The organism is Gimesia chilikensis, from assembly GCF_007744075.1.
Lineage (GTDB): Bacteria > Planctomycetota > Planctomycetia > Planctomycetales > Planctomycetaceae > Gimesia > Gimesia chilikensis_A.
Window position 1 is genome coordinate 2413186 of the sequence record NZ_CP036266.1, and the last position, 46879, is coordinate 2460064.

Annotated in this window: 28 protein-coding genes (1 of these 28 cut by a window edge); 19 read left to right on the forward strand and 9 right to left on the reverse strand. The window is 54.5% G+C overall.

The annotated features are described in order from the left end of the window. On the forward strand, positions 1-891 hold the 3' portion of the coding sequence (locus HG66A1_RS09225; protein ID WP_145182462.1) for a DUF1501 domain-containing protein. It extends 567 nt beyond the left edge of the window; only the last 891 of its 1458 coding nucleotides appear in the window; its start codon lies beyond the left edge, outside the window; its stop codon occupies positions 889-891. Between the two features lie 39 nt (positions 892-930). On the opposite strand, the gene HG66A1_RS09230 is transcribed toward HG66A1_RS09225, so the two are convergent. Beyond that, positions 931-1326: a helix-turn-helix transcriptional regulator gene (locus tag HG66A1_RS09230; protein ID WP_145182465.1), complete on the reverse strand. Its 396-nt coding sequence runs from the start codon at positions 1324-1326 to the stop codon at positions 931-933. A gap of 312 nt (positions 1327-1638) precedes the next feature. On the opposite strand from HG66A1_RS09230, the gene HG66A1_RS09235 reads away from it, so the two are divergent. From HG66A1_RS09235 to HG66A1_RS09280, 10 genes are all read left to right on the forward strand, one after another. After that, positions 1639-3228 carry a proton-conducting transporter membrane subunit gene (locus HG66A1_RS09235; protein ID WP_145182468.1) on the forward strand — a complete coding sequence of 530 codons (1590 nt, stop codon included), beginning with the start codon at positions 1639-1641 and terminating at the stop codon, positions 3226-3228. Positions 3229-3285: 57 nt separating this feature from the next. Then, positions 3286-5838 carry a YbcC family protein gene (locus HG66A1_RS09240; RefSeq protein ID WP_145182472.1) on the forward strand — a complete coding sequence of 851 codons (2553 nt, stop codon included), beginning with the start codon at positions 3286-3288 and terminating at the stop codon, positions 5836-5838. Positions 5839-6016: 178 nt separating this feature from the next. Next, positions 6017-6238 (forward strand): hypothetical protein, encoded by a 222-nt coding sequence (locus tag HG66A1_RS09245; protein ID WP_145182475.1) that lies wholly within the window; start codon positions 6017-6019, stop codon positions 6236-6238. A gap of 88 nt (positions 6239-6326) precedes the next feature. Continuing rightward, entirely contained in the window at positions 6327-6674 is a 348-nt protein-coding gene (locus HG66A1_RS32785) for an HPF/RaiA family ribosome-associated protein (RefSeq protein ID WP_145182479.1), read from the forward strand. A gap of 215 nt (positions 6675-6889) precedes the next feature. Next, positions 6890-9031 carry a peptidase domain-containing ABC transporter gene (locus HG66A1_RS09255; protein ID WP_145182481.1) on the forward strand — a complete coding sequence of 714 codons (2142 nt, stop codon included), beginning with the start codon at positions 6890-6892 and terminating at the stop codon, positions 9029-9031. Then, the gene (locus HG66A1_RS09260) at positions 9021-10505 is read left to right on the forward strand and encodes an HlyD family secretion protein (protein WP_197997060.1); all 1485 of its coding nucleotides are present in this window, start codon (positions 9021-9023) and stop codon (positions 10503-10505) included. The genes HG66A1_RS09255 and HG66A1_RS09260 overlap by 11 nt, the downstream gene beginning before the upstream one ends. A gap of 211 nt (positions 10506-10716) precedes the next feature. Continuing rightward, entirely contained in the window at positions 10717-12495 is a 1779-nt protein-coding gene (locus HG66A1_RS09265; RefSeq protein WP_145182484.1) for a TolC family protein, read from the forward strand. 215 nt (positions 12496-12710) lie between these two features. After that, positions 12711-13178: a hypothetical protein gene (locus tag HG66A1_RS09270; RefSeq protein WP_145182487.1), complete on the forward strand. Its 468-nt coding sequence runs from the start codon at positions 12711-12713 to the stop codon at positions 13176-13178. Between the two features lie 78 nt (positions 13179-13256). Then, positions 13257-14255: a DUF1559 domain-containing protein gene (locus HG66A1_RS09275; protein WP_145182489.1), complete on the forward strand. Its 999-nt coding sequence runs from the start codon at positions 13257-13259 to the stop codon at positions 14253-14255. Positions 14256-14315: 60 nt separating this feature from the next. Next, the gene (locus tag HG66A1_RS09280; protein ID WP_145182492.1) at positions 14316-15122 is read left to right on the forward strand and encodes a DUF4198 domain-containing protein; all 807 of its coding nucleotides are present in this window, start codon (positions 14316-14318) and stop codon (positions 15120-15122) included. Positions 15123-15208: 86 nt separating this feature from the next. On the opposite strand, the gene HG66A1_RS09285 is transcribed toward HG66A1_RS09280, so the two are convergent. From HG66A1_RS09285 to HG66A1_RS09295, 3 genes are all read right to left on the reverse strand, one after another. Next, the gene (locus HG66A1_RS09285) at positions 15209-18328 is read right to left on the reverse strand and encodes an efflux RND transporter permease subunit (protein WP_145182495.1); all 3120 of its coding nucleotides are present in this window, start codon (positions 18326-18328) and stop codon (positions 15209-15211) included. Between the two features lie 5 nt (positions 18329-18333). Continuing rightward, positions 18334-19872, reverse strand: coding sequence for an efflux RND transporter periplasmic adaptor subunit (locus HG66A1_RS09290; RefSeq protein WP_145182498.1), 1539 nt, complete (start codon positions 19870-19872; stop codon positions 18334-18336). Positions 19873-20007: 135 nt separating this feature from the next. Further along, positions 20008-20445, reverse strand: a complete 438-nt coding sequence (locus HG66A1_RS09295; RefSeq protein WP_145182502.1) for a hypothetical protein — start codon at positions 20443-20445, stop codon at positions 20008-20010. A gap of 507 nt (positions 20446-20952) precedes the next feature. Here HG66A1_RS09295 and HG66A1_RS09300 point away from each other — a divergent pair. From HG66A1_RS09300 to HG66A1_RS09310, 3 genes are all read left to right on the forward strand, one after another. Beyond that, the gene (locus tag HG66A1_RS09300) at positions 20953-22437 is read left to right on the forward strand and encodes a TolC family protein (protein ID WP_232106786.1); all 1485 of its coding nucleotides are present in this window, start codon (positions 20953-20955) and stop codon (positions 22435-22437) included. Between the two features lie 672 nt (positions 22438-23109). Then, complete coding sequence (locus tag HG66A1_RS09305) at positions 23110-23643, forward strand: superoxide dismutase family protein (RefSeq protein ID WP_145182508.1); 534 nt, start codon at positions 23110-23112, stop codon at positions 23641-23643. 143 nt (positions 23644-23786) lie between these two features. Beyond that, on the forward strand, positions 23787-25808 hold the full coding sequence (locus tag HG66A1_RS09310) for a right-handed parallel beta-helix repeat-containing protein (RefSeq protein ID WP_197997061.1): 2022 nt from the start codon (positions 23787-23789) through the stop codon (positions 25806-25808). Between the two features lie 9 nt (positions 25809-25817). Here HG66A1_RS09310 and HG66A1_RS09315 read toward each other — a convergent pair whose 3' ends face one another. After that, complete coding sequence (locus HG66A1_RS09315; RefSeq protein ID WP_145182514.1) at positions 25818-26162, reverse strand: tRNA-binding protein; 345 nt, start codon at positions 26160-26162, stop codon at positions 25818-25820. 310 nt (positions 26163-26472) lie between these two features. Between HG66A1_RS09315 and HG66A1_RS09320 the strand changes: the two genes are divergently transcribed. Then, the gene (locus HG66A1_RS09320; RefSeq protein WP_145182517.1) at positions 26473-27834 is read left to right on the forward strand and encodes a hypothetical protein; all 1362 of its coding nucleotides are present in this window, start codon (positions 26473-26475) and stop codon (positions 27832-27834) included. Positions 27835-27958: 124 nt separating this feature from the next. Here HG66A1_RS09320 and HG66A1_RS09325 read toward each other — a convergent pair whose 3' ends face one another. The 3 genes from HG66A1_RS09325 to HG66A1_RS09335 all read right to left on the reverse strand — a co-directional run bounded on the left by HG66A1_RS09325 (position 27959) and on the right by HG66A1_RS09335 (position 32128). Further along, a complete protein-coding gene (locus HG66A1_RS09325) occupies positions 27959-28894 on the reverse strand; it encodes an SMP-30/gluconolactonase/LRE family protein (RefSeq protein WP_145182520.1) in 936 nt (311 codons plus the stop codon). 146 nt (positions 28895-29040) lie between these two features. Further along, positions 29041-31587: a serine/threonine protein kinase gene (locus HG66A1_RS09330; protein WP_145182523.1), complete on the reverse strand. Its 2547-nt coding sequence runs from the start codon at positions 31585-31587 to the stop codon at positions 29041-29043. Continuing rightward, on the reverse strand, positions 31580-32128 hold the full coding sequence (locus HG66A1_RS09335) for an ECF-type sigma factor (RefSeq protein ID WP_145182526.1): 549 nt from the start codon (positions 32126-32128) through the stop codon (positions 31580-31582). Before HG66A1_RS09335 ends, HG66A1_RS09330 begins: the two co-directional genes overlap by 8 nt. Positions 32129-32397: 269 nt before the next feature. On the opposite strand from HG66A1_RS09335, the gene HG66A1_RS09340 reads away from it, so the two are divergent. From HG66A1_RS09340 to HG66A1_RS09350, 3 genes are all read left to right on the forward strand, one after another. Continuing rightward, positions 32398-32928, forward strand: coding sequence for a hypothetical protein (locus HG66A1_RS09340; RefSeq protein WP_145182529.1), 531 nt, complete (start codon positions 32398-32400; stop codon positions 32926-32928). Between the two features lie 109 nt (positions 32929-33037). After that, on the forward strand, positions 33038-36187 hold the full coding sequence (locus HG66A1_RS09345) for a WD40 repeat domain-containing protein (protein WP_145182532.1): 3150 nt from the start codon (positions 33038-33040) through the stop codon (positions 36185-36187). A gap of 258 nt (positions 36188-36445) precedes the next feature. Beyond that, on the forward strand, positions 36446-38005 hold the full coding sequence (locus HG66A1_RS09350; RefSeq protein WP_145182535.1) for an ArnT family glycosyltransferase: 1560 nt from the start codon (positions 36446-36448) through the stop codon (positions 38003-38005). 16 nt (positions 38006-38021) lie between these two features. On the opposite strand, the gene HG66A1_RS09355 is transcribed toward HG66A1_RS09350, so the two are convergent. After that, entirely contained in the window at positions 38022-39257 is a 1236-nt protein-coding gene (locus HG66A1_RS09355; RefSeq protein ID WP_145182538.1) for an MFS transporter, read from the reverse strand. Between the two features lie 778 nt (positions 39258-40035). Here HG66A1_RS09355 and HG66A1_RS31910 point away from each other — a divergent pair. Further along, a partial coding sequence (locus HG66A1_RS31910; protein WP_197997062.1) for a hypothetical protein occupies positions 40036-46879 on the forward strand: 6844 nt, incomplete at its 3' end.

Here is a 46879-nt window from a genome sequence, read left to right on the forward strand (position 1 = left end):
CTCAAAGCCTTCACCACGGCCGGATTTTTCGGCAGCGAGTTTGGACCGCTCAACCTGCCTTATCCCGAGGAAGCCGCCAAGTCGGTGCGCCCGCCTCAGGGAATGACGGGGCAACGGTTCGTCAACCGAAACAAGCTTTATCGGAAGCTCATCGATCAGAGCCCGCAGCGGGAACTGATGAGCGACTATCATCAGGAATCGATGCTGCGGTCGATGGACAAGGCGTATCGCCTGCTCAGTTCCAAAGAACGCGATGCCTTCGACATCACGCTGGAAAAGGAAGACGTCCGCCAGAAGTACGGCGACAGTCGCTTCGGTCGCGGCTGTCTGCTGGCCCGACGCCTGGTGGAATCGGGAGCCCGGTTTGTCGAAGTCACCACCGAGTACGTTCCCTTCCTGCACTGGGACACACACGCCGACGGTCATACCACGATGGACCGCATGCACAAGGAAATCGACCCGCCGATCACGCAACTGATTCTCGATCTCGAAGCACGGGGACTGCTGGACCGAACCCTGGTGATTATCGCTTCAGAATTCAGCCGCGATGCACTGATCGAAGGTCAGCCCGGCTCCAACGCCCGGGACCAGGCCCGCGAGAAGGTCGATGAAATCTCCGAGATGAAGCACTTTGGTCTGCATCGTCATTTCACTGGAGGTACCAGCGTTGTGATGTTTGGCGGTGGAATGAAACGCGGCTTTGTCTACGGCAAAACAGCAGACGAACGCCCTTTGATGGCGATTGAAAATCCGGTCTCCATCGAAGATCTACACGCTACTATTATGACTGTCATGGGCATCAGCCCCAAAACCGGCTTCGACATTGAAGGCCGTCCGTTCTATGTTACCAAAGACGCCAAGGGACAGGCGGTACAGGAACTCTTTGCGTAAACCAGAGTCTGTTTGCTTGAATGACAGTTCTGCAAGCCTCTAGTCCAGCGCCACCAGGTTCAGCAGGTCCCCGATCGATTTGTGTTTTTCGATCGGGTGCCGTAACGCCTGATCCGTGAGTACCTGGTAATGGTTCTGACGTCCGATTTTCTCTCGCTGCAGAAACCCCTCTTCTTCCAGGTCCTGGATAATCCGCTGCACTGCACGCTCGGTAATTCCCACTTCGAGGGCCACCTCTCGCAGCACAATCGTGGGATTCCGGTGCAGGACGATCAGTACATGCGCGTGGTTCGTCAGGAACGTCCAGCGATGTCCCGATTCAGAGCCCGTCTTTCGGGATGAGGCAGAGTCGATCGCAGAATCCGCTGCTGCTTTCCCCGTCTCCTTCGGAGTTTCCGTTCTACGTGACTGACGTTTACTAGACGCTTTACCCATGATTCAAACTCCGTCTCAGTTCTGGCATTTAAATCAAGATGCCAGAACTTTTTTTATTGCGTGACTGTTCCCGGAGAAAGGGGACTGGAAATGACCATATCTTATTATAGCGACTGATGATACGAAATGCTATTCGTGAATGCCAGATCGTTTGATGGTCTGGAAATTTGCCAGAAAACACGCTTTCTGATCAGTTTTGCTCATAAAAATTCCCCGTTAATGGCGAAGTACTATTGACGAAAAGAAATTCGTGTATCACAATACGCGAATAGTTAAGCGCAAAAAATACTTCGCAAAAAAAGGGAGAGAATTGTGTATCTGTTGGCAGAGACATTGATCGTTTCCGCAGGATTATTGATGGCAACGGGACTGGTGCCAGGTCGCTGGTGCAAAAAGCTGCAGTTCAAGCTGCGTGATGGCGTGACGCTGCTGGCGGGTTTACAGACCCTGCTGGCACTGGCAATTACCCTGATGAACGTGACGGGAGCCTGGTGGGGAACGGGGCCGTTCACCGAACCAGTTCGCATCGACGTTGGCGGAGTGCAGTGGCTGCTGCTGGATGGCACCTCCAGCCTGATGTTTGCCCTGGTCTCGTTCGTGGGCTGGGTTATCTGTCGCTATTCCGTCCGGTTCCTGGATGGCGAGCCCGAACTCGGCAATTACTATCGCTGGACCGCGCTGACGATTGGAGCCGTCTCCCTGATGGCTCTGTCAGGGAATCTGCTGCTGTTCATAGCCGCCTGGGCACTTTCCAGTCTGGGGCTGCATCATCTGCTCCTGTTCTACCGTGAACGACCCGCGGCCCGACGGGCTGCCTGGAATAAGTTCATCGCCAGTCGAACCGGTGACCTCTGTCTGCTGATCGCTGCGGTGCTGATCTACCTGGAATGCCAGACTCTGAACTTCACCCCTCTGTTCGAGCAACTGGCAGGCACCGGTTCAACGATCAGCATGTCTTTGATGTGCGGCGTCTGGCTGCTGGTGATCGGGGCTGCGATCAAAACGGCACAGTTCCCCTTTCACTCCTGGTTGCCTCAGACCCTGGAGACACCGACGCCGGTCTCCGCCCTGATGCACGCCGGTATTGTGAACGCAGGCGGCTATCTGCTGATTCGCACGAGTCCACTGGTCCAACTGGTTCCCGCAGCGTTGGCCTGCCTGGTACTGATCGGAACCCTCACGGTCTGTATTGCCGCCACTTCGATGCTGGCTCAGAACAGTGTCAAAAAGAGACTCGCTTATTCCACCGTCGCCCAGATGGGCTTCATGATGTTGCAGTGCGGACTGGGAGCCTTCTCGGCAGCGATGCTGCATCTGCTGGCGCACTCCTTCTATAAAGCGTATGCCTTCCTCAGCAGTGGAAGTGTGCTTGAACAGAAACGGGCGCTCGGCAGGGGGCCGGAACCGAAGCAGACGGTGCCTGTCTCATCCTTCAAACTCCTGCTGACAACAGGCTTCGTTGTCCTCGGATTTCTGGCAGTGCTGGCCCTGTTCGGAATCAATCCAGCCACCAAGCCCGGGGGGATGCTACTGGGACTGGTTGTCTGTCTCGCGCTGACGGGCTGGCTGAAACAGGCCTGGCAGACCGGCGATTACCTGCTGGTACTCCGCACGGCCTGTGCCGCCGGGGGCGTCTGTCTGCTCTACTGTCTTGCCTTTCTCACCATCGATCGCCTGGTGACGCCGACTCCGGTGACGGCTTTTGCCGATCCCTCGCTGCTGATGATTGGGGGACCTGCGGTTCTGGTAGTTCTCGGATTTACCAGCCTGCTGCTGCTGAATGACCGGCTGACATTGTCGCGAAGACCAGACTGGATGAATGCCCTCTACATCCACGCGCTGAACGGGTTTTACGTCGAAGCCTGGTTTCGTCAGCGACTGGGGCACCTTTTGAAACAGTGAATCTGTCCGGTTTTGTCGCTCTGAATCAATCTCAAATATCCCAGTAAGGTTAATCTCATGTCACAAGTACAGTCTGCTGTCATCAACAAACAACCGCTGGAGGTCTGGCGAGGACTTTCATCCCGGCAGTTGCCCGAACGGGAACTGCTGCAGGAGGCCCTGCAGAGCGTGCATCAGTGCATCGCCCCGGTCTGGCCGTTAAAAGATTATGTCGCCGTTAATCCCTACCACGGGATCACCGACCGCTCCTTTCTCAATGTCCGAAAATATCTGCGGATCTTTTCGGACTCGGAAACCCTGATGCCGCTAACGCACTACGCCGCCGCCTTCCGGGCCGGACAGTTTGAGCTCAGTGATATAGAGTCGGCCCTGGCAGAACTGCAGGCTGAGAATCTGGTAGCCGAGTCTCTTCCCAGTGCCGCCCAGTTGGTAGCCTGTCTGGGGGCACTGGAATCAGTGACTGCAGAGCCGGATACGCCCGACAAAACACCCCGCAAACGACAGATGCGTGCCTTCTCAGAAATCCTGGATGCACAGACGGGCGGTGACTGGACGCAAACGATCGGCGATGAACTTTCTAAATTCTGTGCCCAGCATTACGACCAGGGCGAGGCTGCCTGGAAAAGCCCCTGGCAGCATCTCTCACTCTTCGACAACTGGCGAAGCGCAGCGCAACATGATCGCAGCATGGAGATCATGGGCGTCAGCTGTTTCCGTCAACTGGTCCAGCAGTTACCTGACTCCGCAGAAACGACGCTGGCTGTGATGCTGGAAGAACTGAAAGTGCCGCGGGCACTCTGGGAGACCTATCTGCTCTGTCAGGCCTGTCAGACTCCCGGCTGGAGCGCCTGGGCGAAATACCAGTTCGAGCAGGGAACCTCCGAGGAACTCGATAGCAGCGATCTCACTGCACTGCTGGCAATCCGACTCGTTTACGAAGCAGTCCTCTCTGAAGCGAAATCGTTCGAAGTCGACTGGAGCAAACTGGCCGGAGCTACGCCTGTCCGATTCAAGGTTCCCTTCGATTCTGAAGAGCAGGTCATCGAACGCTACATTCTGCTGCGGGCCTCTGAAATTGCCTACCGCAACAAACTGCTCAACAGCCTGCGGAACAATGTTTCAAACTGCGGTCAGTCGACCGAGCAAAAGCTGGCCCAAATGGTATTCTGTATCGACGTGCGATCCGAACGCATCCGACGTCAGCTGGAACAGACGTCCGCAGCGATCGAAACACTCGGCTTTGCCGGTTTCTTCGGAATCCCCATGGAATATATCCGCTGGGGCGATCAGGGGGGAGACAACCAGCTTCCGGTTCTGCTCCAGCCTCAGTTCCAGGTAACTGAAGAACTCCCGTCGAAAGATCAGGGACAACAGGAGCAACTGCTGGAGCAGCAGGGAATCAGCAGGTCGTTCCGCAAACTCTGGAAGCGATTTCAACAGTCAGCAGTCGGGAGCTTCCCCTTCGTAGAAACGATGGGCCTGTTTTACGGGCTTTTGCTGGGCAAGCGCGCCTGGGGAACCAGAGTCAGCGCTGGTATGGAGTCTAAGGGATCGCATTCACAGCATCGGAAGCCAGTGCCACGTCCGAGTCTGAACGGCCTGGATGCGCAGGGGATTACCGTTGAAAAACTGACTGAGATGGCTGAGACGATTCTGAAGAACATGAGCCTCACAGCAGGATTTGCCCGGCTGGTGGTCTTCTGCGGTCACGAAAGTCAGACTGCGAATAATCCTCTCAAGGCGGGGCTGGACTGCGGTGCTTGTGGCGGTCATTCCGGTGCCTCTAATGCCCAGGTAGCTGCTGAGATTATGAATCTGGCTGCAGTGCGACGGGGACTCAAACGAAAAGGTATCGAGATTCCAGAGGATACGGTCTTTATTGCAGGCGTGCACAACACGACGACAGACCAGATCCGCTTTTTCGAACCGGACCAGCTCTCCGCTTCACACCGAGAGCAGTTGGACTCACTGCAGCAACTGACGCTGCAGGCAACACATCTGACTCGGGCGGAGCGAATGACGTCACTCAACAGTGAATCTGTCAGTGAACTCTTACAACGGGCCGGCGACTGGTCCGAGGTGCGACCGGAATGGGGGCTGTCCAATAATGCGGCCCTGGTGGTTGGACCTCGGCAATTGACACGCGCGGTCGACCTCGATGGTCGTACCTTTCTGCACAATTATGATCCCGACCAGGATCCGGAAGGAACCGTGCTGGAGAATATCATGACCGCTCCCATGATCGTGGCCCACTGGATCAACATGCAATATTACGCGTCCACTGTCGATCAACGTTACTGCGGTAGTGGGAATAAAACCGTACATAACGTGACCGGCGGTTTCGGCATCCTCTCCGGCAATGGAGGCGATCTGATGACCGGGTTGCCCTGGCAGTCTCTGCACGACGGTCAGAACCTGCAGCATCAACCGCAGCGACTGCAGGTCGTGATTAACGCATCGCGACAGGCCATTGAAAACGTGATTGCCCGACACACGCTGGTCGCCAATCTTCTGCAGGGAAGCTGGCTCTACCTGATCGCCTGCGAAGCAGGAGAGTTCTATCAATATCGCGCGGGCAATCAGTGGAAGCACCTTGATCGCGCTGAATAAAGCCAGTCACCGTGTATCGAATTCGCTGTGACATCAACTTTTTTAATACTAACCCGAGGACTTGAAAAGGAGAATTGTAGATGACTCTGACATTGACCGACAAAGCCCAGTCCGGGGAAATACCGGAAACGAGTTCTGCGAGCAGCAGCCTTACGAGGCGCTGTCACGCTATCATTCAATGCTGTGTTCCATCGATGTGACGATTCAGAACCCGCGCAGCTCACGAGGTCGCAGGCAGAAAACATTTCGCGTGCAGATTCGGCATGAATCGGGAGAGATTATGTTGATCCATCGCGGCGAAGAATTCGTTAGCGCACTGACGGCTATCGTGAAGAGAGCCGAAAAAGCAGTCTCCCGCACACGCGTTCCTTATCTGACGCGATTGAGTGGAGAAATCTGAGTTTAGAGCCAGAGAGTCCAGTTGGTTTGGACAGGTTTGAATCTGGTGTACGAAATAACCTGGTTTTTTCAGCTGAAGGAGTCTCGTAATGACGATATCATATACAGATCGAAATGGTTTATTGAACTTTCGATTGAAACAATTGTGTAAACGCAGGTTAGAGTACGCACTTTCACGCTTTCAGAACCGGATCAGATCGATTGACCTTTGTGTCAGCGATCTGAATGGACCCCGGGGAGGCATAGATAAAGCCTGTCGAGTACGAATTGTACATGAGAAGGGATCGGTAATCGTCAATCAGAAGAGCGAGGACCTTGCTGTCTGTATTTCACGTGTAGCGGAAAAGGCGGCCCGGGCCCTGTCTCGCTCGTTGGGGCGTTCACTGAAATTCAGACGTGAAAGACTTAACATCCCACTGGATAACGAGATGGAATAGTTCTGAATTAAAACATTCCTTTAAAAATGGGACGATGTCTCTATGATTATCTGGGAAAAGAACCTATCTTGCGATTCCTGTAAGTATCAGGAAATCAAGGGGTAGCAGGATCCCTCAGGGCTGATGGTGCTACTTGATTTCCACCATAGAAAAGGTCAGCACGCTGATTCTTTTCTAACCCGCCTGGTAATCTGATTACTTCTACAGAGACTGATATGAATCTGGATCGCTCCGATATCAAAGCGGCCGCCTGGTTGTTTGAACAACTCTCAATTGAGGCTGGTCACTCTGCTGATCGATCGCGTATACAACGTACGTTGATCGAATCCGCTGCCGCTACATCATCAGAACACGACGAACACTGGTGGAGCTGGCTCATTGAAGCCAGCCGCAGCCTGGGGCTGAAGTTCAAATTAATGGACTGTACCTTCCGTGAAGTGCGCAATATCACCCGGGAAGGGGGGCGTCTGATCACCCGCGTGGGTGATAAACCCAGCTGGATGGCCCTCATGGGCAGTAAGCGTCAGCGGTTTCAGTTGCTGCAACCCGATGAGGAGCAAAAACAGCAATGGGTCAGTTCTCGCAGGTTGAGAAGACTGCTCGAACTTTCTGAACGTGATCAGGTGGTCCGCTGCCTGGTCATCAAGCCCGATCTGGCTGCCGGCGGCGATGGTGCTCACGAAACGCATCATCTGCCTCCCCTGGACCGTGTGCTGACGTTAATGAAACCCGAGGCGTCCGACATCTGGACGGTGACCGTGTTTGCTCTGATTACCGGTCTGCTCGCACTGGCGACACCGCTGGCCGTGGAATCGCTGGTGAATACGGTGGCCTTCGGACGACTCCTCCAGCCGGTGGTGGTCCTCGCTTTAATGTTGCTGGCGTTCCTCTCCTTTTCAGCGGCCCTGTTGGGGTTACAGACGTACGTCGTCGAAATTATTCAACGCCGGATCTTTGCGCGCGTGTCTGCGGACCTTTCCTATCGTCTGCCGCGTGTCATCCCCTCTTCAATGGAGGGACAGTCGGCCCGGGAACTGGTCAACCGCTTTTTCGATGTGATCACAGTACAGAAAGCGTCCTCCGCGCTGATGCTCGACGGTATTTCGCTGGTGCTGAATACCCTGATCGGTATGACCGTGCTGGCCTTTTATCATCCCTGGTTGCTGGGCTTCGACATTGTATTGCTGGCACTGATTCTGTTTATCATTTTTGTACTCGGACGTGGTGCCGTGAATACAAGCATCAAAGAGTCGAAAGCCAAGTATGTCGTAGCCAGCTGGCTGGAAGACCTGGTCAACTGTCCGACCGCGTTCCGCTATCGGGGAGCTGCCGAGTTTGCCCTCGATCAGGCTGACCATTACACTTATGAATATCTCAATGCCCGGAAAAAACACTTCCGCATTGTCATGCGTCAGATCATTTTTGCCCTCGGATTGCAGGCGGCCGCAAGCACCACGCTGTTGGGGCTGGGGGGCTGGCTGGTGATTGCCGGACAGCTGACACTGGGGGAACTCGTGGCTGCTGAGCTGATTGTGACCGTGATCGTCGGCTCGTTCGCCAAAATGGGAAAACATCTGCAGAGTTACTACGACCTGCTCGCTTCGGTCGATAAACTGGGGATGTTGTTTGACCTGCCCATGGAACGTCAGGATGGTCTGCTGCAATTTTCCCAGAGCGACCCGGCTGAAGTCAGTATCAACGGCGTCGGTTTTATCGATTTCCACGGCCATTCCAGTGAGCATCACATTGACCTGTTCGTAGAAAGCGGCGCGCGACTGATGCTGACGGGGCCGAGTGGCAGTGGCAAAAGCCGTCTGCTGGACCTGCTTTTTGGACTGACGCCTGTATCGAAGGGACACGTCTCCATCAACGAGATCGATCCCCGCGACATGCGACCCGATGCACTGCGGAAACATGTCGCTCTGGTGCGGAATATCGAAATCTTCAATGGTTCCCTGGAAGAAAATATTCACCTGGAACGCCCTTACGTCTCGACAAGTGATGTGCGCGAAGCCCTGGAATGGGTCGGACTGTATGAACAGGTCTTGAAACTGCCTCACGGTTTGCAGACAGAGCTGGTCGACACCGGATATCCATTAACCGAGAATCAGGCTCGCAAGCTGATGCTGGCCCGGGCTATCGTCGGACGGCCGCGTCTGCTGCTGGTGGATGGTCTGCTCGATGCACTTCCCGATGACGAGTCGGAGGAGTTGACCCGCATGCTGGTTGACTCCGACCGTCTCTGGACACTGATCATGGTAACAGGCAGACGAAATCTAATTGAGCTGGGGAACAGCACTCACACCCTGAGCGGTTCGGAAGCAATGCTTTCGGGAGGATCTGCAGATGTCAGTTGAACCATCCCTTGATGTACCCGCTTCAAAAGCGGAAGAGCAACGGCTCTCGATGCTGACGCCGGTAGCCTACAGCGAATCGAGCATGCCCTCCCTGCGCCTGGTCCGTTCTTCACGTCTGGCCCGGCGGATCGCGAAAATTCTGTTTCTGCTGCTGATCCTGACGATCCTGTTGATGATGTTCGCCCCCTGGCAGCAGTCGGTGACCGGCACGGGGAATGTCCTCGCCTATTCTCCCGATCAGCGACAGCAGGTGATTCAGGCGACCATCAAGGGGAAACTTTCCCGTTGGGGCGATGAGATTTATGAAAATGCCAAGGTCAAAAAGGGACAGGTGATTGCCGAGATCAGCGACCTGGACGAATCGTACTCGGCCCGGCTCGAAATGCAGCTTCTGAATTCCCGACAGGCGGTCACCGCCGCGGAACAGCATCTGGAAGCCAGTCAGCGGGCGCTTGAAGCGGCCAAAACGATTGTGCATTCCTATCAGGATCAGGTGCAGGCTTACGAAACCGTCAAACGGGAAACGATCGCCGCCCAGGATTCCTATATTGAAGTTGCGGATAAAAAGGTCAAAGCCGAACAGCAGAAACTGCTCGAACTGGAAGCCGCTATCCCCCAGTTACAGGCCGAATATGATCGCATGAAAACTCTGTACGGAGAAAATAATATCTCGCTCCAGAAAGTGCAGGAAGTTCAGCGCAAACTGAAAGAGGCACAGAGTAAAGTAAAAGGGGCCGAATTCTATTATGCCGCCGCCAAAGATGAACTGGCGGGCAAACAGAGTGAGCGAAATGCCAAAGTTCAAAAAGCCCAGGCGGATATTGATAAAACCAAAGCCATGCTGAAAAAGGCGAACGGCGATGTCTCCAAAGCGGAAAGCGATATTGCCAAGTCACGTCAGGAGCTGAATAAAGCGCAAAAAGACGTGCTGGATATGCAGGTTAAGGTTTCACGCCAGGAGAGCCAGGTCATCAAGGCTCCTTTCGACGGCTATATTGTGCAGATTACCCCCAACCTGGGGACCGCAATCCTGAAACAGGGGGATCCAATCTGTACGATCGTCCCCTTTACCACCGATCGTTCCGTGCAGATCTGGCTCGACGGCAACGATGCGCCCCTGGTAGAGCCCGGCAGGCATGTGCGTCTGCAGTTCGAAGGCTGGCCCGCCATTCAGTTCGCTGGCTGGCCCTCGGTTGCCGTCGGAACCTTCGGAGGCGAAGTCATTTCCGTAGACTCCATCGACGATGGTCGCGGCAAATTCCGGATCTTGGTTCGCCCTGATCCAGACGATCAACCCTGGCCCCAGGATCGCTTCCTCCGACAGGGAGTGCGGGCAAATGCCTGGGTGCTGCTCAACAAGGTCCCGCTCTGGTACGAAGTCTGGCGAAAGCTCAACGGCTTTCCTCCATCGATTTCGCTGGATGAATCGGGGCAGAAAGACAGTAAAAACAAGCCTCCCAAGCTTCCCAAGTAAAACTGGGTTGTCTGCGCTGAGTTTTCTGCCTTGGTTGTCTCTTTCGGTAAAGCAGAATTGTTCTGTAATAACCGTCGTACGGCCTGAGGTTACGGTCAATTCTCCGATCCAGCACTGCCGAATTGTTAAACAGTTCGTGTTATTACTTCTTTAGCGACTGTGCTAGACAACCGGACCATGGTTAATGACCCGCCAAAATAAGTAAGAAACCATGTTGAGAGTTTGGATCATCCTGATCGCGGTCTGCTTTGAAGGCTGTGCCGCTACCAGACAGGCATTGACTGATTCCACACCGGAACCAGAAGCGTCCGTCGTCAAAATCAAACCGGCTGAAGATTCCAGTAAACTTCAGCCCCGGTCAACTGCTGCGCCAGTAATTTACCCTGAAAGTCTGGCTGTGGCCGTCGATCGTGTCTCACCGGAAGCGGAAGCTTCTGCAGTACAACAGGTCGCCTCCGTCTCTACTTCCGTGGACGATCTGTTTTCCGGCAAAGGCACGACCCCGGAAGAGGCTGTCGCCGGTGAATTCTCAGTGAGTAAACAGCTTGGCAGTGAGTTCGCAGCCAGCGAACAGGCAACAAACGAACTGACCGCCGAAGAATTCGCGATGGCGCCGCATCTGCCGCCGTTGCCCGGAATGGACTTCAAACCCACTGCGCGGGGCCTTGTTCTGGATGAGGTTATCAACTCGGTCTATGCCAGCTATCCGCTTCTGGAAGCCGCCATTTATTCGCGTGATGTCGCAGCAGGTCAACAGCTCGAGAGCATGGGCGAGTTCGACCATAAGCTGAAAGCAGGCAGTGAAAATCAGCCCATGGGTTATTACCAGACTTATCGCCAGCACGTCGGCCTGGTGAAACCGCTCTACCAGGGGGGGGAAGCGTTCGCCGGATACCGGATCGGGCGGGGTAGTTTCGAACCCTGGTACCTGGGACGCCAGACCAACGAGGGTGGGGAATTCAAAGCGGGCTTTATGGTTCCTTTAGCCAAGAACCGTGAAATCGATCAGCGTCGCGCCGCTTTGTGGCGCGCCACGTATGGCGTTGATGCTGTCGAACCGGAAATCCAGGCGCAGTTGATCGACTTCGTTCAACAGGGAAGTTATGCCTACTGGGACTGGGTGGCTGCGGGAGCGAAACTGGTCATCGCTGACCGGATTCTCAAGCTGGCCGAAGACCGTACCGACCGGATTCGCAGCCAGGTGGAAAATGGTTTCCTCGATCCACCTGAGCTGACGGATAACCTGCGTCTGGTCGCCGAACGTCGAGGCAAGCGGGCACTGGCCGAACGTAAGCTGCAGCAGACTGCAGTCAAGCTTTCCCTTTATTATCGTGACGCGAACGGCGATCCCGTCATTCCGGAAGCCAGTCAGGTGCCTGATTTTCCCCTGTTGAAACAGATGGATGAAGCACAGGTCGCCATGGATGCGGCACGAGCGTTAGAGCAGCGTCCTGAAATCTACAGTCTCGATCTCTTACAGCGTCAGCTGGATATTGATTACTCCGAGGCGGAGAATGACTGTCTGCCCGCAGTGGATCTGCTGATGGCAGGTTCCAAGGACATGGGGTACCCCAGCAGCTACCAGAACTACAAAGGCCCCTTTGAGCTGGATGCCCACTTGCTGGTCGAAGTTCCCCTCGAACGTCGCAAAGCTCGCGGTAAAATGCAGTCGGTCGGCGGTAAGCTCGCCCAGCTGAATGCCAAGCGTCAGTTGACTGAGAATAAGATTGTAGCCGAAGTCGAGGCAGCATACGCCGGTCTGATTGGTGCTTTCAAGCAGGCCAAACAGGCTGACGAAGCCGTCGGTTATGCAGAAGACCTGGCCCGGCGAGAACGCCGTAACTTTGAAGAAGGTCTGTCCGACCTGTTGAAAGTGACTCTCCGCGAACAATACGCCTTCGAATCTGCGGAGAAGGCTGTCGACGCCAAACTGCTCTACTTCCAGGAACAGGCCGACTACCGGGCCGCACTGGCTGAAGATCAACTCTGATCTTCAATTCGGTTGTTGAACTCCGATTTTCTCTCAGCGCAACGACCTCAGAGATTCAAACGAAAATCAGAACTTCGCGCTGGTGAAACGCCCCCGGGTTGTATTAGAATGATGGTTCGTCCCGGAGGCAGAGTCGCTGTCATCCGGAATCTACCGCTGACCCGCCCACCTGAACCGCGATCATGTTTCACCAGACTGGCCCATTATGGAATCAAGTGCGATCCCCGCGCTTTTTGTGCCGACTGATTACGCTGTTCAGTTTCTGCCTGACTTCAACAGGAGTACCCCTCGATTTTCTGCATGCAGCCCAGTCAGGCTGCCGCTGTGGTGATGAACTCCAGCAGTCCGGCCAATGCTGTTGTGCCCAAGCAGGACGTTCGCGCTGTCAGCAGCAGGTCAGGTCCTGCTGTCAGCAGAAAACCACCTCCAGTTGCTGTAGCGACAAAGGCTGTGATTCTGTGGAAGAAGCGTCAACCGAATGCCCGCGCATCATGGCACTCTGTGGTTGTGGCAGTAAATCCCCCGGCGGTTCGTTGCTGAACAGCGAACCCCGAATTCTGGTCGCTCCGGTGTTGCTCACCGGACCTGCACCTGTGCGAAACTGTACCGCTCAGCGGTCTCCACTCTTTGACGGCCACATTACCGTGCCGGATACACCCCCTCCCGAATTGACTCTGATCTGAAAACGCAACGGTTTTTCTAATCAGCTGCGCTGTCTCGCATGATGCTGCGCAGATTCCAATTCAACGGGAGTTACCCACATGAAATTGACGTCTCATTCCCGCGCCCAAGATACGCGCGGATTCACCCTCATCGAATTACTGGTCGTGATCGCGATTATTGCGATTCTGATCGCACTACTGCTGCCTGCCGTCCAGCAGGCACGTGAAGCAGCGCGGCGGAGTCAGTGTAAAAATAACCTCAAGCAGCTGGCACTGGCGCTGCATAATTATGAATCGGCACATCGTGTCTTTCCTCCCGGAAGTCTTGGGTATCCTTATGTCTGGTCTGCGCATGCACAACTGCTGCCCTTCGTCGACCAGGGAAACCTGCAGGGCCTGCTCAATTACGATGTCCCCCCACTCAATGCCTTTAACTCGGGATCGTTTGATGCCACCGAGGTGGGCAATAACGATACGGCTGCCCGCACCAGGCTGCCTTTGATGGTTTGTCCCAGTGACAAAGACGCCGTTCCCGGATCCGATTACGCCGGGATCAGTTATCCCGCCTGTCTCGGATCCGGCTTGAATGGATCGGGGACAGCAGACGACGGCTCGAACAGTAACGCGGATGGCGTTATCTTTCAGAGATCAAAAGTTCGCTTTCGAGATGTCACCGATGGAACCACGAATACGGTTCTGTTTAGTGAGCAACTGCTCGGCGATGGACAGAACGCGGCACCTGCTACCGGCGATTATCGTCACCGGGTGATCGAGCTATCCATGGGAACACAAACCACGCCCGCCGCCTGTACGGCAGCTTCCGCACCCGCCTGGTCCGGTCAGCGTGGCGCCAAATGGGTGAACGGTCACCTGGCGGACTCGATGTACAATCACTGGTATGGTCCCAACGCGAATGTCCCCGACTGTCAGAACGGCTTTCATAACTTTGCCCTGGTCAGTGCCCGTAGCGCACATACCGGCGGAGTTCAGATCGCTCTGGTCGATGGCAGTTGCCGATTCGTCAGCGAGAATATCAATCTCGATATCTGGCGTGCCCTGGCTACGCGTGCCGGCGGTGAAGTTATCGGAGAATATTAATCAGCCTTTTCACTTCATCCGGGCCTGGTTTTCCAGGTCCGGGCTGTTTCAGGAGTTCTTATGAAAATCACATTCCTTACCGCTTTGCTGCTCTGCTGCACATGGCAATTCGCCCCGGTGCAGGCACATGATACCTGGGTGGAATCCAATACCAGTCTGATCCGTTCCGGCGATGCGATTTATATTGACCTCAAACTGGGCAATCATGGAAATCATCACCGTGATTTCAAGCTCGCCAGTAAGATTGACCTGGAGGGTTGCACACTCGACGTGCTCGATCCCGCCGGTAAAGCATACGATCTGAAAAGCACCGTCATCGATACCGGTTACGCCCCTAAAGAAGGATACTGGAAGGCGAAGTTCGTACCCGCTCAGAAAGGATTATACCTGGTTTCGCATTCACTCGACCGGGTTGTCAATCACGGTAAGCCGGTACGTGCGATTAAAAGTGCCAAAACGTTTTTCGTCGTCAGTCCCCAACTGGATCAGGTTTCTCTGGAGAATCCCGGCTTTGACCGCGTGCTGGGACATCCCCTCGAAATTGTTCCCGTTGTAAATCCCGTGACACCCATGGGACCGGGGAAGCCGCTTCAGGTCCGTGTTCTGTTCAAAGGCAAGCCCCTGGCGGATACGACCGTCTCCTTTGTACCCCGTGGAGAAACTCTCAAAGGTGATTTTGACGATCGCTATGAACGTCATACCGATTCAGAGGGACTGGCTGAATTCACTCCGCGGACGGGCAATCAGTATCTCGTCGTTGTGCATCACACCGCGGCGGATGAAAAGACCGAACAGTACGAGCAAACCGCGTACGCAGCCACACTCACAGTGCTGGTTCCTGAGCTCTGTCCCTGTTGCGGCGAGTAATCGCTGACAGACCGGAGTGACATTGATAGAGGCGGGAGACCTCGTTCCCCCGCCTCTTGGAGTATTGTTATTGAAGAACTGGTATCTCAGTGCTCGAACTCCTTCATGTCAACCGGTTCTGGAGTGACATCCTTCGGTTCGAACCAGCGGTAAATCGTCGGCAGTACCAGCAGCGTCAATGCCGTCGAGGTCACCAGTCCCCCGATCACCACGGTTGCCAGAGGTCGTTGCACTTCCGCACCCGAACTGCCGGACAGGGCCATGGGAATGAATCCCAGGGCACCACAGGACGCGGTCATCAATACGGGCCGCAACCGGTCCATCGCGCCGTTGACCACCGCATCCCGCTGGCTGTCTCCCGAATGCCTCAGGTGACGTACGTGCTCGATCAGCACCACGCCGTTCATGACCGCGATCCCGAACAGCGCGATAAAGCCGACCCCGGCCGAGATCGAGAACGGCATATCGCGGACCCACAGAAACAGGATGCCCCCGGTCGCCGCAATCGGCACGTTCAGATAGATCAGCATCGCCAGCTTGACTGAATTGAAGGTCATGTAGAGCAGGGCGAAAATCAGGAACAGCGCCACGGGAACCGCGATTGCCAGTCGCTGACTGGCCTGCTGCAGGTTTTCAAACTGGCCACCCCAGCGCAGAGTATAACCGGCGGGCAATTCCACATCCCGATCGACCACCTGCTGCGCTTCGGCCACAAAGCCTGCCAGGTCCCTGCCACGCACGTTACTCTGAATTAAGAGGCGACGACGAATGGAATCCCGGCTGATTTCCACCGGTCCCTCTTCCACCTTGATCTCCGCGAGTTGCGAAATCGGAATCTGTCGTCCCTGGGGATCTTCGATTTTGAGCTCCGCGAGCTGCTTGGCCTCTTTCCGCCAGTCCGGACTCAGGCGAACCTGCAGCGGAAACCGGCGTTGTCCTTCGAAAACCTGTCCTGCAGACACGCCACCAACGGTCGCGACAGCATTCAGCACATCACGGGCATTGATTCCGTAGCGGGCCAGCTGCTCGCGGCGAATGATGACCCGCAGGTAAGGCAGACCCGCGATCTGTTGTGCCTGAACGTCCGCAGCTCCCGGGACCTTATTCAACGCGACGACGATCTCGTCTCCCTTCCGCTTCAGTTCATCCAGGTCATCCCCGTAAAGGCTGATCCCGATATCGGAGCGAACCCCGGCCACCAGCTCCTGCACGCGCAGTTCGATCGGCTGTGTGAAACTGTAACTGTTACCGGGAACCTGGTCCTCCAATTTCTGCTGCATCTCTTCAATGAGCTTGAGCTTCGTGACTCCTTCCCTCCATTCCGATACCGGTCTCATCCGTACCAGGATATCGGTCTGATAAACGCCCATCGGGTCGTTAGCAATTTCCGGACGACCTGTTTTACAGACCACCGTTTCTACTTCGGGAAATTCCAGCAGCGTCCGCTCCATCGCCTTGGTCATTTCGATGGATGTCTCCAGCGAAATACTGGGGAGTCGGGCGGCCTGGATCGCAATGTCGCCTTCATCCAGTTTGGGAACGAATTCCATACCGAAGCCGGCAGCCAGGACCACACTGACAACGAATAAGGCGATCGAACTGACAAACATCAGCACCGGTCGCAGCATGGCAAAGCTCAGTAGCGGCTGATAAGCCTGTTTGATCCAGCGGACCAGGAATGTTTCGCGTTCCTTCATCTGACGCGCCAGGAACAGGGATGCCATCACAGGCATCACCGTGACCGACATGATCAGGGCCGAGGAGAGCGCCGTCATAAATACAAACGCCATCGGGCGGAACATCTTACCTTCCATTCCCTGGAGGCTCAGGATCGGAATGAATACGATGATCACAATGATGCCGGCAAACAGAATCGGCTTGCCCACTTCCTTGGCGGATTCGCGATAGACGCCCAGCGGAATGTGGTCACTCCCATGCTCTTTCTGGTAGTGTGACGCCCGGCGTACGCAGTTTTCAATCATCACCACGGCACCATCGACGATCACGCCGAAGTCGACCGCTCCCATACTCATCAGGTTGGCTGAGACGCCCGCGTAACGCATCGCGATCAGGGCGCTCATTGCCGAGAGCGGAATCGCCGCCGCCACGATCAGTCCAGCTCGCACATCTCCCAACAGCAGGAACAGCATGATGATAACCAGCAGCACGCCCAGACCGATATTCTCCGCAACCGTGTGGATTGTCTTTTCCACCAGTTCGGTGCGGTCGTAGAATGTTTCGATCACGACCCCTTTGGGAAGTGTCTTTTGGATTTCGGCTATCTTTTCTTTGACGTCCGCGACCACCTGGCGAGAGTTTCCACCCATGATCATCATGACCATCCCGATTACGGCCTCGCGGTCACCATCGCGGGTGACCGCTCCCTGACGCAGCATTGGGGCAAAGCGAACTTCCGCCACATCGCGGACCCGGATTGGGGTCCCTTCGCGGCTGTCCAGCACAATCGTGCGGATGTCATCCAGCGAACCGACCAGACCTTCGCCGCGAATCAACCTTTGTTCGGCTCCATGCGTGATGTAACCACCGCCGGCATTTCCGTTATTTTCTTCGAGTGCCTGAAAGACATCGCTGAGTGAAATTTCGTAATTCTGCAGTTTGGCGGGATCAATCTGAACTTCATAGGTTTTGAGTTCACCGCCGAACGTGTTGACTTCGATCACGCCCGGTACACTCCGCAGCTGAAACGCGATCTGCCAGTCGAGGATCGTCCGCAATTCGCTGAGTGAATACTGATCTTCCACTTCGCTACGGACTTCAAACTGGTAGATTTCACTCATCCCCGTAGCGATAGGGCCCAGTTCGGGCGTTCCCATTCCCGGGGGAATGTTCTCGCGTGCCTGCAGCAGGCGTTCGTTGAGGAGATTTCGCGCCCAGTAGATGTCGGTACCATCTTTAAAGGCCACGGTCACGGCGCTCAAACCGAAGCGGCTGATCGAACGGATTTCTTCCACGTTCGGCACACCGCTCATCGCGTTTTCCACGGGGAAGGTAATGAACTGTTCCACTTCGACCGGTCCCAGGGCAGGGGAGTTTGTCAGAATCTGCACCTGCACGTTCGTCAAATCGGGGACGGCATCCAGGGGAATCGTTGAAGCAGAGAAGACCCCCAGCCCCAGGATGACCAGGGCCAGCAGCATCACGATAAATCGATTGTTTAAAGACCATTCAATGATATGGTTGACCATGTATGTTACTCCTCACCCATTAAGTCTTCGAGCATCTTCGACTTCAGGATGAAGCCCCCCTGCAGCACCACACGTTCGCCCGGCTTCAGACCTTCCAGAATGACCGCGGTGGTTTCATTCTGTTTGCCCGGCTTAATCAGGCGCTTTTCGAACTCGCCCTCACCCGTGTGCACAAATACAAAGTCCTGGCCCTCGTGTTCCTGCAGTGCAGAGCGGGGCACGATGACCAGTTCCTGCTCGGAGCCCGATTCGAACTCAATGTTGACGAACATACCCGGCTTGAGCAGATGATCTGGATTGTCTGCAATGGCCCGCATCGCGACGGTCCGTGTCTTTTCATCCATGATTTCCCCGGTGTAAAAGATCCGGGCCTGGAAGGAGCGGTCCGGCCACGCTTCGTTGAAGACCCGTACCGGTTTTCCCGACAAACTGGCGAGTAGCGGCAGATTCTTTTCATAAATGTCGGCAGTGATCCAGACCGTGGACAGATCGGCGATACTGAAAATCTGGCTCTGGGGGCGAATCTGTTCTTTAAGGGTCACGTCTTTGGAAATGATCGTTCCGTTAATCGGGGCCCGGACAAAATAATGCGAAATCGCAGCTCCCTGTTGTTCCGGATTGATGGTTTGAATCTCCTGCTCGTCACAGCCCAGAATTCGCAGGCTGGTGGCAGCCACAGCCACCCGGGTAGATGCTTCCTTGACCGACTGCGAGGACAGCAGCAGAGACGTTTTGAGTTCATACTCAATCTGTTCGATTCGTGCCTGGAACGCAGCCAGGTCGGCATTGCGGCTGGACTTGGCGGCATGCAGCTGTTTGAAAGCGACTGCTCCGGATTTGGTCGGTTCTTCCAGACGTTCGACATCGGCATCGGATTTGAGATAACCGGCATACGCCATTAACAGTCGTTCCCGATAATCGCCCATGCTGCGGCTGCGAAACCGTTCTTCAATTTCGTTGATCGGCTCCCGCTTGCGTAATGCCGCCAGTAACTGCCTCGTGTTTGTCGCGATCTCCTGTTGGATCTTGTCTTTCACCACCGCCATTTCCTGCTGCAGTCGTGCCTGGTACAAATCCAGTTTCGCTTGGCCGATTTCCCGGCTGTGTACGACCACCAGCAGATCGTTGGCCTTAACCACCTGGCCCAGTCCCACGTCAACTTTGTCAACGGAGCCTTCGACCATCGGGTAAATGTGAGCCACCTTATCTTCGTTCAAAGAGACTTTACCTGTCAGGCGAATCGTCTCTTCAAAGCGACCCGTGGCAACCGGTTCGATCTGCAAACCGGAAACCTTCCACTTCGATTCGGGGAGCGTGATGGTGACGGGCCCGGAATTCTCTTTCTGAGGTGCCTGTTCTGAGGTGGTCCCGGTCTGCTGTGATTCTTCCGGAGCCGGGGCTGAGTCGGCGGCTGATTTGTGTGAACGGAACTGGTAAATCCCCACACCGGCGACAATCGCGATGATCGCGAGTACGAGAAACAATACCGGTTTGTGGCTGGCGTTGACTGGCTGTGTCGGTAATTGACCTGTCGTCTGGTTCATAAAGGTACCTCAAGAGACTGGAGCTGGATCCGGCTATCGCAGGCGGATCACCTCCTGCTTTAACGTTGGCGTTCGTTTGAGCGCACAACATCAGCAGGCAGGAAAACAGAAAAGAGACTGTTCAACAGCGCGAGGTCAGCAGGTCCACGTACAGAAGAGCTGCTGCAGATCCAGATCGGTCTGCTTGAGAGAAGCAGGCTGCCAGGGAGAACGGGCAGCGGGAAGGGAGGCCTCTGTCGTCAAACACAGTTCCGCCCCCAGGTAGTCTGTCGTCAGCTGATCGCCGGGAACGTCTTTGAGTTCGGCTGCAGCGACGGTCATCCCTTCTGTCAGTTTGACGGGGACGGTTTTGTCAAAATCACTTCCACTGCAACCCCAGTGACAATGTGAGGAAGCGGGCACTCCCGGTTGTGAACTCTGTTCGCCATGATAAATCCGCAAGTGCATTGCCAGTAGAGCCGAGTTCCCGCATTGACTCAGATAATCCACATGGGAGTGTACCACCGGACGAGGTCCCGGCCACGCTACAAGCAGTAGCAGCAGGCAACGAATTGTGATGTTCAGGTTGAACATAACGGACTCTCGCAGGGGTTGGCTGATTAGTGACTGGTGGGACTGTAAAGCGGGCATAAGGTGAATCAGAGGAATATACTCTCTCATTCATACTTCTCGTCCACAGCAAATACAATGCTTGAGTCGGATTTTTTATCTGCTTTTCCCTGTCACTCCTGTAAAACAGGCATTAGAACCTGAAGCCCCCGGGCATCTCTGTACAAAATTCAGTGTAATCTCAGCCGGGGGTTCGAAAAGATAAGCTGTAAGGGTTCTGATGATTACTAGAGCCATAGTAGTTGGATTGGTCCGGAATTCATTGGATTCATTCAGGTCGGTCGATCAGCAGAACCGAACAGAACTGGTGTATCGACAAATTACGGATAATCAGTCGATCCAACAATTCTGAAACGTTTACGGGTGTTGAAGTCGATCATGGTAAAACTAAAATATGACGGTTACAGATTTCAGGTAAAGACGTTCGGAATCGCCTTTCTGACAGGTTCACTACTTGTGACAGGCTGTTCTATGAACCGCTCCCTCACGCAAAAAGAGGCTGAGCCCAAAAAGCCACTCGTCGCCGCCCTTGAGAAAGCAGAGGCCAAAGCTCAGGACCGGGAGACGGATGAGCTGGACGCCCTGGAAGAGGAATTCGTTTCCACCGTCAGCCTTGATTCGACTGACGGCAGCTCTGAGAAATCGGAATCGATCAAACTCATTGACGCCGAAGAGCAGCTGTATCCGTCGCCGCTGGAACCCATCCAGGCACCCGCAGTGGGAGAACAGGCCGTGCTCGCGGGGGGCATGACTCTGGATCAACTTGAAGCGATCGCCCTGGAAAACAACCCGGCCATTCAGGAACTGGCAGCCACAACACAGAAAGCAGCCGGATTCCGGGAGCAGGTCACCACGCGTCCCAACCCGACCGTAGGCTACCAGGCGCAGCAGTTGGCCGACCGTGGAACGGACCAGCATCTGGCTTATGTCGAGCGGGAGTTCGTGACTGGGAACAAACTGGAATTGAATAACCGGGTGTTGAATGCCACCCTGGCTGCCCAGCTCCAGGAGCTCGAAGCCCAGCGGTTCCGCGTCCGGACCGATATTCAGATTCGCTTCTACCAGGCACTGGCCCTGCAGAGACAGCTGGACCTGATCCGCGAATTTTCAGAGGTCGCAGAAAAAGGGGTCGATTTCGCCCAGCAGCGGATGGAAGCCGGCGAGGGAACCCGCGTCGATATTCTGCAATCCAAGATTCTCTTGAACGAGGTTCAGCTGACACAGCGACAGACGCAGGCCAGACTGGCTGCCGTCTGGAGAGAAATCGCAGCATTGTCCGGGGTTCCCGAAATGGAATACTCACGCCTGGAAGGAACACTGCCGTCTGAATCGGGGATCGTCGACTGGGAAGGCCTGGCGTCAAACATCGTCACGTCCAGTCCGGAATACGCGGCAGCCCACGACCGGATTTCCCGCGCCTATGCAGCCCTCGAACGACAGGAAGTTCAGCCGATTCCCAACATGACCGCCCAACTGGGAGCCGGGGTCGACTATGGTACGAACTCGGGGATGCTCAACCTGCAGATTGGCGTTCCCCTGCCGATCAGTAATAAAAACCTGGGGAACATTGACGCCGCGAATGCAGAAATCTGTCGCGCCCAGATGGAGGCTCAGCGAATCAAGAACTCGATCGAAGAACGCCTGGCCGTCGTCTCCAAAGAGTACGATACCGCAACCGCCGCCATCGATCTGTATTCGAACGACATTCTGCCCAGTGCCAAAGAGTCACTGGACCTGGCGAATCAGGCTTACCAGGCGGGTGAGGTCGGCTTCGTGCAGATCCTGCTGGCCCGGAAAACCTTCTTTGATACGAACCTGAAGTACGTGGATGCACAGGCACAACTGGCCGGAGCCCAGTCCAAGATCGACGGCTTTGTACTGACCGGTGGTCTCAACAGCGTGCGGGATGACAGCGGCGACTCCAGCCTGCGGGATCAGACCTTCAGCCAGCAGTAATCCCTCTGGCTTCCCAGCCACGACTGATCGAAGTCAAATTGAATTACCACGCTTAGAGCGAACTGTAAACGCAGTTCGCTCTTTTTTTATTCGGTCAACACGTCTGCACCCTCAGACAGAATGTCGTACCGACTTGCGGACAGTTGCGCTCAGGATGTGTCGACTTCCGTTGGTCGCACAGCAACCAGAATGGTGTTGCAGACAACGATCAAGGCACAGGAATCGGTCAGCAATCATATTTGGTGCCCAACTCTCGCCTGAATTCAGACAAATTCTAAGGACCGGCTTGCAAGGCCATAGCGGGTTTCGCTTCCCAAATCGCTGAAAGAATGCTGCAGGTTCTTCGCCATCGGAATGGAAGTTGCGGCTTTAGCGGGCTGAGCGGGAGCCGATCAATTGATCTATCTCTCGGCAAAAAATCTCATCTCAAGCGTTCGAAACAGGATGATTGAAATGAGATCTTCAAATGGTCGAGAATAATCCACACTGCAGGATCTGGCTGACATTCTCCAGAAGACCTTAGATGAAGTGGGGGATACCGACAGAATACTGACGCAGATCGTGTCCGAAATTATCAATACCGCTGCCGCCCGGGTTTAAGCTGCCTCTCACAAAATCAGAGGCAGCGTTAGTTATTTGATCACACTCAAACTTACATTAAGGAGCCGATTCATGAAATATTTTCTCGTCTGCGCCGTCACCGCGGTGCTCCCCTTGGGGACCTCGTTACTGGCCGTGAACGATGATCACGACCATAAAGAACACAAGCTGACCCGCGCTGTCGCGGTGGTTCAACCTACTCAGAAATTTAAAACGGCGGGTGTGATTCATCTCGAACAGAAAGACGGCAAAGTCTCAATTACAGGGAAGGTGAAAGGCCTGACCCCCGGAAAGCATGGATTCCATATTCACCAGTATGGTGATCTGAGTGCCGACGATGGCAGTTCTGCCGGTGGGCATTACGCACCAAAGGGACACGAGCATGGAGGCCCGCATAAGGCTCAGCACCATGCTGGTGATCTGGGAAATATCGTCGCAGACGAGAATGGCGTCGCCATGATTGACAAGCAGTCGGACGATTTTGAGCTGTCAGATGTGGTCGGACGTGCCTTTGTAGTCCATGCCGGCACTGACGATCTGACCAGCCAGCCATCCGGTGATGCGGGTGCCCGTGCGGGTCTCGCAGTGATTGGGATCAGTAAGTAGCAGAATCTGATGCCCGCAAGGCGGGATGACTTGCACCAGCGAAGACGGAATTCTAAGTTGGGGGAATGTAAAGTGTTCCCCCAACTGTTTTTTTGAACGGTGTTCAATTCCACTCACGCCTGCTGCGAATGAAAGTCCTGCTGATGTCTCTGCTTCGCGTTCCTGCGCTCTTACTTCTGGTCTGTCTCACGTTGATCTCCGTTGTCAAAGCGGAACCGACTACTTCTGTCAACCAGTCGGCTATTGATGGCCTCAAGGCAGGTAAGACGGATATCGCGTATGCTGCCTGGTGGGGCTTCGATCCAGAAGATGCTACGGCGGCGCTACAGGCGGCGATTAATTCCGGTGCGAAAAAAGTCATCGTGGAAAAGATGTCGTCTCCCTGGATCGTCAAACCGCTGCACCTGGCCAGCAACCAGGAGATTGTGTTTCAGGAAGGTACTGTCCTCCTCGCGAAAAAAGGGGAGTTCAAACCCCGGACCGCTTCGTTGCTGAACGCTTCCCTCAAACAGAATATTCGTCTCACCGGTCCGGGAGCGATACTGCAGATGCGCCGTGCAGACTATGATGCAGCGCCTTATGAAAAAGCAGAGTGGCGGAACGGGATCAGTCTGCGGAGCTGCTCTGACGTCCAAATTACCGGGCTCACCATTAAAGAGACCGGCGGCGACGGCATCTACCTGGGCGTCGCGAAGCGGGGCGTGACCAATCAGAATATCACGATTCGAAACGTCGTCTTCGATCGAAACTATCGACAGGGCGTCAGCGTGATCAGTGCCGAAAATCTGCTCATTGAAGATTCCGTTTTCAAAGAGACCGCAGGGACGCCTCCCATGGCGGGCATCGATTTCGAGCCTAATCATCCCAGCGAATGCCTCATCAACTGTGTACTGCGGAACTGTAGCGCCGAAAACAATCAGGGGGGCGGGTTCCTGTTTTATCTGCCCAATCTGAACCGGGACTCGCAACCGATTTCGATCCGCCTGGAAAACTGCAAAAGCACAGGTACGAAACGCGCTCTTTCTCTGACGACCGGCAACAAATCGCCCGGCAGCGTCTCTGGTTCGATCGAGTTTGTGAACTGCACGTTCGCCAGTACCGAGCAGACCCCCGTCATCATTCAGGATAAACCCGCCGATACGTGTCCGGTTCTGTTTCAAGAGTGCACGATCAGCGGCCCGGACAATGAGGATGCAAAGATCCCCTCGATCCGGTTCGCAGCCCGACCGGGAGCCGTCGGGAAAATCGGGGGTGTCACCTTCCAGCAATGCGTTGTGAAGTCGCCGGTCGCGCGTCCGGTCATGACGTTTCACGATGCCTCCTATCTGTCTGCAGCTGCAAAGATCACAGGGACCCTCCGTGTGGAGCAGGGGAAACAGACGAAGGACATCACCCTCACACCGGGCCTGATTTCCAAATGGATGCCCGCCAGCCCCGCGGGCGATATCGCTCCGTACAAAACTGAGGTCTCACAGCTGCAACCCCTGGCTGCCAGTAAACCGTTCAAGCCAGGCAAACGCCGTTCCGTCCGTCAGCGTCAACGCGCGCGTTATCTGCTCTATGCGAAACAGGGGGACCAGGTTGCGGTGCAGTTGTCCTATCAGAAGCTCGGTCGCTACACCGGAGACAAGATGCCTGTCACGGTCATCGCTCCCTCAGGGAAGACCCTTCCCGTCGCGTCTGTCCCCTTCCAGGAGAGTGCTACTTGTGAATTCAAGGCACCTGAAACCGGCGTCTATCAACTCAACTGTGATCCGGGTCCCAATTATATGCGGGTGGATGCGTCTTCTCATCCGCTCTGCCTGGTCTCGGATGGTGCACCAGTTCGTTTGATGGCTTCGACCGGTGCCTACTATTTCTATGTCCCGGCAGGTGTAGAGAAATGGGCCGTGGGGGTCTTCGGCGAAGGGGCCGGGGAACGCGTGAGTGCGAAACTGTTCGACCCGTCCGGCAAGCAGGTCTGGTCTGAACAGAATGTGGCCCAACCGACTCTGTTTACCCGCACACAACGGCAGAACAGCCCGGGAGCGCTCTGGCGTCTGGTTCTGGAACGTCCCACGCAGGGTGGCTTTGAAGACCATTACGTGCAACTCGTCGGCATTCCAGCCGTACTGGCGCTCACTCCGGGGGAAATGCTGGTTCCCGCCAGTCCGAAAAAGAAATAACTGCGGGGTTCAATACAATTTTCCACCAGGGGGGACGTCGCGATCCGGTCGCAGTAATACGACATTCCCCTCTGCGTCGGGAACTCCCAGCGTGAGCACTTCAGATCGATGTTTACCAATCTGGCGTGGCGGCAGATTCACCACACACAGGACCTGTCGCCTCATCAGGTCCGCGTCGGCGTAGTTCGGGATGAGCCGGGCCAGTGATTTCCGGGTACCCAACTCATCCCCAAAATCGATCTGCAGAATATGGCTGGAATAACGGCCTCCCGGAAACGGCTCGATCTGTACAATCCGCCCCACACGAATTTCAACCTGTTCGAAGTCTTCAAGACTGATTTCATTCTCGTTCATCTGATGTTCCTTTGGTTCTATTGCTTTGATCGGTTCACTCTGTCTGTTTTCGACAATGGACCCCGGAAAAAGTTCACGGGAACTCCAGGATTGATTCATAGTCGAATCGGCGGTGGTTCCGAATATGCTTGATCCTGCCCGCAGGCCTGTCTAAACTGGAGACACGCGCTTAACTTTGAGAGTTCTCCCCATCCCGTCTGTCTCACCGTCAGTCGGGAGTCTGGAAATATCCCGCCTTCGATTTGGCTGTCTTCCACCAGTGGAACACGGTCAAATCCACAAAAACTCTATCAACGAAATGAAGCCGACCATGCACCTGTTGTTCCGAAGTCTTTGTGTCCTCCTCCTGTTTGCTCCCTGTTTCGTAGACCGTTCCAGTGCCGCAGGCGGAGCGTTTCCTGTCGAATCGAATCTCAAAGCGGGGGTTGCCAAGGTTGATATCACGCCCGCTGAAGTCAAAGATCTGGAGGTGGTGGGACATCGTCGCAAAGTCACCGGCGTCCGCGATCCTCTGCGGGCCGGGGTACTGATTCTGGATGACGGACAGACCAAAGTCGCCATCATCACGCTGGACCTCATCGGGGCCTATGAAGAGATCGTCAAACTCTCCCGGCAGGAGATCGAAAAAGCGACCGGCATCCCTGCAGCCAATATTATGGTGACCGCCTCTCACAATCACTCCGGCCCCGGCTTTAAAACCGAATCGGAGTGGGGCAAAACACTGATTAAAAAGCTCACCGCTGCCGCGAAGCAGGCGGCGGCTGACATGACCCCGGTGACCGTCGGATATGGAGTCGATGAAATCAGCTTTGGCATCAATCGCCGCAAGGTGATCAACGGCCGCGCTGTGGTACGCCTGAATGAAGACGGCCCCAATGATCCGCGGGTGAAGGTGCTCCGCTTTGATGATGGAAAATCACTGACTCCCAAAGCCGTTCTGATGCACGCGGTCTGCCATCCCTGTTTCTTCACCTGGGGCGACAAAGGATCGATGCCGTACCCGACCGGCTTTCCTAAAATGAGCGCTGACTTTCCGGGAGAGGCCCAGACCTTCGTCGAAATGTGTTACGGCAATCAGACGAGTTCACTCTTCCTGCAGGGGTGTGCGGGCGACATTCGTCCCAATCTGCCCGGGTATCCGTATCGCTGTGCCGATGAAGCCGACATCCAGTGGGCCGGCCGGGACCTGGGAAGCGCCGTGGTCCGCACGCTGTCCCGCAGTATGATCCGGGAAGAACTGGTAAAGCGTCCCAAGTTTTACCAGATTCGCGTCGCCAACACGGTCGTTTCGCTGCCCGGTAAAGAGGGACGCATCGACGCCGAACTGCAGGCCCTGAAAATCGGTCCCTACCTGCTGCTGACGATGCCCGGTGAACCGATGGTGGAATACGGGTTGAAACTGGAACGCGATATCGCCGATCGCGCGATTCCGATTATCGTCGGTTACGCCAACGGTTACATCGGTTACATCGCGACCGAAGACGCCTACCAGGTGGGCGGCTACGAACCCAATCGTTCCAGGCTGACCGCCGAAGCCGAAGCCATTATTCTTACCGAACTCAGCCTGCTGGCGGATCGGGTGATCGGCGATGTCTTCGAGTCGTTTTCCAAACATCCCAAGGATGTGCAGAAACGCGAAGCCTCCGAGAAAGCCCGGCTGAAACAGAAATAAACGTCAACCGGCTGGTTGAGCATTGTCTCGACACATTAGCGAAATCTTTCTGCGAGGGCAGGGCTGTCAGGCGCCTGCCCTCGTTTTATTGATGAGCAGAAAGATTGTTCCCGCCTCCGGAAGCTCAGTCTTCCAGTTTGAGAAAAGCGACGGCATTGTTGTTGTTCATGGGGATGATCAACTGCTTCTGTCTGGAATCGTAGCCCATCGAGGCGGCACTCGGAATGCCCGAAGCGATGACCTGGGCCGGTTTACCGGGGCTGATTTTTGAGACGCTGCCGAAACGGACACTGCTGACGTACTTGGTTCCGTCGGGCAGGATCACCAGGCCATCGTTGCCCCCTTCCGCGGCGTGCTCGGTGCGGAGCAGTTTGCCGTTATCCGGATTAAAAGTCATGACGTCATTGTTGCCTACATTGACCACGACCACATTTCCATCCGGATCGATGGCGACGCCGTTCGGAATCTTGAGCGGATCACCGTCTACGAAGATCGAAACGTCACCGTCTGCGGTGATTTTATAGACGCGGTTTTCCGGCTTCGAATTGGAAACAAAGATCGTCCCTGCTTTATTAACGGCAATGCCGTTCAGGAATGTGGAACCTTCCACAGGAAAGGCTTTCCCTGGTTTGCCGGTCGCGAGATCGAACGTGCGGACCACATCGATATCCGCGGTATACAGGGTTCCGTTGTGAATCGCACTTCCCAGTGGATGATTGAGCGTCAGGCCGTTGCGCGTTGCCCCAATCCATTTCGTGGTATGCACGGACCCGTCCGGATTCAACAGTGAAACATAACCATCATTTTTCGCCTGGTCCTGGGAAACCCCGGCATTCAACACGACGATCAGATTGCGGGTCGGGTCGTAGACGCAGCTCTCCGCAAAACGAAAACTGCCATACACCTTGACGTTGCTGGAGAGGGGAACGAACTCTCCGGCCTCATTGACGGCTCCCAGTGGTTTTCCTGCCTCAAACAATTTTCCGGCAGGTTTCTGAGCGTAGGCTATGTTGCTCAGCATTAACGTCGCCCCGAGGGTCAGAATTAAGAACGCTTTCATCTAAAGACTCTCCTGTTGTAAATGGGTAGTGGATCAGCTGAATTCGATAGATCAACAAGGTACCCGAATTCCCCTGTACAGGAAAGCGATCGCCGGTTTCCGGCTCTGTGGTTCAAAGCGCGCGAAATCGTCACAACCGACCAAACCTACTCTTCAGCTGAGGTGGTATCCTTGGTTTCGCTGGTCTCCGCCTCAGGCGTTTTGCGGACCAGTTCAGCCAGCCACAGGTCGCTGGCCCCATAACCACCGGGGCGGCCGGCAACAAACAGAAAGCTTCTGCCATCCCGTAATAACCGGGGACGTCCCGAGGGATTAGGATCGTTTTTAAAAGCGAGAACCGGCTCTGACCAGGCCGAATTCCAGTCGGGACGAGTTGAGTAGTGCAGCTTACCCAAGGCTTCATCCGGATCCGTTTCCAGAGCCTCTTTCTGATGAAAGAGATAAAACCGGCCATCATCGCTCAGGGAACCAACATTACCAATCCTTTGGTCAACGGGCAGTGTTTCCTCTGATCGTTCCCCAAAGAGGCTGTCTAAGGCGTCACGCCGCCAGATCATCAGGCTGCTTTCCCGACCAGGGAATTGATTCTCTGCAGTTACTATGCGGGGACGGAATGCGGTCAAACCGTCAGGGGTGAGCCGGTAATCGCGTCTGTGGCCGACGGCGATGGGGTCAGGGATCGCTTCCTGCCAGGGATCATTCAAACTCTTGCGTGTCGTAAGAAAATATTGTGAATTTTTGTGTTTGAATGAAAGACTCAGTCCGTCTGCTGAAATCTGAGGTAATGTGTTATACCCCTCAAGATTGGCTTCGGGGGGGAGAATTTCAGGATTAGACCAGGGAGCATCGAGTGAGGTGCGTGTCGCGATCCATAAATGACTGGGACTTTTCTGGTTTGATTTATCACGGCAGGTAGTAAATACGAGGGTGAGGCCATCGGCCGTGATGTCTCCACCGAACTCAAATTCATTCGAGTTAATCAGGGGGCCCAGATTTTTGGTCACCTGCCATTCCCATTCTCCCGAGGCCAGCAGGTCAGCCAGTGATGTCTGCGGAGTGACTGGTTGATCTGGAATTTGTTCCTTTTCAGCTGGCGCTGTGACGAGAGCAGGAACGGGTTCAGTGACCTCAAATGAATTTTCGCCGGCAGGCAGGGCGCCGATCTGATCAGACTCGCGTGGCCAGAGGAAGGCTGTGATGCCCACCAGCACAATCGCACACGCCGCTGCCAGCAGATAACGTTTCTGAGCAGAACTGGTGGAGTTGGCATATTGAATCGTCCCCGGATCACTGATGGTCGGTCCGGGATCAGACGGGGTATCAATCGTCTGTCGGGAAGGTTGAGGCACTTCTTTAACCGGCGGCGGAATGTGACAGTCTTCCAGGGCGACAATCAGCTCCCGGGCAGTCTGATAGCGGTCTTCTGGTTTCTTGGCGACCATTTTTTCAAAGACGGCTGCGACGGAATCGGGGACATCCGGGCGTTGTTTCTGTAACGGGGGAATGTCGCCCTCCCGGTGTTGGACGAAGACTTTGAAGATCGTGTTTCCGGTGTAGGGGGCTTCACCGGTCAGCAGGAAATAGAGCGTGCAGCCCAGACTGTAGATGTCGGATCGGAAGTCAACCAGATGCGCATCCAGCGACTGCTCGGGAGCCATGAACGACGCCGTCCCCAGAATCGCCCCGGCTGCCGTCAGTTCTGACTGACTGACGAACGGGCGGCCACTCTCATCATCGGTGGTTTCGGAGCCGGCAGGCGAATGTCGCAGTGAGTCGTCAATGTGTGCCAGTCCCAGGTCGAGAATTTTGACTGTTCCCTGATCATCCAGCAGCAGGTTGCCAGGTTTGATGTCCCGATGTACGATGCCACGTTCGTGCGCGTGTTGCAGTCCGATCGCGGTCTGGCGAATACAATCGACGGCCTGGTTCAGGGAAAGCGGACCGGAAGTACGCACGATCCGGCTGAGGTTGTCGCCACGCACATACTCCATCACCAGAAAATGGACCCCCCGGGCCTCGTCGGCATCATAGGCCCGGACGATATTTGGATGTTCGAGCGTTGCAGCAACACGGACTTCCCGTTTGAAACGTCGCACCTGATCTTCCGAAGCCAGCATCTGCTGTGACATCATCTTCAGAGCTACAATCCGGTGCATCGTGCGGTGCAGGGCTTTGAAGACCATGCCCATCCCGCCGACGTCGATCAGATCGAGGATCAGGTATTTGTCGATTAACAGCTCAGGCTCACCTTTAAGCAGGGCGGACGCCTGGTACGAGGTCAGCTTACCGTTGGTGACGAGTTGCGAAGCCAGCTGCCGTGCATCGGGGGGAGTCGTTCCAGTCGAAACCGAATCGCTGACCGACGCGAATTCGTCCGGCGAGAGTACGCCAACTGCGGACAGCTTCGAAAGAAAGTCATCGCAGTCGATATCTTCCTCTAGTTCGTCTGTTTCTTGAGTCGCAGCCGGTTCCGCTTCCTCATCCAGGTGAGGAATATCAGCCACGACCTCATCCAGCTTCTGTTCCAGCAAATCAACAGAGGGATCGGCGTGATTCAACAGCGACCTGACTTCGGTGAGCAGTGCTTCATCAGAACCACATTTCTGAACCAGCCAGGCGCCTCGTTGTTCCTCGTCCACTTCCAAAGCCGCCAGGAACGTCTGCTGGACTTTCTCCGCGTGTGAATTACTCATCTGCAGAATCACTTTCTGTGCCGGGACCGAGCTCGCGATACAACCAGGCTTTCGCATACTTCCAGTCGTTGTTGACTGTCCGCAATGAGACATCCAGCTGTTCGGCGATCTCCTCGCCCGTCAAACCACCAAAAAATTTCAGTTCCACAATCCTGGCTGCCCGGGGTAACTCGCTGGCGAGCGTCTCCAGGGCGTCATTCAATTCCAGGATGTCTAACTGATTGGCGTCATCGGCGACAGAAATGTGCAACGGAATTCCTCGACCGTCATTTCCTCCCCGTTTGAGTCGTTTTCGCTGCCGGGCGTAATCGACGAGCAGGCGACGAATAATGGTCGCGCCGGCGGCCAGCATCAGGGATCGATCTGCGGGATCCAGATTCTGCTGTTCCTGCAGTTTAAGGTACGCGTCGTTGACGAGCAGCGTGGGTTGCAGGGAATGTCCTGCACTTTCGCGACTTAAAGCCCGTTCAGCCAGACCATGTAGCTGGTCGTAAATCGATTGATCCCAGCTATTTGTGGTTCCGTCTGGCGGTACGGTCATCGGTGTGGCCTGCTGCTCTCGAATGAATCGGATGGGGAGAATTCTGTTCCTCGATAACAGAAATTCACTATCTGATTGATGAGACCCATTATAAGGGGGCTTCAAGCGGACGCAATGCCCCGGATTTCGTTTCTACCAGCGGCGGAACGAGAAAAAAATCCGATTTCGAAAAAGGTTTTTATTCGGATTGCACACATTTCCGCAGTCTGTCGCCAAGCTTATCACGAGGGGAACACAACCAGTCACAGACACCTTCAGGGGAAATCAACATGGCGATTTACGATTCCACAGACCACAAACTGGGCGATTACCTGCTGGGAAGAGCAACCGGATACTACGACAACACCTACAGTTCGCTGGGGGCAGAACATTACCGCCATGAACAGAAGCAGCGAGACGAGGCTCTGAGCATGACCTATCGGCCCTCACGGAGTGGGCCAGGCATTTTTGATGACGCTTTCGCCGAAGCAGGCGACTTCGGTTCCGAATGGGCCGAGACCATCATCGAGTATATAAGCGGCGCTTTCACCTGGGTTCCTGCCTGGACGGGAACGGTTCTCAAGCTGATCTGCGTCTTCCTGTTCCTGGTGGCAGGTGTGCAATACGAATTCACGGGCTGGGGACTGTTACTGGTCGCCGGTAGCGGATGGTTCGCACCGCGGATTACGGCAGGTCTGCTTAAAATGACCCTGAGTCTGAGTCTGTCGCTGGTTTATCTGGCTTTCATTCTGCTGGTCGCAGCACTGGTGCTCGGACTGACAGGCGGAGCCTTCTATCTGCTGGGCGTACTATTTGCGTAACAATTTTACGGGAAGACACCACTTTGAATCACAGCGGTACTTCCCCCTCAACGGAGAAAGCAGACTTCCAATGACCACTCTTCTTCAAAAACAACGCAGGGTACAACGTATGGCCAAAATCGAACAAAACAAGTCTGACACACATACCCTGGTTAGTGGAACCGAGAATACAACCACGGAGCAGAGAGGCTACTGGAGTTCGACAAAAGCGTCTCTTTTGAGTCGGTGGACCCGATTTCGAATTCAGCGATTTGCTTTGCCCGCAACGTGGGCTGCATTGGGAGCACATGTTTATCAGAACGGAACGCTGCGTAATCTCTATCGGGATCAGTTTGCACAGCTGGATGGAATGCATTCTCAGCAGGAAGTCTTGAATTTGAGTTTTAAGGCTGCTGACGGACAGGCTTCGCTGCTGGAAAAAGTCCGTTTGGCAGTCACATCACTTCCGCAACGGATCCGCATCAAACTGCTGCAGCGTAAAATCTCGCGTGCATTCAGTCAGCTGGGACGTCTGGCTTATTTCGAGCACCGTAAAACAGCCGGTCCGAAAGAACTCATCCTGCCGATCGTGCAGCTGCGAAAACGCTTGAAGCTGATCGAACAGGAGATCGAATCTAAGTCTCAGCTTCGCGCCGGGAAGTGGCTGACTCCGCAGCGAGTTCTCATGTCAGCGATTGTATTGCTGCTCTTGTGTGGCGCGGGGATGCTGATGATTCCGGATTCCACACCGGGAGGTGGTGGCGGGATAGTCGTCGTCCTGCCCGGCGGTGAACCGGCGCCGGTGCCGCTACCTGAGGAAGAAATTACGGAGGAAGAGCAGAATCAATTTGCATTCAACCGCATCGGTAAGGGCATGCAGCAGGATCTGCAGCAACTTCAGGCAAATGCCCCCGCAGGAAAAATGAATCAGACGAAACTGCAGGTCCTGCGCAGACAATTCTGGCAGGGATTTCCACAGACTCAGGAGAATGAAAGCCTGAAGCAGCAATATGCAGAAGCTTTGCTGCAAAAAGATCTTCAATTGATCTATGGAGGAATTACAACCGGTTCTACAGGGTTTTTGTCCCAGGTCTATCGAGTTTCTCTGGATGGGGGAGTGGCTCCCATTGCCAGACCCCTGTTTGATCGCTGGATGAAAGAAATTCGAAAGCAGCTGGGTATCCGTGAAGTGGGAAAACTCCAGCAGCTGGAAAATCTGAAAGTCTTTAATCGTACCAGACTGGCGGAAGCGATTCGCGCAACTGCGCCTCTGGCAGAACAATATGTACTGCTGCGAGACTGGAGTGAATACCATTCAGCCGGTCATCAGCAGGATTTCTATCGCAGCCCGCAAGCCTACCTGGCTTTTCTGTACCAGACCGATGATGAAATTCGCAGTCAGCAACAGGCGATTCTCTGGTACAGGCAACTGACCAGGGTGGTGGGCGAAGATGAACTGCTGGCGATTGCAGACAAACAGCGCTTGCAGTCTAAGATGGATACCGGACAGATCATCGGCAGCAAGATGAAACCGATGTACGATCTGTTTGAGAGACTGGCAGAAGCCAGTGAGGGAGGATTTATTCTCAACGAGTTTCGTATGCTGTCACGCTCGGATGACAGGTGGGCGGAAGCCTTTGATGAATACCAGGCAATGCTGGCGTTGCTCGACGCGCGGAAAGTGCTGGCTGCGGCTGCAAAATCGCGTCAGATTCCCGGTGCGAGTCTGGCGGATTTCCTGATTGAGCTGCAACAGGAAAGCGATCGCACCTGTTTTTTGACTCTGGCAGCCCGTCAAAATGGAGTTCAGTGGAAAGCAGCGGGTAAACAGTATACAGCGTTGTGTGAAATCTATGGTGAGCAGGCTGTCCATCGTGCCGCGCATCAGGTGCGGACAGCAAAACGGTGGCCGTGTAAAGCGGATCCACGGGGCAACGTCTTTATCGAAGTCCCTCCCACATTGAGCGACGCAAAGCGTTTTCAAAAGATCGGTTTCGTCACTCGAAATGAAGCACTTTTCGAATTGCTGGTTCGGGAACCACGCAAGCCGAAACCTGAGAAAGTCAGCCCGCGCAAGGTTGTCGCAACATTTTCCAGCGCAAACCAGATTTCAACGAGTCAGATTCCTGCTGAATATTCTGATGGACGTCTCTCTGTCGCTTCAGGACGTCTGGCTGTGAGCGTGAATGGGGAACGATCGGCGAATATTCTGGGGGGCCTGTTTGGACCCGCGCCGACACAGAGTTATATTTTGCTCTATGAGCCGACCGACACAGACAAACCATTGAAAATTCAGGGAGGTGAAGGAGCGTATGGGTATGCGTTGGACCTGTCAGACCGGTATATCGCTGTGGGAAATCGAACAGCCTGGCTCAGTAATCCACGCACAGGGAAAGGCCCGAGATTGAACGCGGGGGAGGCGTATCTCTACGATCGTCAGAGCGGCAAACTGATTACCAATGTGCGTCCACCACGCGACAGTCCGATGCGGGGACTTCAGTTTGGAACCGCAGTTGCCCTGGCGGGAGAATTCCTGGCGGTCGGAGCCACTGGACGCAGGGGACACTCTGAAGATGAAGGGGAGGTCGATATCTTCGATATTGCAACCGGGAAGTTTGTGTATCGGATTATGCTTTCGAGCCAGGACCGTGATCACGGAAGATTGGGGGCCAACATCGCTTCCGATGGAAAAAATCTGATCGTCACAGCACCGGGAAATGACAAGGAGAGCCGGAAGAACCCCGGCGTCTTTGTCCATCATGCAGGTACGGGGAGATTGCTTTCCCGCCTGGAACGACCTGCAGGCGATAGCCGACCTTACGATTTTGGGATCTCGGTCGCCATTTCCGGCAGCCAGGCGATCGTTGGTTATCCTTCCCACCGCGATGGTGGTGCTGTGCTGGTCTACGAGGCGGAGTCCGGGAAACTGCTTTCGATCTTAAAGGTACCTGGTTCCGATGTGAACGATGACGAATGGGGGGCAGGGAAGCTGGTGAGTCTCATTACGGATAAAACAGGGCGGACATTCTCTCTGGGCAGGTCCGTGGCGATGTCAGATCATCTGATTGCTGCAGCTTCCTATCGAGGCGTCCATCTGTTTGATGCGAGCTCATCGAAGTATCTGTACTCGCTACTCCTCAATGAAGAACTGAAAGCGTCTGCGGAACGTCGCGAAATTCATCGCATCGGATTTGACGGCACGACCCTGGTGGTTTCGACTCACAATGGCTCCCAACAAAACTGGACGCATCATCGCATCGACCTGAGTCAGTTCAATTGAGAGTGGTGGGCTCAATCAATTCTGTTCCAGGATACATGGATTCTCCGGGAAAATTGCCTGATTCGAGTCAGGTTCCAGGCATCAGGGCTCAACGGCTGTCAGGGGTGGACAGAGCCTCAGCGGCCTGATAAAAATAAAGCTTTAAGACTGCATGCGAAACAATGATCTTCACTGATCTTTCTATTGAATGACATTGTTGCAGCAGGCTCATTCCTGAGATGAAATCCCACCCGTTTATTGCAATCCGGACCTGAATTGATGGAGCAAAAAGAACTGGCGCTGCCATCAACTGAAGATCAACGACTGACCCTGGTCGGTCGCGGGTTACTGGCACTTTCGCTGTTGAGCTGGTGCCTGCTGATGTATCCCCTGTTGTCAGGCGGACCACTGGTTCTGGATGAGCACTGTTCTTACTGGATTATCGATTCCGATCTGCCCGGCACATCGCTGATGCGGAGTCTGGACTACGCCGCCATTCCGCCCCTGTCCAGCTGGATTCAGATCGGGTTTCTCAAGGTCCTGGGAAAATCGGAGCTGGCGTTTCGACTCTCCTCGGCTCTGTGTGCCCTGGGCGCGATCTGGATTACGTGGCTGGCGGGGAAGGAAATGCGGTCTCCGCTGACAGGAGGTCTGGCTGCGTTAATGGTCGCCTGGCATCCGGAAGCGATGGATGAAGTCCGCATTGCCCGCTGTTACGGACTCGTGCTCATGCTGGGAGCAGTCGTGATCTGGGCTACGATCCGCTGGCAACGCCAGCCCCGTTCGCTGGGAGCGGCACTGTTCTGGAGCTTCTCCTCCATCGCCTTACTCTGGACTCATTACACTTCGGCACTGCTGGTCATTCTCTCGGGGCTCGCGGTCGCAGTCAGCTGCTGGTGGCAACGCGATCTCAATCGCACCACCCTGGGCCGACTTGTACTCGCAGCTGGCCTGGTGATTCTGCTCGGTCTCCCCCTGATCCCGACCCTGCTGCGGCTCAAACTGTGGGGCCCGATTCTGAACTTCAGCGGCAGTGATACCTCGATCTGGAACCTGATCGGCCCGTTCTGGTGGATCGGGCTGCCGGTCGGTGGTCTCCTACTACTGATGGCACTCAAGCGTCGTTCTGCGCAGCCCGTTTCCAGCTCAGAACTCTGGATTACAGCGACCTGCTCATTGCTTCCGTTACTGATCCTGGCGGTACTTTCCTCGGGAGAGATGTCGAGTCTGGCCAATCCCCGTTATCGCGTCGCTTATGCACCCGCGGGGGCCTGTTTTATTGCACTGCTGCTGACTCAGACGCGGCACTGGGTGACCTCCGTGGGGGCAACGGTGGTCGTACTTAGCGCAGCCTGGTTCCTGTCTCCCCTGGGGCCCTGGGATATGGGGCGGCTCGGCTCCCCGACCGAACACGAATGGCGGGAACTGAATGCCTTCATTGCTGAGAACTCAAAACCAGGCGAACCCCTGCTGGTCCAGAGTGGATTGACCGAAAGTTACCTGGTTCCTGCGTTGACAGAGGATCGGGTATTTCTGGAATACGTGGCCTGCCGGGTGAGTCGGTTCTATGTGGAGGACCCCCATCCCCGTTACGCGTTGCCATATATCTGGAATCCGCAGTCAGGAGTGATTGCCTTCTTTCAGAATCTACTCGACAGTTGGAAAACCGATCCGGGATCGTTCTGGGTTGCCGCTGCCACCGATACCGACCTGAACCAGAATTCGCTCAACCAGATCCGCGCGATTGCCCGGGAGACCGGCTATGTGGAAACAGAGCAGAAGACCTGGCACAGCGCGACGCTGATTCATTTTCAACAGCCAGCGAATATCGGTAAGTGAACCGTCGTGCGAATCGTCAAACCCGGTTTCTGCGGATGGTGAGCAGCCAGTAGAAGGTAGCCGTCAGCATAAACAGGGCACTGGAACTGCAGACGCCGGCCCAGCCGAATTCGGTCCAGCTCCAGACGCCAACTGCGGCACCGAGTGCACCGCCCGCGAAGTAGATCACGATATAAATCGTCCCCAGGCGGTTACGGGCTTCGGGAGAGAGACTGTAAACCCGCGACTGATTACCCACATGCACGGCCTGGATTCCCAGGTCCATCAGAACCACGCCGATTCCCAGCCCGAGCAGTGTTTCTCCCTGAAAGTAGAGTATTCCAAAGGAGAACAGCGTAAACAGCTGGAACAAGCCGATGATGGGACGCGCGCCGAAACGGTCGCTCAAACGTCCGACACCACCCGCGGCAAGTGCACCACCGATGGCCAACAGTCCCAGCATCCCCGCGACGTCGCTGCCATAATTCAAGGGCGGACGCTCCAGGTGAAAGACGAGCGTCATCCAGAATGCACTGAATGCAGCAAAGCTCAAGCTTCCGAACACACACGATTCCCTGAGGACTTTCTCTGATGTGAACAGCTTCCACATCGAAGTCAGCAAAGGAATGTATCCCATACGAATCTGTGGTTTCGTGCTGGGCAACGCATACCAGAGCAGGGCCAGCAGGCAGGTCAACATGCAGGCCGCGATGTAATAAATCGATTGCCAGTCAATCAGCCGCCCCAGAACTCCACTGATCGTCCGCGAAAGCAACAGCCCCGTCAGCAGGCCCCCTACGACAGTGCCCACGACGCGTCCGCGTTCAGCGGGAGTGGCCAGGCTGGCCGCGAGGGAAATCGTCATATGCGTGCCGGTCGTCGACAACCCCAGAGCCAGGCAGGCGAAGGAGAGCCAGCCAAGACTGTCAGCCGAGGCAACCAGTAATAAAGCACAGATGGAGAGCAGCACCGAGATCAGAATCAGGGGCCGTCGATTAAAGATATCCCCCAGGGGCAGAATCAGCAGCATCCCACATGACTGGCCAATCAGGCTGAGTGTCGCTGCACTTCCGACAGCACTCTCCGACAATCCCAGGTCGATCGCAATCAGTCCCAGCAGGGGCTGCATGTAATACAGGTTGCCGACCACCATTCCCACGGTTGTCGCCAGCAGTAAAGTCAGGCCTTTACTCAAATGAGTTGATTCGGATGAATGTTCTGTCTCTGGTGCTTCCGAAGCTGACGGAGCTTCGGTGGGGGAAAGGGTCGTCATTTCTCTCGTGGATCTATTTGCAACGCTGCGAGGCAGCGAAAGGGGACTGATTTCGTACGTGTCTCTCAATTGAGGGTCATTACCGGGAAGACACGGGCGAGCGCGTCAGGTTCAGCAGTAGGAGGTGTTGCCCTGCATTTGTCTCTCACGTTAGTGCGAAGAAAAAGCGGCCAGGTTTCGCACAGAACAGGACTACTAGTACATTCCAGCACTGAGTTCTCATTTTAGGAACGGAGCTGTTCCTGGAACAGTGACTCTTTCAAAACTCGTTAGCCAACAATGAAGTCTGTCGGGCTCCAGGCTGGCTCACCAACGCAGTTTCGGCTCTGAACAGCTTCGATTTATCATTTCGGGTGCCTCAGGAAGGGGGCGATGAGAGCCTCTCATTTAGACAGTTGTTGATGTGAAGTAGTTGTTTTGTGTGCGCTTGTTTGTATCGTTGATGTTCACTTAATAGTTGATTGATAAGATATCTTAGTTCTTTTGTACATTGGACTTGTGGGATGATTAATTTTATACAATCAGGTGAAAATAGAGGGTTTTTTTGTAGAAATGAAAAGTTGGTTTGGGTAGATAGGTATAAATGTGATGATTGTGCTGAATGGATCGAATGAGTGTAAATTGAGTTAATGAATAAAAGAGAGTCATGCGTTGAGTAGGTGAAATAAAGAGTGAGAGCATCCATTCAGCCTGCCCGGTCTGTCGAAATCAGGTAGTCACATCATCGATTTCGTCCCTAATGTTAAGCTGAAAAATTTACTTCTGAGGAGTAACCAGGATGCTGCTTACGAACTGGCTTGCTAACGTCACCTCCCGTCTCCGAAAACGCCCCGTCTTCCGCTCTCGCGATCGTCGAGCCATTCGCCAACGCTGGCAGACCGCCACACAGAACCAGATCACGACAGCTGAAGTTTTGGAAGATCGGACGTTGCTGACGACCTTCTTTGTCGATGATGACTTCACCTCCGGATCAGATTTCAGCGGGACCGACACCGACCCCGGCACAGGCGGGGATCAGAACGCGGTGTGGAATGTGACAGCATTTGCGACGATTCAGGCTGCCATCAATGCGGCTGCTGCCACCGGTGATACCATTCAAGTCGCCGCGGGTACCTATAGCGGGCTGATCTCATTGAACAAGTCGGTCGATTTGCTCGGAGCTAATGCAGGTATTGACCCGAATACCATGGCCCGCGGAGCCGAAAGTATCATCGACCATGATGGTTTTTATGCGATTCAGCCGACTGCGGATGATGCCACAATCGACGGTTTTTCCTTCGAAGGAAACGGCGGACGTGTGATCGATAGCTACGCAGGTGCGGATAACCTGACCATTGCCAACAACATTTTCAACAACACAAATATTCCGGGGGGGCAAGGTGGCATCCAGTTGCAATCCGGTTCGTTTGATGATTTGACAGTCGAACAAAACCTCTTCCAGTTCACGGGAGACGGTGATGCGCTGCTGGTCGGCGGAGGCGGTTCTTTCGAGAGAATGCACATTGTCGGAAACCACTTCGCTGGAACGACGGGGGGAATCTTCCAAAACGGCGGCACGATCAATGACGCGGTCGTCGAACAGAACGAGTTTACAGGCGGCGTCGGGATGAATATGGGCGATGCTGGAAATATTCAGATTCGAGAAAACACTTTCGATGGGACTTTCTACACTGGTTTTCAGGTTGGAACAATTGATGGTGAAATCGTCGGCAACACATTCCAGAACATCGAAGCCTACCCTGGATTCTTTGGGCAGGCATTCGAGCTCTGGGGAGGACAGTACGGCACGACAGTTTCACAGAACGTGACAATCGAGAATAACGTGATCCACTACAACGATGTCGCCGGAGCTGCCGAGCCGACTCACGGGATCCGATTGCGTACCCCCGATGCAGGATCGGGGATCGATGCATCCACAATTCACATCAACAACAACGCATTTATAGATGGCGGCGTTCGCGGCGATGCCAAAGCAATTCGACATTTCGGTGACCAGACAACCGCAGTCGATGCATCGGAAAACTGGTGGGGAACCACCAGCGAAAGTAGTATTGAAGCGTTAATGGAAGACGCAGATGGCGGCACACCAGTCATGGTCGACTTCACTTCGTTCTTGAATGACGGTGCAGACACAAACGTGGGGCTGGCAGGTTTTCAGGGTGATTATTCTGTACTGAATGTAACCGCTTTGGGAGCTCAAACGGGGGCACCCGAACGAATCAATGAGGCCATACAGGCCGTAAACAGCGGAGGAACCGTCTACGTTAATTCTGGGATTTATAACGAGAGTGTGGTAGTAGATCGTGGAATCACTCTCGGTGGAACCCCCGACATTCAGGGAACTGTCAAAGTAACAGATAATGCTTCGCTTGCCCCCGGCTTCAGTGCCGGAATCATGCAGACTCAGGATCTCATCCTGGGAGGGGCTTTCGAACTGGATTCCATTAACCTGGGCAGCTTTACGCAACTTGACGTGGGCCCGGGGGAAGACCTGCGATATGTTGAATCCGTTCAGGGACAGAACATTCTGTTCTGGAGGAACTCATCCGGCGATCTGAGTCGGGCCACCTATACCTGGGATGGCACTAATCTGGTATTAGGAGCAATTACAACCGCGACGGGACTGACGTCAGGCGATCATGCCAGCATTTTGAATGTGGGTGGAGGCGTACTGGAGGGGTATTTCCACTCCGGAGCCGGTCCCAGCACAGCAGGGCAGTACCATGCAATCAGTAATGACGGCGGACAGACCTGGATTAATGAAACCTTCATCAGCTATCCCTTCCCGACAGCAGGATTATCTGATTCTGGTACGACCGGCGGCGGGGGAATCATTGAGGTGAATGGTGAACGCCGAATCTATGCCCAAAATAATTTTGGTGATATTGTCATGTGGACCGGTCCCGCCGGGGCAAACGGTCCCCTGACTAATGCCGGTGTCGTGATTGATGGTTCGACCGGCAACTTCCAGAATCAGTCTCCCAGTGGTGATGCGATTCTGCTGCCTTCGGGAGAAACTCTGTACCTGTATGTTGACGGGGAAGGTTCGGAAAGCTCACTCGGTGCCATCGGCGCGCTGATTCTGGATCAAACCGGTCTCGGGATTACCAGCCAGATTGATAACTTTATTTCCGTTACCGACATCGCGCTCAGTGGCGCAGGGCTCACCAGGCTGGATGAAATGACAATTGGTGATCTGCAACTCAGCGGTAATACCCTGACTGGCGTCCTGATGATTGCGGGTGACAGCGTCACTAATGGAAACAACGAAGATCTGTTCTATGCCCCCATCACCATTAACCTGGCTCCTGCTGCTCCGGCTGTACCCGCCGGTCTGGACATTGAAATTGACGGGAACGCAGCAGGCACAGGCTATGATCAGATCGATGTGACTGGGACTGTTTCTATAGGAGACGGCGTCAGTTTGAATCTGATCGATGGCTACGATCCCCTGGAAGGAGATCAGTTTGTCATTATCAACAATGATGGCACGGACCCGGTAAATGGTACATTCGTCGGACTGCCCGAAGGGCACGAATTTGTAGACTTTCTGGGGGTTGTCGGACAGAATGCCTACCTGACTTATGCGGGGGGAGACGGTAATGATGTCGTGATTGTGGTTGAAGATTCGACCCCTGAAGTCACTGTTCCCGTGAATGGCACATCAGATGATTATACGCTGGAAGTCATCGGTTCGAATCTGGTTTTGAGTGACAGTGTCTCTGGAAACGTGATTTCGGTCCTGCCGGTGAATTCTCTGGAGGGACCCCTGGTGATCAATGGCGAAGATAACCAGGATGACACATTGACTATTGATCTGACCAATATCGATCATACTACGGATATTCAGATTCAGTTTGAGGGAGGTGCTGGTGGAAACGATACTCTGCGCATCGATCGTACCGGGGGCATCAACTCAGTCGAGCATGTCTTTGTAAGTTCCAGTGATGGAAGTATTTTCCTGGATGGGGAAGCAACGGCAACAATTACCTATACCGGTCTGGAACCAGTTATTGATAATCTGGTGGCCAATGACAGGATCTTCAGTTTTACTGGTGCCGCTGAGACAATCACCTTGTCTGACGACATTAATCCTGCAGATAATGTATCCCAGATTGACTCCGATCTCTTCGGCGAAGTAGTAACCTTCCTGAATCCCACCAATAACATCATCATCAACACGGAAGTCAGCGGCGGTTCGGGCGCTGATACAGTCGACATTGATGGTATCGACGCCAACTTCGATGCCAATGTCACGGTTAATGCCGGTACCGACGATACAATCAACACCGGCACCGTTGACATCGCATCCGGTGCGCTGGATCTGACGGCCGGTCAGGTGAATGTGAATGGTGCCTTCACGACTACAGGGACTGTGGATATTCTGGCGACTGCTGCCGATATTACATTTGACGCAGCCGGCTCAATTGACGCCGGTACCAGTGAAATCGACTTAACTGCCTTTTTCAATGTGGAATCGTTAATTGTGACCACAGACAGCGAGGTGCGGGTCACTGCTTCCGGTGGTGGCATTAATGACTTTACTGGAAATGCCCTGATCACGGCTGATCGGGTCGCATTAGTTGCTGGTGGAGCTGGTGGCATCACTGGAATTGAGACTAACGTTAATACATTGGCTGCCAGCGCGGCAGGTGGAGCCTTTACTATCGACAACGTGGGTGATCTGGTAATTGGGAGTGTCAATGGCCTGGATGGAATCACGGCCAACAGCAGTAACATTTTTGTGACTACCACCGGTGCATTGACTATCAATCAGGCTGTTTCCGCAGATACGGTTGGTTACCTGAGAGCCATCGATGCCGCTGGTACAGGACAGGACTTAAATATCAATGCAGGGGTCACCAGTACGAGTGGCAACCTTAATTTACAAGCCGGAGATAATTTGAATCTGGCAACCGGAATCACTTTGGATTCCGCGGCAGCTTTGATACTCAATATTGATAGTCCCTTTGGTGGTACTCCAGATGCGACGGGTGGTGTGGCCAACCTGAATGGAATTCTAATTGCGGGAACAGATATCACCGTGAATGGTGGGACTGAGGGAGACCAGGTCATTATTGACGGCAATGGTGGTGCTCTCAATGATGGGGGGACTGTAGACGGTATCTCGGGCCTGTTTACATTCTACGGTAATGCGGGTGCGGATGAACTGATCGTCGATGATTCCGGCGATAACACCGGCGATAATATTCTCATCCAGAATACAGGGGTAGGAGTTGGTTCGGTGATCGGTGCCGGTGCAGTTTCTCTCAGTTATGATGCCCTGGAAGATCTGACCGTCTATTCCGGAACTGACGCCGATGACATCACAGTCAATCCGAATGTACTGACGACGATTGACATTGTAGGCGGCAATCCAGCCGCTCCTGCTTTCCCTGGCGATTCACTGACCTACCTGACTCCTCCGGGCGAATCTTCCACCTTCACACCAGACGGCCTGGATGGGGGGACTATCTCCGCGACCGGCCCATTCCAGGATGTGACCTTTGATGAAATCGAAGGTCTGACCTTTGGCGGCAGCATTGTCGTTGATGGTACTGCCGGCGATGATACGCTGACGATTACCGCTCTGACTGCCAACTCGGGGACGTACCAGATCAACGGCGGGCCGATCATCAATTTCAATGCCAATACGGATTTCACCTTCAACGGTCTGGCCGGCGATGACACCTTGATCATCAATAATCCTGCTGGTGGCCTGTTTGATCCCGTGAATGGAATCAACTTCAACGGTGGAACCGGCGGCGAAACGCTCGGCGACACACTGCAGATTCTGGGTGGTACCGCCGCGATCGTCGAACATCAGTTTGTAGATAACAACAATGGTTCGGTCTTTTACAATGGCGAAGGGACCGCCACGATTACCTACACCGGCCTGGAACCGATTGATGATACCATCACCGCCACCGATCGTATCTTTACCTTCACAGGTGCCGCTGAGACGATCACGCTCTCAGATGACGGTGGTCCCGGGGATGGGCTTTCACTGATTGATTCTGACCTGGGTGAATCAGTCAACTTCATACATCCCATCGCGACGCTGACGATCAACACTGAGCTGTCCGGCGGCAGTGGTGCTGATATTATCAATATCGATCCCCTGGACTCGACTTTCACAGCCAATCTGACGGTCAACGCCGGCACTGATGATATCATCAACACGGGAACGGTTGATATCGGGGCGGGCGCCCTGGACCTGACTTCCGGTCAGGTCTTCGTGAATGGCGCGTTTACCACCACGGGCAGTGTAGATGTTGACTCGACTTTTGGTGATATTACCTTTGCTGCAGCTGGTTCGATTGATGCCGGTGCCAGCGAGATCGATTTAACGGCCTTCTTCAATGTGGAATCCTTGAATGTGACCACAACCAGTGAAGTCCGTGTGACGGCTACCGGCGGTGGTATCAATGACCTGACAGGGAATGCTCTGATCACCGCTGATCGGGCGGCGTTGCGTGTCGGTGGTCCCGGCGGTATTACCGGAATCGACACCAACGTCAATACTCTGGCAACCAGCGTGGCCAGTGGCGCGTTTACGATCGACAATACAGGAAATCTGGAAATTGGCACGGTTGATGGTCTGTCTGGGATCACTGCTGCAGCCAGTCAAATCTTCCTGACGACAACTGGCACGCTGCTGGTCAGTGACACAGTTACCGGGGGAGCCGTCGATCTGAGGTCGAACGGTACGATGACGATTTCCGATAATGTCAGTGCTTCTACCGGAACGTTGAAGCTGCAAAACAACGCGAATGACTTTATATTGAACAATCTCGCACAAATTTCCAACTCCGGTGCATTTTTGATCGACATCTTTTCTGTCGGTACTGTGGATCTGGCAGACGGATCGGAAATTACCAGCAGCGGTACTGGTCTGATCGACATTTTTGCGGTCAATAATATCAATCTTTCAAATGTCAATACCGGCGGCGAAGTGCAGCTCTTTACTACTTTAGGCAGTATCACCGATAATACGGCCGGTGAAGCGGCTTTGATCGATGCGGATACTGTTTCTCTGCAAGCCCATTTCGGCATCGGCGCCGCGGGCGCCGCGGATATCGATCTGGCCATCAATACCATGGCTGCCAACGAGCATAATGGCGATATCTTCATCCAGGAACCTTCTGCAGCCACCATTGGTACGGTAAACGGGCTCGATGGTATTACTGCTGCCGGCAACATTTCTCTGTCCATTGGCGGCACACTCAATATCAACCAGAAGATCGAAGCTACCGGTGCGGCGTCTATTATTCAGGCAAACGTCCAAGGGGATATCAACGTCAATAGCACCGTGCAGACCAACGGTGGTGGGATCAACCTTTACGCTGACGATAATCTGGCACTGGGAGCGACTTCTCTCGTGGATACCACCACGGCTGAATTAGTAAGACTCTTCGCTGATTTCAACAATGACAGCAGTGGTGGGTTCACGCAGGATGAAGGCAGCCTGGTCAATGCAAGAGGCGGTGATCTGGTTGCACGGGCTTATGGAGACGTCGAGATTGCCGATCTGCAGAGTGCAGGCGGTCGAGTCGTGGTGATTAGTGTTGGAGGCGGTGTTGTGGATAATACCACCAGCCCGAGTGAAGCACCATTGATTA

Bases quoted from the DNA above. Each gene is read 5' to 3' on its own strand.
- HG66A1_RS09230 (WP_145182465.1), bottom strand. From the start codon at position 1,326: ATGGGTAAAGCGTCTAGTAAACGTCAGTCACGTAGAACGGAAACTCCG.
- HG66A1_RS09240 (WP_145182472.1), top strand. From the start codon at position 3,286: ATGTCACAAGTACAGTCTGCTGTCATCAACAAACAACCGCTGGAGGTC.
- HG66A1_RS09245 (WP_145182475.1), top strand. From the start codon at position 6,017: ATGCTGTGTTCCATCGATGTGACGATTCAGAACCCGCGCAGCTCACGA.
- HG66A1_RS32785 (WP_145182479.1), top strand. From the start codon at position 6,327: ATGACGATATCATATACAGATCGAAATGGTTTATTGAACTTTCGATTG.
- HG66A1_RS09255 (WP_145182481.1), top strand. From the start codon at position 6,890: ATGAATCTGGATCGCTCCGATATCAAAGCGGCCGCCTGGTTGTTTGAA.
- HG66A1_RS09260 (WP_197997060.1), top strand. From the start codon at position 9,021: ATGTCAGTTGAACCATCCCTTGATGTACCCGCTTCAAAAGCGGAAGAG.
- HG66A1_RS09265 (WP_145182484.1), top strand. From the start codon at position 10,717: ATGTTGAGAGTTTGGATCATCCTGATCGCGGTCTGCTTTGAAGGCTGT.
- HG66A1_RS09275 (WP_145182489.1), top strand. From the start codon at position 13,257: ATGAAATTGACGTCTCATTCCCGCGCCCAAGATACGCGCGGATTCACC.
- HG66A1_RS09280 (WP_145182492.1), top strand. From the start codon at position 14,316: ATGAAAATCACATTCCTTACCGCTTTGCTGCTCTGCTGCACATGGCAA.
- HG66A1_RS09285 (WP_145182495.1), bottom strand. From the start codon at position 18,328: ATGGTCAACCATATCATTGAATGGTCTTTAAACAATCGATTTATCGTG.
- HG66A1_RS09290 (WP_145182498.1), bottom strand. From the start codon at position 19,872: ATGAACCAGACGACAGGTCAATTACCGACACAGCCAGTCAACGCCAGC.
- HG66A1_RS09295 (WP_145182502.1), bottom strand. From the start codon at position 20,445: ATGTTCAACCTGAACATCACAATTCGTTGCCTGCTGCTACTGCTTGTA.
- HG66A1_RS09300 (WP_232106786.1), top strand. From the start codon at position 20,953: ATGAACCGCTCCCTCACGCAAAAAGAGGCTGAGCCCAAAAAGCCACTC.
- HG66A1_RS09305 (WP_145182508.1), top strand. From the start codon at position 23,110: ATGAAATATTTTCTCGTCTGCGCCGTCACCGCGGTGCTCCCCTTGGGG.
- HG66A1_RS09310 (WP_197997061.1), top strand. From the start codon at position 23,787: ATGTCTCTGCTTCGCGTTCCTGCGCTCTTACTTCTGGTCTGTCTCACG.
- HG66A1_RS09315 (WP_145182514.1), bottom strand. From the start codon at position 26,162: ATGAACGAGAATGAAATCAGTCTTGAAGACTTCGAACAGGTTGAAATT.
- HG66A1_RS09320 (WP_145182517.1), top strand. From the start codon at position 26,473: ATGCACCTGTTGTTCCGAAGTCTTTGTGTCCTCCTCCTGTTTGCTCCC.
- HG66A1_RS09325 (WP_145182520.1), bottom strand. From the start codon at position 28,894: ATGAAAGCGTTCTTAATTCTGACCCTCGGGGCGACGTTAATGCTGAGC.
- HG66A1_RS09330 (WP_145182523.1), bottom strand. From the start codon at position 31,587: ATGAGTAATTCACACGCGGAGAAAGTCCAGCAGACGTTCCTGGCGGCT.
- HG66A1_RS09335 (WP_145182526.1), bottom strand. From the start codon at position 32,128: ATGACCGTACCGCCAGACGGAACCACAAATAGCTGGGATCAATCGATT.
- HG66A1_RS09340 (WP_145182529.1), top strand. From the start codon at position 32,398: ATGGCGATTTACGATTCCACAGACCACAAACTGGGCGATTACCTGCTG.
- HG66A1_RS09345 (WP_145182532.1), top strand. From the start codon at position 33,038: ATGGCCAAAATCGAACAAAACAAGTCTGACACACATACCCTGGTTAGT.
- HG66A1_RS09350 (WP_145182535.1), top strand. From the start codon at position 36,446: ATGGAGCAAAAAGAACTGGCGCTGCCATCAACTGAAGATCAACGACTG.
- HG66A1_RS09355 (WP_145182538.1), bottom strand. From the start codon at position 39,257: ATGACGACCCTTTCCCCCACCGAAGCTCCGTCAGCTTCGGAAGCACCA.